Consider the following 55,250-nt stretch of genomic DNA (forward strand, 5'->3'; position numbering starts at 1 on the left):
CGCGCGGGGCGGCGGGGTCGCGAGGGGGCGGCGGGCGCGGGCTTGCCGGGCGGGGGGGCTCGCCGCGCCGCGCCCTTACCTTGAATTCCAGCCGGCGCACGTCGTCGAATTCGGTGGCGATGGTGCGCACCAGCACCTCGCCGTAATGCCGGTCCACCCAGTCGCCGATGAAATTCGACGGCGCGGTCAGCACCGCCGCGCCGTCGCCGGTGGCGACCAGCGTGATCGGGTTGATCCAGCTTTCAAAGGCGGCGTGGCCGATTTCGCTGCGGGTCATTTCCCGGATGCGGGTCCACGCGGGGGCGATATCATGCGTCGGCGGCTCTGGCGTCTCGGCCATGGATTCTCCCTCGACCGACCTGGCGCACGGGGCGCTCCGCCGGTTCTCTCGTTCTTGTTCGTTCAGCTTTGCCGCCAGGGCAGCCCGCGCGCCTTCCAGCCGTTGGTTTCGCCGCGATGCCCGGCGCCGCCGAGATCGCCCTCGAACCCCTCGGCCACGTTCACGCAGGCGATGTCCTGCCCGGTGGCGGCGAAATGGGCGGCGGCGGTGCGCGCGGCCTCCAGCGAACGCGCGCCGGAGCGGCACATGAAGTAGATCGCCTTGGGCGGCGCATCGCCGAAATTCGCGGCCAGCGCGGCGACGAAATCCTGATTGACCGCCATGTCGGGATAGCCGCGCCATTCCACCAGCCAGGTCTGCTTGCCCAGCCCTGTCAGATCGGGCAGGCCGACGAACGCCCATTCCGGTCGCGTGCGCACGTCCACCAGCGCGGCGTCGGCATCCGACGCCAGCGCTTTGTAAGCCTGATCCGGGGGCGTTTGGGCGACGGGGGGCTCGGCAGGCTTGCTCATGGGCGCGTCATGCTTCCTGTAGGGCGGTCTCCCTGGCCGGGAGGTTCGTGAAAAAGACTCAGGGGCCGGAGCGCCGATCGGCGTCGGGACCGCTGAAACAATCGCGAGGTCATTCGGAATCGCTGTCATATGGTAGGCGGGGGGAGGGGGGGATCGCAAGTCAAACCGTCGCCTGCATGGCTAATAAATAGTTAAGTCATTGATGGAGAATGGACCGGCGAAATGGCGCGGCGTAAAGCTTCAATATTCGCACAAAATTACATCCGCCATGATGCGGATTTACTTTCTATTTGACGGTGGCAACAATGATGGCCGGGCGAGAACGCCATTCTCAGCAGTCTGGAAAGATATTCCAGACCCCCTTGACCGCGCAACAGGTCGAAAAGGGGAACATGGGGTCTGCGCTGAAATGCTGCGCTGCGGCGGGCTTGCGGGCCCGGATCGGCGCCGGAATCGGCTTTGACGCGGCCTCGCGCAAGCAAAGAGCGGCGCCGCCGTGGCGGCCCGCTCCAACAGGGCGCTGCAATGTCGATGCTGCGACTGCGAACCGGCGGTCCCGCGCCGCGCGCGGTCGCCGGATGCGCGGTCACGCCGCCGGTTGCGCGGCGCCGGCCCCCGGCGGTGCGCAACCGGGCGGCCGGCGCGGCGAATCAGGCGCCGAGCGGCTTCATGTCCTTCACCCGGCGCGCAAGCCGGGACACCTTGCGGCTGGCCATGTTCTTGTGGAACACGCCCTTGGTGGCGCCGCGCATGATCTCGGGCTGCGCGGCTTTCAGCGCCGCGGCGGCGGCGTCCCTGTCGCCGCCCACGATCGCTTCCTCGACCTTGCGGATGAAGGTGCGGATGCGGCTGCGGCGAGCCTTGTTGATTTCGGTGCGACGCTCGGTCTGGCGAATGCGCTTGCGAGCGGATGGCGAGTTGGCCATGCGGTGTTCCGTTCCTATCTGTCGAAAGGTGAGCGGCGTCTATACACGCGCCCCCGATGCCCGTCAATGGGCGGCGAAAGGCGCCGGGGCGCGGTCGAAATCGCCGCCCGCCGCCCAGGAGCGATCCGGGCCGTCGCGCCGGGGCCGAGGCGAATCGATTCGCCGCGATCCGGCGGTCACCGTCCGCGAAACTGCGGCGCGCGCTTTTCCAGGAAAGCCTCCATGCCCTCGCTCTGGTCTTCGGTGGCGAACAGGGCGTGGAACAGGCGGCGTTCGAAGCGCACGCCTTCGGCCAGCGTGGTCTCGTAGGCGCGGTTCACCGATTCCTTCACCGCCATCGAGGTCAGCAGCGATTTCTCGGCGATCTTGGCGGCGGTGGACATGGCCTCCTCCAGAAGATCGTCCGCCGGGATCACCCGGCTGACCAGCCCCGAGCGCTCGGCCTCGTCCGCATCCATGAAGCGCCCGGTGAGGTTCATCTCCATGGCCTTCGACTTGCCGACGAATCGGGTCAGGCGCTGGGTGCCGCCGATGCCGGGGATGACCCCGAGATTGATCTCCGGCTGGCCGAATTTCGCGGTGTCCGAGGCGAGGATGAAATCGCACATCATCGCCAGTTCGCAGCCGCCCCCGAGCGCATAGCCCGACACCGCCGCGATCACCGGCTTGCGGGTGCGCACGAAGTCGTCATGCTTGTCGGTGAAGAAATCCTCGCGGAACACCTCGACGAAGGTCTTGCCGGACATTTCCTTGATGTCGGCGCCGGCGGCGAAGGCCTTCTGCGATCCGGTCAGCACGATGCAGCGGATCTTGTCGTCCAGGTCGAACTTGCGGATCGCGACGTTGAGTTCGCCGAGCAGTTCCTGATTGAGCGCGTTCAGCGCCTCGGGGCGGTTGAGCTTGACGAGACCCACATGGTCCCGGGTTTCGACGATCAGCGTGTTGTAGGCCATGTTGCGTCACCCTCGTGCTGTCGCAGCGTCTTGTTTCTTGCGCGCCTCGCGGCCCGGCGCCGGATTGCAAGGCGGCGCGGGGCGGGACGGATGGGCGTCGTAGCCAAGGCCGCGCCGCCAATCAAGGCCTGAATATGACGTCACCTCTGGCAGGCGGCGCAATAGAAAGTCGATCGCCCCGATTGCGCGATCCGGCGAATCGGCGCGCCGCAATCGCGCGTCGCGCAGGGTTCGCCGGCCCGGCCATAGACCGCGAAGCTGTGCTGGAAGTAGCCTAACTCCCCGTCCGCGCGACGGTAATCGCGCAGCGACGAGCCTCCGGCGGCGATCGCGTCGGCGAGCACGTCGCGGATCGCGGCGGTCAGGCGTTCGATGCGCGGACGCGCGATGTCGCGGCAGCGGCGGCGCGGCGATACGCCCGCGCGCCACAGCGCCTCGCAGACATATATGTTGCCCAGCCCCGCCACGATTCGCTGATCGAGCAGCGCCGCCTTGACCGGCGCCGCCTTGCCGGCGAAGCGTTCGGCCAGCAGATCGGCGTGGAAATCATTGCCCAGCGGCTCCGGCCCCAGCCCGGCGATCAGCCGGTGGCCCTGCAGCGCGTCGGTGGCGACGAGGTGCATGGACCCGAAGCGGCGCGCGTCGTTGAAGGCGACCCGCGCGCCGCCCGCCAGGTGAAAGATCACGTGGTCGTGCTTTTGCGGCGCGGGTCCGGGGCGGCGGGCGTCGCCGGTCGCGCCGATCAGCAGCCGACCGGACATGCCAAGATGCATGATCAGCGTCTCGCCGGTGTCGAGATCGGCGAGCAGGTATTTGGAGCGCCGCCCCAGGTGATCGATTCGCGCCCCCTGCAGGCGGTCGACGAAGCGTTCGGGGAACGGCCAGCGCAGGTCCGGGCGGCGCTGCTCCACCCGCAGCAGGCGCTTTGCCTGCATCACCGGGACCAGCCCGCGTCTCACTGTCTCAACCTCGGGCAGTTCCGGCATGTTTCGCTCCGCGATCGCGCGGGGTATACGTCCCGCCCATGACCCAAGCATCCGATACACCATCCGAGACCGGGCAAAAGCCCGAATCGACCACCCATTTCGGCTTTCGCGACGTGGCGGAGGGCGAAAAGGCCGGGCTCGTGCACGGCGTGTTCACCAATGTCGCCGGCAAGTACGACGTGATGAACGACGCCATGTCGCTGGGCATCCACCGTCTGTGGAAGGACGCGATGATGGATTGGCTGGCGCCGCGCCCGGGCATGAATCTGCTCGACGTGGCCGGGGGCACCGGGGACATCGCCTTCCGGTTTCTCAAGCGGGTCAGGGGGCCGGCCCGCGCCACGGTGTTCGACATGACCGAATCGATGCTGGCCGAGGGGCGCAAGCGCGCCGAGGCCGAACAAGTGTCCGGCAGTCTCGACTGGGTCTGCGGCGACGCCATGGCGCTGCCCTTCCCCGATCGCGGCTTTGACGCCTGCACCATCGCCTTCGGCATCCGCAACGTCACCCGAATCGAGGACGCGCTGGCCGAGGCCTATCGCGTGCTCAGGCCCGGCGGGCGGTTCCTGTGCCTCGAATTCAGCCAGATGCCGGTGGAGGGGCTGCAGAAGCTGTATGACCTCTATTCCTTCAACGTCATCCCGCGGCTGGGGCAGGCGATCGCCGGGGATCGCGACAGCTACCGGTATCTGGTGGAATCGATCCGCAAATTCCCCGATCAGGACCGCTTCGCCGGCATGATCCGCGAGGCCGGGTTTTCCCGCGTCGCCTATCGCAACCTGAGCTTCGGCATCGCCGCGCTGCATTCGGGCTGGCGCATCTGATGCTGAACATTCCCGCCAATCTCTGGCGTCTGGCGCGCACCGGCGCCACCTTCCAGCGCACCGGCGCCATGGACGAGGCGCTGGCCGCCATGGACGCCCCGCGCGCCCTGCGCGTCGCCGCCCGGGTGCTGGGCTGGCCGTTGTCGCCGCTGGGGCTGAAGGGCGATCCGGCGCTGCCCCCGGTGCCGCGGGCGCTGACCGCGCTTGGCCCGGCCTACGTCAAGTTCGGCCAGACGCTGTCCACCCGCCCCGACGTGGCCGGGGAAAAGCTGGCGGGCGAATTGCGGGTGCTGCAGGACAAGCTCGCGCCCTTTCCCGACGGGGAGGCCCGCGCCGAGGCGGCGCGCGAGCTCGGCGCCCCGGTCGAGGAGCTGTTCTCCGATTTCGGCCCCTCCATCGCCGCCGCCTCCATCGCCCAGGTGCACCCGGCCACCGAACGCGCCACCGGGCGCCGGGTGGCGGTGAAGATCCTGCGCCCGGGCATCGAGCGGGCGTTCCAGAAGGATGTGGCGGCGTTCTTCTTCATCGCCGGGATTCTGGAGGCGCTGCTGCCCTCGTCCCGCCGCCTGCGCCCGCGCGCCGTCTGCGCGCATTTCGCCGAGGTGGTGAACACCGAACTGGACCTGCGGCTCGAGGCCGCCGCCGCCGCCGAATTCCGCGCCAATTCCGAAAACGACGCCGGCTTCGCAGTGCCCGAGGTGATCTGGCCGCTTTGCGCGCGCCGGGTGATGACGCTGGAATGGGCCGAGGGCCTGCCCATGGGCGACGTGCCGGCGCTGCGGGCCGCCGGGCATGACCTGAAGGCGCTGGGCCGCTTCACCATCCAGGTGTTCCTGCGCCAGGCGCTGCGCGACGGGTTCTTTCACGCCGACATGCATCAGGGCAACCTGAAGGTCGCCGATGACGGCACGCTGATCGCGCTGGATTTCGGCATCATGGGGCGCATCGACCCCTATACGCGGCGGGTCTACGCCGAAATCCTGTTCGGCTTCATCACCAAGAACTACCGCCGCGTCGCCGAGGTGCATTTCGAGGCCGGCTACGTGCCCGCCGATCAGGATCTCGAGGCTTTCGCCCAGGCCCTGCGTTCGGTGGGCGAGCCGATCTTCGGGCAGGACGCGAGCCGAATCTCCATGGCCCGGCTGCTGGCGCATCTGTTCGACGTGACCGAGCGCTTCGGCATGGAGACCCGCACCGAGCTGATCCTGCTGCAGCGCACCATGGTGGTGGTCGAGGGCGTGGCCCGCACGCTGGATCCGCAGGTCAACATGTGGAAGACCGCGCAGCCGGTGGTGGAGCAGTGGATGCGCGAAAACCTCGGCCCCAAGGCGGCGCTGCGCGATTTGCGCGCCACCGCCAGGGTGTTCGCCCGTTTCGGCCCGCGCCTGCCGGAAATCGCCGAACGCGCCCTGATCCGCCTGAGCGAGGACCCCGCGCCCGCCGTCGCCGACCAGCGCCCGCGCGGCGGCGGCGCATGGCCGCTGATCGCCGGCGCGATCGGGGGCGCGGCGGCGTTTGCGGCGCTGTCGGTTTTCTGGGGGTAGGGGGCGAACGTCACTTCACTGATTAGATGGCGAGGAGTTTCGAATGGCATCCAATCTTGAAGACTATCTGAGCTACTACCGAAAGCGCGAAAAGCCGGGCTATGCGGTGCTCGTCACCGGCGAATGGGGGGTTGGCAAGACTTTTCAGGTGAAAGCCGCCATTCCTGAAGCCGAGCGGTATTGCGTGAGCCTGTATGGGCTGCAAACGGCCGATGAAATACATTCGGCGGTGCTGGTTGAAACAGACCCAACACTGTCCGGGGCGAAAAAACTGTTTGCCGGTTTGGAGCAAGGCGCAAGGATGACTGGCGGGGTTGTCGGGGGCGCGGGCACGCTGGGCTTCGGAATTGTGAGCGCCGCGCTTCGCCGAAAAACCACGATCAACCGCACCCTGATCTTTGACGATCTGGAGCGATGCGGGTTGGATCTGAATAATTTGCTCGGCGTCATCAATGCTTACGTCGAGCATCGCGGATGCCGGGTCGTGGTGATTGCGCATGATGCGAAAATTCTGGACCTCCCCGATGTGAAAGAGAAGATATTCGGGCAAACGATAAGGGTGGAGCCGCAGATAGACGGCGCATTTGATGTTTTTCGCGGAACACTCAAGGACAAACAGAAGGAATTTCTGAACGAATACCGATCAGATGTCATCAAGATTTTCAACGAATCCAAGGCGTCTTCCTTGCGCGTTTTGAAGCATTTGATCGAAGATTTGGCGCGACTCCATGATGCACTGGATGATTCGCATTTGGATCGCAAGGAAGGAATGAGAGACCTCGTTCGTCTGTTCTCAGTCTACAATATTGAAGTCAGGATGGGGAAGCTGAAAAAGAAGGGTATTATTAAAATAAAGAAAACTTCAATAGAACATATCGCCGTTGATATGATGAGTGGCTCGCATAAGGGTTCGAAAAAAAATAAACAGTCAAAGGGCGACATTATAGACGCGAAATATAATGATGTCGACATTTCCGATCCGCTGCTGGAAAAGCCTGTCATCGTGGATATGTTTGTAAATGGATTGTTCGATCAGTGTTCCATCCAGAGATCATTGAACAAAGATTACAGGTTCCGGGATGCGGAGGAACCGCCCCCTTGGCGGGTGGTCATCGGTTTTGATCGCACGGATGACGATGAGGTGAACGATGCCGCCAAAAGGATGCAGCAGCAGTTTGACAATCGCGAAATCGAGGATCCGGGTGAGATGCTGCACGTTTTCGCATTGCGCCTTATGATGTCGGAAAATGGAATTCTGGACGGTGATCTGGATGCGGTCGCGGCCTCCTGCAGGAAATATATCGACGATCTTCTGGCTGAGCGCAGGCTGCCGGCTAGAGAAACCGACTGGGATTGGAAACGCTCCATTGATCAGTCTTGCGAAGGTCTGGGCTACTGGGCGCCCGAAGCGACAGGGACTCATTTTGACGGGATTTTCGAGCATCTTGTTTCATGCCGTGAAAAAGCTTTGGAACAGCAGTATCCCGAGATAATTGCCAACCTGCTGGACCTCGTGAAAACCGATGGCGAAGCCTTTTTCGGGCAGGTGTGCAACACGCATGCTGGCGACAACCCCTATGCTCACATCCCCATCCTGTCCCATATTCCGGCGGCGGATTTCGTTGCGGCCTGGATGGAGTCGCCAAAGGCGAATTGGCGATGGTTGTTCCGAGCCTTGGACGGGCGATATGGGCATGGGAGACTGGCGGGCACGCTGCCGTCGGAAGAAAAGTGGGTGCGGGAGGTGGTTGCGCTGTTCGAAGCCGAGGCCGGCAAGGCCGAAGGCTTTGTCAGGCTTCGCATCAAGCGCGCGCTGCCGGCCGATCTGATGGACGATCTGCGTGATCTGGATGCCCCGGCGCCGGTCGAGCCAACCCAGTGATGCGCCGCCGGCGGCATGCGATTCGTCCAACATGGCGTCGCGCCGGTTGCGCAGGGGAATTGCGGTAATTACAGTCTTGGGGCGGGAAACTTCCGGATCTCCCGTTTGGTGCGGCGCTTGCTGGCGAGGAGCGGAATGCTGGAGGGCAAACATGTTCTTTTGCTGATCGGCGGCGGGGTCGCGGCGTATAAATGCCTCGACCTGATCCGCCGCCTGCGCGAACGCGGCGCCCGCGTCACCTGCGCCATGACCCGCGCGGCCGAGCAATTCGTCACCCCGCTGTCGGTTTCGGCGCTGAGCGGGGCGAAGACCTATCGCGATCTGTTCGATCTCACCGACGAGGCCGAGATGGGCCATATCCAGCTGTCCCGCGCCGCCGATCTGCTGGTTGCGGCGCCCGCCACCGCCGACCTGATGGGCAAGATGGCCGGCGGGCTGGCCAATGATCTGGTCTCGACGCTGCTCATGGCCACGGACAAGCCGGTGCTGATCGCGCCGGCGATGAATCTCCGCATGTGGGATCACCCGGCGACGCGGCGCAACCTTGCGACCCTGCGCGGCGACGGGGTGCGGATGGTCGGGCCCAACGAGGGCGACATGGCCTGCGGCGAATACGGGCCCGGGCGCATGGCCGAACCGCTGGAGATCGTCGCCGCCATCGCCGCGGCGCTGAAAGCCGGGCCGAAGACCGGGCCGCTGGCGGGGCGGCGCGCGCTCGTCACCTCCGGCCCGACCCATGAACCCATCGACCCGGTGCGCTACATCGCCAACCGATCCTCCGGCGCGCAAGGGACGGCCATCGCCGCGGCGCTGCGCGACCTGGGCGCCGAGGTGGTCTTCATCACCGGCCCGGCGGCGGCGGCGCGCCCGGCGGGCGTCGAGGTGGTCGAGGTCGAGACCGCGCGGCAGATGCGCGACGCGGTCGATGCGGCGCTGCCCGTCGACATCGCGGTGTTCGCCGCCGCCGTCGCCGACTGGCGGGTGCTGAGCGAGAGCGCGTCGAAGATCAAGAAGGCCCGGGACGGGACCCTGCCGGCGCTGGAATTCGCCGAAAACCCGGACATCCTGCGCCGGACGTCGCGGCTGGAGACCGGGCGCCCAAGCCTGGTGATCGGCTTTGCCGCCGAAACCGACGACGTGCGCGCCAACGCCATGGCCAAACGCCTGCGCAAGGGCTGCGACTGGATCCTCGCCAATGACGTGTCGCCGGCCACCGGGATCATGGGCGGGGCCGAGAACGCCGTCACGCTGATCACCGACGCGGGCGCCGAGGACTGGCCGCGCGCCTCCAAGACGGAGGTCGCCCGCCGCCTCGCCGCGCGCATCGCCCGCCATCTGGCCGGGGAGGCCGCCCCTGACCCTCACCCCGCGAGCCCCGCGCCAAAGGACAGTCCATGAGCCTGATTTCAACCGCGCCGCCGCCCATGGAGGTGCCGATCCGCCGGCTCGACCATCACGACCCGGACCTGCCGCTGCCCGCCTATGAAAGCCGCGGCGCCGCGGGCATGGACCTGCGCGCCTGCCTGCCGGACCGGGGCGCGCTGACGCTCGCGCCCATGCAGCGCGCGCTGATCCCCACCGGGCTGGCGCTGGCGCTGCCCGCGGGGCTGGAGGCCCAGATCCGCCCGCGATCCGGCCTCGCCTTGCGCCACGGGATCACCGTCGCCAACGCGCCGGGCACCATTGATTGCGACTATCGCGGCGAGGTGCAGGCGCTGCTGATCAATCTCGGCGACGCGCCTTTCGCCATCGGTCATGGCGACCGGGTGGCGCAGATGATCATCGCGCCGGTGCAGCAGGCGCGCTGGATCGTCACCGACCGGCTCGACCCCACCGATCGCGGCGCGGGGGGGTTCGGCTCCACCGGCCTCGGGCGCAGGCCGGGCGAATGACCGCTTTTGCGAAACCTCCGAGGCAAGCATGCTGAAACTGTCCCGCAAAACCGTGCTGGCGCTCGAAGCCGTGCTCGACATCGCCTACAACGCCCGGCCCAATCCGGTGCAGGCGCGCGACATCACCGAACGCCAGGGCATTCCGCAGCGCTATCTGGAACAGGTGATGCAGCAATTGGTGCGGGCGGGGGTGCTGAAGGGCGTGCGCGGCCCCAAGGGCGGCTATTCGCTGGCCCGCGAACGGCGCCGGGTCACCGTCGGCGACGTGGTGCGCGTGGTTTCGGCGCTGGACGCCGAGGAGGGCGAGCGCCCCTCGCAGAGCGCGCTCGCCGAATTGGTGGTCGCGCCGGTCTGGGACGAGATGCAGACCGATCTGCTGGCCCGTCTCGACCGCATCACCATGGAGGATCTATGCCGCAAGGCGGCGGCGCTGAAGGCGCCGCGCGCCGACGAGGTTTCGCCTGATTTCACCATCTGAGCGCGGCGCCCGGCCCCCGCCGGTCCGCGCCCCTGACCGGGAGGCCCACAGCATGCAGACCACCCCGCCACGCGGACGCATCCTTGACGACATCACTCAGACCATCGGCGGCACGCCGCTGGTGCGCCTGTCGCGGCTGCAGACGGATCTGGGGCTGAAGGCCGAGATCTGCGCCAAGCTGGAATTCTTCAACCCGCTGGGCTCGGTCAAGGACCGCATCGGCGTCAGCATGATCGACGCGCTGGAACGGGCGGGGCGGATCGGGCCGGACGGCGTGATCATCGAGCCGACTTCGGGCAACACCGGCATCGCGCTGGCCTTCGTCTGCGCGGCGCGCGGCTACCGGCTGGTGCTGTGCATGCCCGAAAGCATGTCGGTGGAGCGGCGCAAGATGCTGGCGCTGCTGGGCGCGGAGCTTGAGCTCACCGACCCGTCCAAGGGCATGAACGGCGCCATCGCCCGGGCCGAGGCCCTGGCCGCCGAGACCCCCGGCGCCGTGATCCCCCAGCAATTCGAAAACCCCGCCAACCCCGCGGCCCACGAGGCCACCACCGCCGAGGAGATCTGGACCGATTGCGACGGCGTCGTGGACGTGTTCGTTTCCGGCGTCGGCACCGGCGGCACGGTGACCGGCGTCGGCAAGGTGCTGAAGGCGCGCAACCCGAATGTGCGCATCGTCGCGGTGGAGCCCGAGGACAGCCCGGTGCTGTCGGGCGGCGATCCGGGGCCCCACAAGATCCAGGGCATCGGCGCCGGTTTCGTGCCCGGGGTGCTCGACGCCGATCTGATCGACGAGGTGCTGACCATCGGCAACGAGACCGCCTTCGAGACCGCCCGCAAGCTGGCGGCGCTGGAAGGCGTTCCCGGCGGCATCTCGTCGGGCGCCGCGGTCGCCGCCGCCATCGAGATCGCCGAACGCCCGGACATGGCGGGCAAGCGCATCGTCGCCATCCTGCCGAGCTTCGCCGAACGCTACCTGTCCACGGCGCTGTTCGACGGGCTCTAGGGCGGGCCCGTGGACATCGCCCTGTGGGAGCTGTTGGGCTACCCGCTGCTGCTTGGCGGCTTCGCGGCGCTGCATCTGGGCTGGGCGCGCGGCGCGCAGGCATGGATCGCGTCGACGCCGCTGGCCTTCGCCGCGGTCTGGCTGCTGTCGGCCGAGGGCTCGGGCAACCGCGCGCGGATCGCCGATTTCGCCGGCGCGGCGGGCTGGGCGGCGGCGATCGCGGCGCCGGTGCTGGCCTATGCGCTGCTGATCCGCTGGGCGCGGCGCAAGGCGCGGGAGCGCGAGGGGTAGATGGCGTTCACCGACGAGGAGCTCGACCGCTACGCCCGCCACATCATCCTGCGCGAGATCGGCGGGCCGGGGCAGCGGCGCCTGCAGCAGGCGCGCGCGCTGGTGATCGGGGCCGGGGGGCTGGGCTCGCCGGCGCTACCTGTTCACGGCGCTGTTCGGCGGGCTGTGACATTTTGCAGGCAGTGTGTGACAAAACCGACTCTTTCCAAATCGGCAGGACTTACCATATATTTTGCATATGGGTTTGAGCAGGTGCTAACGTGTGCTTGCAACAGCCCATAGATCACATATAGACTCCACTTCCTCGTTCTCATCCAAGCGCCGAGAGGCCGCGAGGGAGTGGAGTCGCCAATTGTCACATCGATTTGCTGTACTAGTGGACGGAGCGTTCTTCGTTCGCAAACTATACAAAAAAATTGGAAATAAGCTTCCAGACATTGACGACGTTTTGGTAGAGCTTTCATTTGTACTGGATAACGAAAAACTCAAAAATTTCGAACTTCTAAGAGTCTACTACTATGACGCTGAGCCGGCAACTAATACAATTATAAACCCTATTTCTGGAGAAAAAATAAATTTATCGCAAACTGACGTTGCCAGGAGAAACAAGGCGTTTTTACAATCTCTGGAACTTAAGGACGATATTTCCCTACGACTCGGAGAAACTAGCACTAGGGGAATGAAAATAAGTACAAATGCTGCGAAGAGCTTGAGGAAGGAGAATAGAATACTAACCGCTGATGATTTTTCTCCAGACATTGAACAAAAAGGGGTGGACCTTAGAATGGGTCTGGATATTGCTCGACTTTCTTTGGGTAGATTGGTGAGCACTATTGTGGTGATCACTGGTGATAGTGACTTGATACCGGCATTTAAATTTGCACGGCGAGAGGGCGTCAGAGTTATCCTGAGAACAATGGGGCACGGTGTAAAGCGTGATTTGAAAGCCCATACGGATGGCCTTCTCGAGTGAGTTTTTCCTATGAGGAGCTCGACCGCTACGCCCGCCACATCATCCTGCGCGAGATCGGCGGGCCGGGGCAGCGGCGCCTGCAGCAGGCGCGCGCGCTGGTGATCGGGGCCGGGGGGCTGGGCTCGCCGGCGCTGCTGTATCTGGCCGCCGCCGGGGTCGGGACGCTGGGGGTCGTCGATGACGACGCGGTGTCGCTGTCCAATCTGCAACGCCAGGTGCTGCACGCCACCGATCGCGTCGGGCAATTGAAAACAGACAGCGCCCGGGCCGGGATCGCCGCCGTCAACCCGCATGTGCGCGTCGAGACCCACGCCACCCGGCTTGACGCGGCCAATGCCGGGGCGCTGATCGGCGCCTATGATCTCGTGCTCGACGGGTCTGACAATTTCGACACCCGCTATCTGGTCAACGCCGCCTGCGCGCGCCTGAAAAAGCCGCTGGTGGCGGCGGCGATCGGGCAGTGGGAGGGGCAGATCTCGGTTTACAAGCCCTGGCAGGGCGGCCCCTGCTACGCCTGCGTGTTCCCGGAAAGACCCGCCGAGGGGCTGGCCCCGAGCTGCGCCGAGGCCGGGGTGCTGGGCGCGCTCGCCGGGGTGATGGGGGCCATGCAGGCGGTGGAGGCGGTGAAGGAGATCGCGCAGGCGGGCGCGGGCCTGTCCGGGGCGCTGCTGCTGTATGACGCGCTGCATGGCGAGACCCGGCGCATCCGCGTCGGGCCGCGCCCCGGCTGCCCGGTCTGCGCCGACATGCGGGCGCAGGCCTGATTGTCCGCTTGCCTGACTGGTTGATTGCCGGGTCGCCTGGCCGCCCGACCATGTGATCGCGCCTAAAGAACGCGCATGGCCCGGCGCGCCTGTCGCGCGCCGGGCCATTCGCATGCATGTGTCCCCGCGAGGAGTCCGATCGCCTACTTGGTGCCGCTGAAAAGCCGCGAGCACACCGTCGTTAAAATCATGGCCAGAATGAACAATTCCAGAGTATGACCTTGAAGCAACCAGTTCCACGCGTCGCCCAGTGGGCCGCCAAAGAGGCCCGGGGCGGATACAGACTTTGCGACCATAACGGCCTCCTGTCCTGACCCCGTGATCAGAAAAAACTAATGCCCGTTCATGTTCGAAACAAGCGTGAACTGAAAATTAACGTTGATTTTGAGGCAATTGCACTGAAAATCCAAAGCGAGACCGCCCGACGGTTGTTCATTCGACCCGAAGATCCACCTGTGGTTGGCGTCGCGGGCGATTCGCCGGCTCCGCCTCACAGCATCGAGGGCAGCACCTGATCCGGCGGCCGGTGCCCGTCGGCGAAGGTCTTGATGTTGAGGATCACCTTCTCGCCCATCTCGATGCGGCCTTCCTCGGTGGCCGAGCCCATATGCGGCAGCAGCAGCACGTTGTCGAGAGTCACCAGATCCGGGTTCACCGCCGGTTCGTGTTCGAACACGTCGAGCCCGGCGCCCGCCAGGTCGCCGGCGCGCAGCATCCGGGTCAGGGCGTTTTCGTCGATCACCTCGCCGCGCGAGGTGTTGACCACATAGGCGCCCGGCTTCATCAGCCGCAGGCGACGCGCGTTCAGCAGGTGGAAGGTGCCCGGGGTGTGCGGGCAGTTGACGGACACCACGTCCATGCGCGCCACCATCTGGTCGAGGCTCTCCCAATAGGTGGCTTCCAGCTCCGTCTCGATGCTTTCATGCAGGCGGCGGCGGTTGTGGTAGTGGATCTGCATGCCGAAGCCGCGGGCGCGGCGCGCCACCGCCTGGCCGATGCGCCCCATGCCGAGGATCCCCAGCCGCTTGCCGGTGATGCGGCTGCCGGTCAGCGCCATGGGCGCCCAGCCGGTCCAGTCGCCGCGCTCGATCAGGCGCATGCCCTCCTTGATGCGCCGCGGCACGGCAAGGATCAGCGCCATGGTCATGTCGGCGGTGTCCTCGGTCAGCACGCCGGGGGTGTTGCTGACCAGAATGCCCCGCCGACGGGCGGTCTCGACGTCAATATGGTCGAACCCGGCGCCGTAATTGGCGATCAGCTTCAGGTCCGGCCCGGCCCCGGCCAGCAGCCGCTGGTCGATCTGGTCGGTGACCGTCGGGACCAGCACGTCGGCGCGGCGCATGGCGTCGCCCAGCTGGTCGCGGCTCAGGGGGGCGTCGGTGAGGTTCAGCTCGACCTCGAACAGCTCGCGCAGGCGGGTTTCCACCGGCTCGGGCAACTTGCGCGTGACAATGACCCGGGGTCTGGCTGCGGTCATGTTTTTCTCCTCGCGACGGAATTCCGGGATAGACTTACAAGCAAAGCCCGGCGGGGTCCATGCGGCCCCCAACGTGAGAGGCGCGAGCGGATGCGACATGTTTTCAGAGACCGGACCCGCATGGCGGGGCTGGCGGCGGCGGCGATTTGCCTGGCGGCGGTTTCCGGCCTTGCGCCGCCGCCGGCCCGGGCCGAACCCGGCCCCGTCACCGGGCGCGATCTGCCCCGCTATGTCAGCCTCAAGACGCGGCTCGCCAACGCCCGCCGGGGCCCCGGGCTCAACTACCGCGTGGACTGGGTGTTCCAGCGCCGGGGCATGCCGCTGCAGGTGACGGCGGAATACGACAACTGGCGGCGGGTGCGCGACAAGGACGGGGTTGGCGGCTGGATCCACTATTCGCTGCTGAGCCTGCACCGCACCGCCGTCGTGGTCAGCGAAAGGGCGGCCCTGCGCCGCGCGCCGAAGCCGGACGCGCCGCTGGCGGCGTGGCTGGAGCAGGGGGTGATCGCGTCGATCGAATCCTGCGCGGCGAAGTGGTGCGCGCTGGAGGCCGATGGCCATGCGGGCTGGGCGCTGAAAACCGAATTCTGGGGCGCGGACGCGGGCGAGACATTCGAATGAGCCGCGGCGCCCGGCGCGCCCGATCGCCGCAGGGTCAGGGATGGGCGCCGGGGCAGGCGCAGCGTCGGCTCGGCGTCAGGGGCGGGCGCGGCGCAGGCGCAGCACCACGTCGACCTTGGCGATTCGCGCGCCGTCGGGGGCTTCGGGCAGTTTCAGGAAGGCCACCGAGCCCGAGGGCGCATCGGTCAGCTTGCCGTCATCCTCCCAGTAGAAATGCGGATGATCCTCGACGCAGGTGTCGAAATACGCGCGCCCGCCGTCAACCGAGATCTCCGTCAGCAGCCCCGCCGAAGTGAAGGCCTTCAGGGTGTTGTAGACCGTGGCCAGGGACACCGGTTCGTCGGTCTCGCGCGCCGCCTCGAACAGGCTCTCGGCGGTGACGTGGCGATCGTTGCCGTCGCCCACCAGCAGCATGGCCAGCGCGCGCCGCTGACGGGTGGGGCGAAGATCGCCGCGCGCGAGCCAGGCGCAGGCCCGATTCTCCGCCGCCGCATCGAATGACTGTGAAAGAGCGTCCATGCGTTCATGCATAGCGTTCGCAACTGGGGCGCATCAAGCCCGAACTGGCGCGATGCCGGTCACATTCGCGAATTGCGCAGGGATTCCAGCGCCCCGCGCGCCGGCGCCGCCGCGCTTGCGTCATCGGGGCGCGCGATGCTAGGGAGTCCGGCAATTCGTGAGCGCGCTGCAACAAGCTGTAACGCCGGCGTGACGCCTGCGGCGGTTTGCGGCGGCGCGGGGCCGCGGGGACGCGCGCGAAGAGGATAACGGCTGAACAGCGGGCGGCTGAACAGAGGGCCAGATGAACGATCAGACCATCCAACGAGCGAACAGCTTCGATTTCGACGGGCTCATGGCCTGCGCGCGTGGCGAATTGTTCGGCCCCGGCAACGCGCAGCTGCCGGCGCCGCCCATGCTGATGTTCGACCGCATCACCTCGATCACCGGGGATGGCGGCGAGAACGGCAAGGGCCAGGTGATCGCCGAGCTCGACATCCGCCCCGACCTCTGGTTCTTCGAATGCCACTTTCTCGGCGATCCGGTGATGCCGGGCTGCCTTGGCGTCGATGCGCTGTGGCAGCTGACCGGGTTCTTCCTCGGCTGGAAGGGCATGCTCGGGCGCGGCCGGGCGCTGGGCGTCGGCGAGGTGAAGTTCAACGCCATGGTGACGCCGGAGGTGAAGCGCGTCCGCTACGAAGTGGATTTCCGCCGCATCATCGATCGGCGCCTGAAGCTGGGCATCGCCGACGGGCGCATGTATGCGGATGACGAACTGGCCTACACCACGAAGGACATGCGGGTCGGTCTGTTTCAGGACGCGGGCTGAGCCGCCCGCGCAACACGCGCCCCGCATGACCGGGGCGGACCACCAGTCAATCAGGAGGCGCAGATGCGGCGCGTAGTCATCACCGGTCTCGGCATCGTCTCATCCATCGGCAACGACGCCGAACAGGTGCTCGCCAGCCTCAAGGCGGGAAAATCCGGCATCAGCTTTGCCCAGGATTACGCCGATCACGGCTTTCGCAGCCGCATCCACGGCATGCCCGACATCGACATCAAGGCGCTGGTGGACAAGCGCCAGCTGCGCTTCATGGGCGACGGCGCCGCCTACAACTACATCGCCATGCAGCAGGCGATCGCCGATTCGGGGCTGGAGGAGGGCGACGTGTCCAACCCGCGCACCGGGCTGGTGATGGGGTCGGGCGGGCCGTCGACGAAGAATTTCTTCCAGGCGCACAACATCGTCGTCGAAAAGGGCGCGCCCAAGCGCATGGGGCCGTTCATGGTCACGCGCTGCATGTCCTCGACCAATTCCGCCTGCCTGGCCACGCCGTTCAAGATCAAGGGGGTCAACTATTCGATTACCTCGGCCTGTTCGACCTCGGCCCATTGCATCGGCAACGGCGTCGAGCAGATCCAGTTCGGCAAGCAGGACATCGTCTTCGCCGGCGGCGGCGAGGAACTGGACTGGACCCTGTCCTGCCTGTTCGACGCCATGGGGGCCATGTCCTCCAAGCACAACGACACGCCCGAGACCGCCTCGCGCGCCTATGACGCCACCCGCGACGGGTTCGTCATCGCCGGGGGCGCCGGCGTGGTGGTGCTGGAGGAGCTGGAGCACGCGAAAGCCCGCGGCGCGAAGATCTACGCCGAGGTCACCGGCTACGCCGCCAATTCCGACGGCTTCGACATGGTGGCCCCCTCGGGCGAGGGCGGCGAGCGCTGCATGCGGCTGGCCATCGACGCGCTCGGCGATCGCAAGGTGGATTACGTCAACACCCACGGCACCTCGACCCCGGTCGGGGACATCGGCGAGATCGAGGCCATCCGCCGGGTGTTCGGCGACGACCAGCCGGTGGCCTCCTCGACCAAGTCGCTCACCGGGCATTCGCTGGGCGCGACAGGGGTGCAGGAGGCGATCTACTGCCTGCTGATGCTGCAGGATGATTTCATCACCGCCTCGGCCAACATCACCGAACTGGACCCGGCGCTGCACAAGGACGAGATCGCCATGACCCGCGTCGACGACGCCGGGCTCGACACCGTGCTGTCCAACAGTTTCGGCTTCGGCGGCACCAACGCCTCGCTGACGCTGAGCCGCTATCATGGGTGAGGCCGCGGGCGCCTGCGGCCTGATGCGGGGCAAGCGCGGGCTGGTGATGGGGGTGGCCAACGACCATTCCATCGCCTGGGGCATCGCGCGCACCCTGCACGCCCATGGCGCGGAACTGGCCTTCACCTATCAGGGCGACAATTTCGGGCGCCGGGTGAAGCCGTTGGCCGAGAGCGTCGGCGCCAGGCTGCTGCTGCCCGCCGACGTGCAGGATCCGGGTTCGCTCGACGCGGTGTTCGCGGCGCTGGAAGCGGAATGGGGGACGCTGGATTTTCTCATCCACGCCATCGCCTATTCCGACAAGACCGAACTGACCGGCCGCTTCGCCGACAGCTCGCGCGGCAATTTCCTGAACACGCTCGACATCTCCTGCTATTCGCTGGTGGACCTGTCGCGCCGGGCGCTGCCCCTGATGAAGAACGGCGGCTCGATCGTCACGCTGAGCTTTCTCGGGGCCCAGCGGGTCATGCCCAATTACAACGTGATGGGGGTGGCCAAGGCGGCGCTCGAGGCCTCGGTGCGCTATCTGGCCAATGATCTCGGCCCCGAGGGCGTGCGGGTCAACGCCCTCAGCCCCGGCCCCATGCGCACGCTGGCCGGCTCGGCGGTGGGCAGCGCGCGCCGGGTCTACAAGCACGCTCAGGCCAACGCGCCGCTGCGCGCCAACGCGGCGCTCGACCATATCGGCGGCGCGGCGCTGTATCTGTGCGCGGATATCGGCGCCTCGACCACCGGCGAGGTGCTGTTCGTGGATGGCGGCTACCACGCGATCGGCATGCCGCAGCCTGAATCCATCTGAGCGCAAGCGGGGCCGAATCGGCGCCGGCTGGCGGCCGCGTGCCGGTGGGGCGTCATGGCCGGCGCTGCCGGCGAAACCGCGCGCATAGCGCCGTTTCGCGTGGTTTTACAGCGCGTTCGAGCCGCGTTCACAAAAATTATTGTATCGCTAACCAACAAGCGATTGTGCAATACTGCCGTCGTCGCCGCATGTGTTCCGGCGACGAGCGTAGCGTTAGGGAGTGCGTAACATGCATCCGAAATCCAGATCGGCCATCGGCCGACTGTTGGCGTTGGGCGTCGTCCTCGGCGCCTCTGCGGCGAGCGCCGCGTCATTCTCCTTCCAGGGCAGGTTCGACAAGGACGACGACGTCGCCCGGTTCGCTTTCGTGACGACGGCGGCGGGTTTCGTCGAGATCCGCGGCTTCGGCTATGGCGGCGGCGTGATGGACGACGGCTCGACAATCTCCGCCGGCGGGCTGGACACCTCGATCTGGCTGTTCGACGATGCCGGCGGCTATGCGGGCCAGAACAACGACGACTGGGCGGGCGCCGCCGCCGATCCGGTGACCGGGCAGACATATGATTCCCGCCTGCGGGTGTTTCTCGACCCCGGCGCCTATCTGATCGCCCTGACCCAGTATGACAACGACCCGGCGGGGGCGAATGTCGCCGACGGCTTCGTGCATGACGGCCAGCCCCATTACACGGTGACCGCGCAGGCCCCGTTCTGCGCCGCCGGGTCGTTCTTTTGCGACAACTGGGTGCTCGGCGGGGCGAGCGTGCTGCGCAGCGGCGACTGGGCGGTGGACATCAGGAACGTGGCCTCGGCCAACGGCCCGCCGCCGCTGTCGCAGGTGCCGCTGCCCGCCGCGCTGCCGCTGTTCGCCGCGGCGCTGCTCGGCCTGGCCGCCATGGGCCGCGGCGGGCGCAAGGCGGCCTGATCGCCGCGCGCCGGCCTAGCTGGCGATGCCGTAGCTTCGGTAGCCGATCGCCTCGGCCAGATGCGGGCGCGCGATGCGCTCGCAGCCCTCGATGTCGGCGATGGTGCGTGAAATCCGCAGCACCCGCGACATCCCGCGCGAGGACAGGGCGAGCTTGTCGGCCGCGCGGATCAGCAGATCCTGCTCGGGGGCGTCGAGATGCGCCGCCTTTTCCAGTGTCTCGCCCTCGGCCCGGGCGTTGAGCCGACAGGCCGCGCCCATGGCGGCGTAGCGATCCGCCTGCGTGTCCCGCGCCCGCGCCACCCGTGCGGCCACCACGGCGCTGGATTCGCCGCGCGGCAGCCGCGCGAGGTCCGAGGCGCGGATCGCCGGCGTCTCCACCTGCAGGTCGATGCGATCGAGCAGCGGCCCCGAAATGCGCGACTGATAGTCGAACCCGCATTTGGGCGCGCGCGAGCAGGCCTTGGCGGGGTCCGCGAGATGGCCGCAGCGGCAGGGGTTCATCGCCGCCACCAGTTGCACCTGGCTGGGGTAGCGCACATGCGCGTTGGCGCGCGCGATCACGGTTTCGCCCTTCTCCAGCGGCTGGCGCAGGCTTTCCAGCACGTCGCGGGAAAATTCCGGGAATTCGTCCATGAACAGCACGCCCAGATGCGCCAGGCTGACCTGCCCCGGCAGCGCCCGCCGCCCGCCGCCGATGATCGCGGCGGTGGAGGCCGAGTGATGCGGATCGCAGAAGGGCCGCGCCCGCATCAGCCCGCCTTCCAGAAACAGCCCGGCGATGGAGCGGATCATGCTGACCTCCAGCGCCTCGCGCGGGCTCAGCGGCGGCAGGATGCCGGGCAGGCGTTCGGCGAGCATGGACTTGCCGACCCCGGGCGGGCCGACGAGCAGCACGTTGTGGCCGCCGGCGGCGGCGATCTCCATGGCGCGGCGGGCCTTTTCCTGGCCTTTCACGTCGGCCAGATCCTTGCCGCGGACGATCGGCGCGGCCGCGGCGGGGCGCGGGCGGCTCAGCGGCTGACGCCCGGCGAAATGGTTGATCAGGGCCACCAGGTTCTGGGGCGCCAGCAGGTCCATTGTCTCCACCAGCGCCGCCTCGGGGCCGCTGGCGGCGGGGCAGATGAATTTCTTGCCGAAACCCGCGGTGGAGACGACCGCGGGCAGCACGCCGGCCACCGGGTTGAGCGCGCCGTCGAGCCCGAGTTCGCCCATGGCCACATAGCCGGCGATCTCCTCGCCGGGCAGGGCGCCGAGCTCGGCCATCAGGCTGAGCGCGATGGGCAGGTCGTAATGCGCGCCCTGCTTGGGCAGGTCGGCGGGCGCCATGTTGACGGTGATGCGCTTGGGCGGCAGCGCCAGACCCAGCGAGGAAAGCGCCGCGCGCACCCGTTCGCGCGATTCGGCCACCGCCTTGTCGGGCAGGCCGACGATGCTGAAGGCGGGCAGGCCCGGCGACAGCAGGCACTGCACGTCGATCATGCGCGCCTCGACGCCCTCGAAGGCGACCGTGTAGCAGTGTGACACCATGATGCGCGCCCTCCCTCGGCGAGGGCTCACCAGATCGCACCGCAGTTAACAGCCGGTAAACGCCGCGGGTCTCAGCCGGCGCGGCGGCGCTCGATCGCCTCCCACAGCCGGGCCGCGACATTGACGCCGTCAAAGCGCTCCAGTTCCTGAATGCCGGTGGGCGAGGTGACGTTGATCTCGGTCATCATGTCGCCGATCACGTCGATGCCCACGAAGATCAGCCCGCGTTCGCGCAGAACGTCGCCGATTCGCCCGCAGATCTCCAGATCCCTCGCGTTGAGCGCGACCTTTTCGGGGCGTCCGCCCACATGCATGTTGGAGCGGGTCTCGCCCTTGGCCGGGACCCGGTTGATCGCCCCGACGGGCTCGCCGTCGATGAGGATCACCCGCTTGTCGCCGGCCTCGACGGCGGGCAGGAACTGCTGCGCGATCAGGGGTTCGCGGCTGATGCCGGCGAACAGCTCATGCAGCGAATTGAGGTTGCTGTCGCCGTGGGCGAGCCGGAACACCCCGGCGCCGCCATTGCCGTAGAGCGGCTTCAGGATCATGTCGCCATGGGCCTCGCGGAACGCCTTGAGCACGTCGAGCGAGCGGGCGATGGCGGTCGGCGGCGTGAGGTCCGGGAAATCGAGAACCATCAGCTTTTCCGGGCAGTTGCGCACCCAGAACGGATCGTTGACCACCAGCGTCGCCGGGTGGATCCGATCCAGCAGATGGGTGGTGGTGATGTAGCTCATGTCAAAGGGCGGATCCTGGCGCAGCAGCACCACGTCCCAGTCGGCGAGATCGACGGTTCGCCGATCGCCCAGGGCGAAATGGTCGCCCCTGACCCGGCGCACCTCCAGCGGCCAGCCGGAGGCCATGACCTTGCCTTCGTGAAAGGCCAGCCCGTCGGGATGGTAGTAGAACAGACGATGGCCGCGCGCCTGCGCCTCCTCGGCCATGCGGAAACTGGAATCGGCGTCGATGTCGACGCTGTCGATGGGATCCATCTGGATCGCTACGGACAGGCTCATGCTCGCTCCCCTCGGCGCCGCGCTGGTGGGCGGCCTTGATGCTCGACGCCGGGTGTCCCGCCGCAGCACAGATATGACTCCGCGCGCGGCGGAAGCAAAGCGTCAGCGACGGGGGATGGCGAAATCTTGCGCCTGGGGAATGTTGGCTGGCGCGGGTTATTGCCAGTAGGCGTTTTCGATCGTTTCGAGCCGGCCCTGGCGATCGCAGAGCGCGACGTCAAAGCGGATGTCGCGACCGGCGAAATCGCCCTGTGCGAGAAAATGTTCGGCGGCGGCGCTGATTCGCCGCCATTGCGCGGGCCGGATGGCCCTGGCGGCGTCCTCGATGGTGCGCCGCGCCTTCACTTCGACGAACACGATCACGCCGTCTTGTTCGACGATCAGATCCACTTCGCCGCCGCCATGGGCGCGATCGGCGCGCCAGTTGCGGTGCATCAGCCGGCCGCCGTCGCGCAGATAGCCGCGCAACGTGCTGTCCTCGGCGGCCCGACCGGCGAATCCGGCGATGCGTCCGTTGCGGGCGCGGCGCGCGGCGCCGGCGCGTCGGGGCGGCGTGGGGGTTGGGGCGGGGGTTGGGGCGGCGTTTGCGGGTTGCGCGAATCCCATGGCGTTCTCCTGCGTGACTGGCGGGCCCATTTGGCGGGAACGGTGTGAACAAATCACCAATCAGGGGCGTCGCCCTCGTCATCCGCGGCGATCTCCAGCGCCCGCGCGTAGACGATTTTCCGCGCGACGCCGGTGCGCTGCGCGGCGTCGCGCACCGCATCCTTCAGCGACGCGGTTTTCAGCGCGTTGCGCAGCGCCGCCTCCAGATCGTCGCCGACCTGCGTCGCGTCGCGCGGCGGGGGCGGGCCGATCACGATGACCAGCTCGCCTTTCGGCGGGGTTTCGCCGCCCAGCGCCGCCGCGAGGTCGCCAAGAGCGCCGCGGCGCACCTCCTCGAACCGCTTCGTCAATTCCCGGCACAGGGCCGCCGGGCGTTCGGGGCCGAGGATCTCGGCCATCGCCGCGAGGCTGACCGCGGCGCGGCGCGGCGCTTCGTAGATCACCAGCGTCGCGGGGATCGGGGCGAGATCGCGCAGCGCCGCCCGTCTGGCCCCGGATTTCACCGGCAGGAAACCGGCGAACAGGAACCGGTCCGTGGGCAGTCCCGCGACGCAGAGCGCCGTCAGCGCCGCGCTCGCCCCGGGCGCCGCAGTCACCGGCAACCCGGCCCCGGCGGCCTCGCGCACCAGCTTGTAACCCGGATCGGCGATCATCGGCGTGCCCGCCTCGCTGACCAGCGCCACGCTTTCGCCCGCCGCGATCCGGCGCAGGATCGCCGGACGCCGCGCGGCGCCGTTATGGTCGTGATAGGCGATCAGCGGCCGGTCGCCCAACGGCACGCCATGGATGTCCATCAGGCGGCGCGCGGTGCGGGTGTCCTCGGCGGCGATGGCGTCGGCGCGGCGCAGGATGTCGAGCCCGCGCAGGGTCATGTCCCCGGCATTGCCGATCGGGGTCGCCACCAGATACAGCCCCGCGGCCAGTGGCGCGGGTGCATCAGGGCCGGCATCCGCTCCAATTCCGGCGCCGCTCCGCTTTGTGATGGTCACATTTGGCTCCATACTGCGCCGCTCGCGCCTGCCGGACGTAGCCCGCCGGGCCGATGGGGGATTGCGAGGGTTATGAGGGGTATCATGCGCAACGCACACATCAAGGCCATTTCATCGCGCGGGACGCGCGTTGTTTCAGTGGCGCGCGGGACGCGCGTTGGCGCATTGCTGCGCGGGACGCGCGTGCTCGCGGCGCTGGCGCTGGGGGCGGCGACGCTGGTCGCCGCCTGCGGGCAGGGCCGTTCGCCAGCGTCGGGGCCGATCGCCCAGTCGCCGGCGCAGACCCGGGCGGCCGAACAGCGCGTGGACACCAGCGGGCGCACGCGGGTGGCGCTGCTGCTGCCGATCACCGCCGCCAACGCCGGCGCGGCGCGCGAGGCGCAGGGCATCGCCGACGCGGCGCGCATGGCGTCGAGCGACCTTCGCGACCCGCGCTTCGATCTCGAGGTCTACGACACGGGCGGCGATCAGGCCGGGTCCAACGCCGCCGCCGCGCGGGCGCTGGCGGACGGCGCGGCGCTGATCCTCGGGCCGTTCTTCGGCCCCAACGCCAAGGCGGTGGGCGCCAGCGTCAAGCCCGCGGGCGTCAACGTCATCTCGTTCTCCACCTGGTCGGGGGCCGCGGGCGACAATGTCTGGCTGATCGGCATGCTGTCCCGCGCCGAGGCCGACCGCATCGTCGGCTATGCGGCGGCCAGCGGCTACCGGTCGCTGGGCGTGTTCTACCCGCAGACCGCCTACGGGCGCGACGCGCTGGCCTCGATCTCGGCCGCCGCCCGGCGCGCCGGGGCGGTGGTGGCGGTGAGCGGCGGCTACGATCGCAGCTTCGAAGGCATTCAGGAGGCGGGCCGGACCTATGCGCAGGATCACCTCGCCTCGGGCGCCGGCGCCGTGGTGCTGCCGGACACCGGCGACGGGCTGCGTTCGGCCGCCGCGTTCCTCGATTTCTACGGGGTGTCGCCGCGCGAGGGCAAGTTCCTCGGCCTTGGCGGCTGGAGCAAGCGCAGCGTCACCAAGGAGGCGGCGCTGCGCGGCGGCTGGTTCGCCGGCCCCGACCCGGCACGCGTCGCGCAGTTTGCGCAGCGCTTCCGCGCCGTCTATGGTCGCGCGCCCAGCGCGCTGGCGCCGCTGGGCTATGACGCGGTCGCCGCCGCCGGCGCCTTGCTGAAGGAGGCGCGCGCGCAGGGGTCCGATACGCCGTTCAGCGCCGCGGCGATCACCGATCCGGGCGGGTTTCTCGGCGTCAACGGCGCGTTCCGGTTCACCCCGGACGGGCTGAACCAGCGATCGCTGGCGATCTTGGAGGTTGGTGCGGATGGTTTCACGGTCATCGATCCGGCGCCCGGCGGGTTCGCCGGCGGCCCCGGGGCCTGAACTGACGCCCGGGCCGGCCCTGGACGCATCGGGGGCCGATCCGGCCCCCGATGCGCCGCCCGGGGCGCGGACCGGCGCGATCCCCGAGACGGCGCCCGACGCCACATGCGCCGCGCCGCGCCCGGCCTATGCAAGCGGCGCGCTGATCCGGGCCCCGGGCGACATCATCGACCCCGCGGCGGTGCGGGCGCGGATCGACGCCGCCGCCGCGACCGCCGGCTCCCCCGACGCGCGCAAGGCGCAGGTGAAGGACATTCTGCGCGCGGCGCTCGATTCCGGCCACGCCGCGATTCGCGAATCGTTCGAGGCCAGCCCCCGCGAAAGCGCCGCCGCCTGCCGCTCCATCGCCTGGCTTACCGACGAGATCGTGCGGCTGGTGATGAGCTACGGGCTGCGCTGGCTGTATCCGCTGTCCCTGCCCACCACCGGCGAGCGCCTGACCGCCGTCGCGGTCGGCGGCTACGGACGCTACGAGATGGCCCCGCATTCGGACGTGGACCTGATGTTCCTCGTGCCCATGCGCGGCATCCCCTGGGCCGTGCAGATGATCGAGAGCGCCCAGCACATGCTTTACGATCTGCATCTGAAGGTCGGGGTGTCGACGCGCAGCGTGGACGAATGCCTGCAGCTGGCGAAATCCGACATCACCATCCGCACCGCGTTGATGGAAAGCCGCTATGTCTGCGGCGACAAGTCCATGCATGACGAGATGGGCGCGCGGCTCTGGACCGAGCTGTTCAGCAAGACCGGCCCGCAATTCGTCGAGGCCAAGCTGCAAGAGCGCGACCAGCGCCACCAGCGCCATGGCGGTTCGCGCTACCTGCTGGAGCCCAACGTCAAGGAAAGCAAGGGCGGCCTGCGCGATCTGCAGACGCTCTACTGGATCGCCAAGTATCTTTACCACGCCGACACGCCGCGCGCGCTGCTGGACAAGGGCGTGTTCGACGAACACGAATTGCAGATCTTCGAGGAGGCGCAGGAATTCCTGTGGACCGTGCGCTGCCATCTGCATTACATCGCCGGGCGCGCCAACGACCATCTGACCTTCGACCAGCAGGTCGAGGTGGCCCGGCGTCTCGGTTACGAGGCCAGCGAGGGCCAGCGCGCGGTCGAACGCTTCATGCAGCAGTATTTCCGCCACGCCAAGAATGTCGGCGAACTGACCCGCATCTTCATCGCCGGGCTGGAGGCCAGCCACGTGAAGAAACGCCCCGGCCTCGGCGCGCTGATGCGGGCCTTCAACTACGGCATGCGTCGCGGCGACAACCCTTTCACGCTGCGCGGCGGGCGGCTGGCGCTGGCAGACGAAGACGCCTTCGCCAAGGACCCGGTGCACATCCTGCGGATGATGGACGAGGGGCTGCGCGTCGGCGCGCTGCTGCACCCGGACGCGCTGCGCAAGATCGCCGCCAGCCTCGATCTGATCGACGACCGGATGCGCGCCGACCCGGACGCCAGCCGCATCTTCCGCAACCTGCTGCTGGGGCGCAAGGACCCGGAACGGGCGCTGCGCCGGCTCAACGAGACCGGGTTCCTGGGCGCCTACATCCCGGAATTCGGCCGCATCGTGGCGATGATGCAATTCAACATGTATCACCGCTACACGGTGGACGAGCACACCATCATGGCGGTGGGCATTCTCAGCCAGATCGAGAACGGCGACCGCAAGGACGGCCTGCCCGTGGCCTCGCGCATTCTCGCCGAGGGGGTCAACCGCGAGGCGCTGTATCTCGCGGTGCTGCTGCACGACATCGGCAAGGGCCGCAAGCGCGACCATTCCGAGGTCGGCGCCGAACTGGCGCTGAAGATCTGCAGGCGGCTGGGGCTGGACGAGGCCGTCTGCGCGCTGGTGGAGTGGCTGGTGCGCCACCATCTGCTGATGTCGGACACGGCGCAGAAACGCGACATCTCCGACCCGGCCACGGTGCGCGCCTTCGCCGACGAGGTGCGCAGCCCCGAAAAGCTCAAGCTGCTGCTGGTGCTCACGGTCTGCGACATCATGGCGGTGGGGCCGAATGTCTGGAACAACTGGAAAGCCCAGCTGCTGCGCCAGCTTTATCGCGACACCCGCGACATGCTCACCGGCGGCGACGGACGCCAGACCCGGGCGCAGCGCGCCGAGGAGGCGCAGGACGCCCTGCGCGCGGCGCTGACCGGCTGGGCCCCCGAGGACATCGAGGCCGAGGTGGCGCGCCATTACGCGCCCTACTGGCTGGGCCTGACCACGGAGATGCAGGCCAGTTTCGCCCGGCTGGCGCGGGCGGCGCGCGAGGACCGGGTGGAAAGCCACATCGTCGCCGATCCCAGCCGCGACGCGACGCGGGGCTGCTTTTACATGTCCGACCATCCGGGGGTGTTCAGCCGGCTGGCGGGGGCGCTGGCGCTGGCCGGGGCGAATGTGGTGGACGCGCGCGTCTACACCACCTCCGACGGCTTCACCTGCGCCGCCTTCTGGTTTCAGGACAATGACGGATCGCCCTATGACGCGGAGCGCCTGGACCGCATGCGCCGCACCATCGACCGCACCATGTCCGGCGATCTGGTGGCGCGCGACGCGCTGAAGCCCAGACGCCGGGTGCGCACCCGCGAAAGCAAGTTCCGCGTGCCCACCCGCATCATGTTCGACAATGACAGCGCCGATCTCTACACGGTCATCGAGGTGGACACCCGCGACCGGGTGGGGCTGCTCTACGATCTCACGCGGGCGCTGGCGGCATGCAACGTGTCGATATTCTCGGCGATCATCGCCACCTATGGCGAGCAGGCGGTGGACGTGTTCTACGCCAAGGACCTGTTCGGGCTGAAGATCCGCAGCAAGGCCAAGATGCACACCATCGAGACCCGCCTGCGCGACGCCATCGAGAACGCCAAGCCCGAACCGGCGCCGGCCGGGACCGCGGCCAGGGGCGGCGCGAAACCGGCCGCCAGGGCGCGCGGCAAGGCCGTCGCGACGGCTGCGGGCAAGACAGTGGCCAGGGGCGCGGGCAAAGCCGCGGGGAAAGCCATGGGGAAAGCCATGGGGAAAGCCGCTGCGAAGACACCCGCCGCGCCGGCGGCGGGGGCCGAGAAACCGAAACGCGGGGCGCGACGCAAGACCGGCGGCGGGCCCGGCGCGGGCGGCGACGCGCCCGAGGGCGCCGCGTGACCGGGGCAAGCCGCGCGTCGCGCGATTGCGGGACCGCGCCCGCCTCATGATCCGAAAGCCTCGCCTCGCGCGCGCCTTCGCCACCGTGGGCGGCTGGACCATGGCCAGCCGCATCCTCGGTTTCGCGCGCGACATCCTGATCGCCGCGACGCTGGGCGCCGGGCCGGTGGCGCAGGCCTTCGTGGTGGCGTTCTCGCTGCCCAACCTGTTTCGCCGCTTTTTCGGCGAGGGCGCCTTCAACATGGCCTTCATCCCCATGTTCGCCAAGCGGCTGGAAGGCGAGGGCCCCGACGCCGCCCGCGATTTCGCCGAGGAGGCGTTTTCGGCGCTCACCGCCGTGCTCATCGGGTTCACCCTGCTGGCGATGCTGGCCATGCCGTGGCTGGTGCTGGCGCTGGCTTCGGGGTTCGCCGGGGACGGGCGGTTCGAACTGACCGTGGCCTTCGGGCGCATCGCCTTTCCATACATCCTGTTCATCTCGCTGGCGGCGCTGCTCAGCGGGGTGCTGAATTCGCTGGGGCGGTTCGCGGCGGCGGCGGCGGCGCCGGTGCTGCTCAACCTGATCGTGATCGCGGCGCTGGCGACGGCGCAAAGCGGCATGCTGGCCGATGTGGTCATCATCGAGACCCTCGGGCTCGGCGACCTGACCGGGCTGCATCACGGCACGGTGCTGGTCTGGGCGGTGGTGCTGGCGGGGATCGCGCAGCTGGCGCTGGTCTGGGAGGCGGCGCGCCGCGCCGGCATGAAGCTGCGCCTGCGCCGCCCGCGTTTCACCCCGCGCATGAAACGCCTCGCGGTGGTGGCGCTGCCGGCGGCGATGGCGGGCGGGGTGGTGCAGATCAACCTCATGGTGGGGCGGCAGGTGGCGTCCTATTTCGACGGCGCGGTGGCCTGGCTCTACTACGCGGATCGGCTGTATCAGCTGCCGCTCGGGGTGGTCGGGGTGGCGATCGGCGTGGTGCTGCTGCCCGACCTCGCCCGCCGCCTGCGCGGCGGCGACGACGCCGGCGCGCGCGAGGCGGTGAACCGCGCCAGCGAATTCGCGCTGGCGGTGACCCTGCCCGCCACGGTGGCGCTGATCGCGGTGCCGGTCGCGCTGACCGGCGTGTTGTTCGGTCGCGGGGCGTTCGGCGCCTCGGACATCGCCGCCACGGCGCTGGCGGTGGCGGTCTACGGCGCCGGGCTGCCGGCTTTCGTGCTGCAAAAGGTGGTGCAGCCGATGTATTTCGCCCGCGAGGACACAACCACGCCGTTCCGCTATGCGCTGTGGGGCATGGCGGTCAATCTGGCGGTGGCGATCGGCATGGCGCCGGTGCTGGGCTATCTGGCGGCGGCGCTGGCGACGACGCTGGCGGGCTGGGTCAACCTGGCCCTGCTGTGGCGCGGCGCGCGGCGATTCGGCGGCGCCGCGCGGGTCGATGCGCGCCTGCGCCGGCGCGCGCCGCGCCTGCTGATCGCCAGCCTGGCGATGGGCGCGGCGGCGCTGGCGCTGGCCGAGGCGCTGGCCCCGGCGCTCGCCGCGCCGGGCTGGCGCTACGGGGCGCTGGCGCTGCTGGTGGGCGGCGCCATGGCGATCTATTTCGCCGCGGCGTTGCGCATCGGCGGCTTCGTCGTCGCCGACCTGAAGTCGGCGATGCGCCGCGGCTGACCCCCCGGGCGCAAGATGTCAGGCGCGGGGCACGACCGCCCAGGCGGCGATCCAGCCGGCGACGAAGCCGCCCAGATGGGTCTGCCAGGCCAGCATCCCCGACAGCGCCACCCCGAGGATCACGTTGATCATCACCAGCCCGCCGATGGAGCTGAGAAACTGCGGCATGGAGCCGCCCTGCCGGCGGATGAACACGAATTCCGCGTATTTCAGCACCCCGATCAGCCCGAACACCACGCCCGAGGCCCCGACCATGGGCCCGTCGGACTCCGACAGCAGCCCGAAGGTCAGCGCCCCCCCCACCGCCGTCACAACGAAAAACATGAAGAACAGCGGCGCCCCGAAGATCCGCAGCGTCACCAGCCCCAGCCCCATGAAGGCGGCCGAGTTCATCGCCAGATGGGTCATCGAGCCATGCAGGAACGCGTAGGTCAGCAGCGACCACGCCACCTGCGGCGGCGCCGGCAGCCCGGCGATCCACAGGTCGAACCACGGATCGTAGAACGACAATTCGCGATAGGTCAGCATCCGGATGCCCGGCGCGATGAACCCCGCGTCCGACAGCTGGAAGGTGATCTCGAACATCAGGAAGACGGCGACGAAGGCGAAAACGATCTGCCGGTGGCCGGGTTTCAGCGGCGGCAGGGGCGGAAATTGGAACATGCAACCTCAATCATCGGGGCCGGGCCCGCCGCGAATGGCGCGCCCCGCAGCTTGACCGCCCGGTGACGCCGCCCCATAAGGCCGGGCAAATGCGCCAGGCTCAAGAGGAAACGGACATGACCGACGCTCCGACACAGGCTCCCCCCCGCAAGCGGCGGGTGTTCTCGGGCGTGCAGCCGACGGGCAACCTGCATCTGGGCAATTATCTGGGCGCCGTGAAGCGCTTCGTCGAGATGCAGGATCAGGATTACGAAACCGTTTACTGCATGGTCGACCTGCACGCGATCACCCAGCCCCAGGATCCCGCCGAGCTGACCCGCGCCACGCGCGAACTTGCCGCCGCCTTCATCGCCTGCGGGCTCGACCCCAGGAAATCCATCCTGTTCAACCAGTCCCAGGTGCCCGGCCACGCGGAACTGGCGTGGATCTTCAACTGCGTGGCGCGCATGGGCTGGCTCAGGCGCATGACCCAGTTCAAGGACAAGGCGGGCAAGAACAGCGAGAACGCCTCGGTGGGTCTGTTCAGCTATCCCAACCTGATGGCCGCCGACATCCTGCTGTATCACGCGACGCATGTGCCGGTGGGCGAGGACCAGAAGCAGCATCTGGAGCTGACCCGCGACATCGCGGTGAAGTTCAACAACGATTTCGATTGCCCGGATTTCTTCCCCCTGCCGGAACCGATGATCGAGGGCGAGGCCACCCGGGTGATGAGCCTGCGCGACGGCAGCAGGAAGATGTCGAAATCCGACATGTCGGACATGAGCCGCATCAACCTCACCGACGATGCGGACGCCATCGCCCGAAAGATCCGCAAGGCGAAGACCGATCCCGCGCCGCTGCCCGACAATCTCGACGACCTCGCCGAGCGGCCCGAGGCGCGCAACCTCGTGGGCATCTACGCGGCGCTGTCGGGGATGACGGCGGCGGATGTGGTGGCCGAATTCGCCGGGCGCAATTTCGGCGAATTCAAGCCCAGGCTCGCGGATCTGGCGGTGGAAAGCCTCGCCCCCATCGCCGCGCGCCTGCGCGAATTGTCCGCCGACGCCGCCTATATCGACGGCGTGCTGGGGGATGGCGCGGACCGGGCCGACGCCATTGCGGCGCCGATCCTCGCCGCGACCTACGAAAAGGTCGGGCTGCTGCGCTCGCGCCGCCGGGCGCCGCCGGTCGCTGCGCGCGCCGCCGCGTCCCGGACCTGAACCGGGACCGCCTGCGCGTCGAGGCCCATCAACGCCGGCCGCCCCGCGCCCCGCGGCGCAGCCAGTGAAACGCCGCCTTGCGACGCGGCGGCGCATGCGTCATCCTGCGGGCGAGCGAAACGGCAGGGAGTGCCCCTCTTGCGCAAGTTCCTCGTGGTCGTGGACGAGACCCCGGAATGCATCAACGCGCTGCATTTCGCCGCGCTTCGCGCCGCCAACACCGGCGGCGGGGTGCAGATGCTCTTCATCATTCGCCCCGAGGAGTTCCAGCACTGGATCGGCGTCGCCGAGGTGATGCGCCAGGAGGCCCGCGAAATCGCCGAGGCCCGGTTTCAGGAACTGGCCGAGCAGATGCGGCAGACCAGCGGCGTGATCCCCGAATTCGTGATCCGCGAGGGCGAGGCGGTGGACGAGGTGCTGGCCCAGATCGACGAGGACAAGGAAATCGGCGTGCTGGTGCTGGGCGCCGGGACCGAGGGCGAGGGCCCCGGCCCCCTGGTCACCGCGCTGGCCGGGCGCATGGCCGGCGGCATGCCGGTGCCGGTGACCGTGGTGCCGGGCTCCATGTCCCGCGACCGGCTGAACGCGGTGTGCTGAGCCGGCCCGGCGGCGCGGGGCTGAATTTAGAATCGTTCTTGATTTCGGACTGAAACGGGTCCATGTCAGGGGCAAACGGAGGCCCATCATGTTTATCCAGACCGAGTCGACGCCCAACCCCGCGACGCTGAAATTCCTGCCCGGCCAGACGGTGATGCCGTCGGGCGCGGCGGATTTCCCGACGCCGGAGAACGCCTCCGCCTCGCCGCTGGCGCAGCGGATCTTTGGCGTGGACGGGGTGAACGGGGTGTTTCTGGGCCCCGATTTCATCACCGTGACCAAGGATGAATCGCTGGAATGGGCGCATCTGAAACCCGGGGTGCTGGGCGCGATCATGGAGCATTTCCAGTCCGGCGCGCCGGTGATCGAGGGCCAGGGCGGCGCCGTGGGCCATGCCGAGCATTCGGGCCCGGACAGCGAGATCGTCGGCCAGATCAAGGAATTGCTCGACACCCGCGTGCGCCCGGCGGTGGCCCAGGACGGCGGCGACATCACCTTCCACGGCTTTGACCGGGGCGTGGTGTATCTGCACATGCAGGGCGCCTGCGCCGGCTGCCCGTCCTCGACCATGACCCTGAAGATGGGCATCGAGAACCTGCTGCGCCACTACATCCCCGAAGTCACCGAAGTCCGCCCCGTCGCCTGAGCGGGGCCGTGACCTCGCCGGCGCCCGGCGGGCCGCCGCTGATCCTCGCCTTTGACAGCGCCGCCGCCCATTGCGCGGTCGCCGTGACCGCCGGCGACCGGCTGTTGGCGCGCCGCGTGGAGCCCATGGCGCGCGGGCAGGTGGAACGCCTGGCGGCGCTGGTGACGGAAACCCTGGCCGAGGCCGGGGTCGCGCTGGGCGATCTGGCGCTGATCGGGGTCGGAATCGGGCCGGGCAACTTCACCGGCGTGCGCATATCGGTGGCGCTGGCGCGCGGCCTGGCGCTGTCGCTGGGCCGCCCGGCCATCGGCGTCACCCGATTCGAGGCGCTGGCCGAAGAGGCCGGCGCGCAAGGCCCCCGCCACCGCGTGGTCGCCATCGCCGGGCGGCGCGGTCTGGTTTTCGCGCAGGCTTTCGGCGGCGACGCGGCCCCGGGCGCCCCCCTGTCCGACACGCCCGGGGCGTTGGCCGGGGTTTTTCGCCCGCTGGCCCCGGATCTGGAGATCATCGGCGCTTTTGATCCGCTTGCCGGCCTGCTGGGCGCGCCGGGGCGCGCCGGGGCGCTTGGCGGCGAGGACGGCGTCGGCGACCGGGCCGATCCGGCGGCGATCGCCCGCGTCGCGGCGCAAAGGCCCGCGGGCCAGCCGCGTCCGGCGCCGCTGTATCTGCGCCCCGCCGACGCGGCGCCGCCGCGCGACCCCCCGCCGCGCATCCTGGCATGACCGGGGCGCGGGACGCCGCCCCGCCCGACCCGATCCCCGCGCGAGTCGCGGCGCTGCACGCGGCGGCCTTCGACGCCCCCGGCTGGTCGGCGCGGGAAATCGCCGCGCTTGCCGCCGCGCCCGGCGGCCTGTTGCTGCTGCCCGATGGGGCGGGCGCCGATCCCGGCGGCTTCGCGCTGGGCCGCGTCGCCGGGCCGGAGGCGGAACTGCTGATGCTGGCGGTGCATCCGGCGCGCCGCCGCGCCGGGCTGGGGCGGGCGCTGCTGGCGGCTTTCATCACGCGGGCCCGCGCGCGCGGCGCCGTCGAGGCGTTTCTGGAGGTGGCCGAGAACAACGCCCCGGCCCGCGCGCTTTACGCCGCGGCCGGTTTCGCCGTGGTGGGGCGGCGGCGCGGCTACTACCTGCGCCCCGGCGCCCCGGCGGCGGACGCGCTGGTGATGCGGCGCGGGATCGGCGGCGTCAGACCCACTGCCCCGGCTCCATGAAGCCCGCGTCGATCAGTTCCGACGAGCTCCAGCCGAAACGCCGCGATCCCGCCCATCGCAGATCCCCCGCCGCCTCGCAGGAGCCGGGATTGTCCAGCAGGCTGCGGGCGGCGCGGAACGACATCAGCGCCATGGTCGGGTTGTGGTGCCAGGGGCAGGACGGGCCGTCCGTGTCCGGCGCGCCGAAGGAAAAGTCCGGGCGCGCGCGCAATCCCTTGCGCGCCCTGAAGAACGCCACCCGGTCGATGCGGACCCTGCCGGCGCGGGTCAGGTCCTCGCGCCGCCAGGTCAGCCCGCCATAGACCGCGCGCCCGGCGCCGTCGCCCGCGGCGATGTCCGCGGGTTCCGCGTAATAGCCGATGGCGTCGAAATGCGGTTCGGGGGGCAGGCCGGGCGAATCGCGCATCGCCGGGTCGTAGAGGTCGAGCGCGCAGGCGAAGACCCCGCGCCGCCGCTCGCTGTCCATGAAGCCGGCGAAATCCGCCAGCCGCCGGGTTTCGAAATACGGATACAGCGCGAATTCGCCGTTGAAATGGTGCAGGATCCAACGGTCCTCCAGCGCCGGCATCAGCCGGGTGAGCAGCGCCGCGGCCTCGTCGCGGCCATGCGCCGGGCGCAGGATGCGATGGACGAAAGGCGCCGCGGCGGGCGGCGGATCGGCGCCGATCAGCACCGCCGCGCGGGCCCCCAGCCGCAGGTCCCAGTCCAGGGCCTCCTGCGCCAGATAGCGGGATTCGCAGAAGATGACCGCCACCGGACCGGGCAGCGTCGCCCCCGCGCGACCGCGCGGTTTGCGCGCGAATTCGCGTAAAAAACCCTCCACGCTGACGAAATCGGCCAAGAAGCGCCCCTCTTGCATGAATATCGGTCTCTAACCTTTCTGTCACGGGCGCGCTGTCCGGCGCATCTGACGCCGCGTAACATGCCCGGAACGAGGTTGACGGCATTTCATTCGCGCAAGACTAATTCTTGGTTAACGGCGCAGAGGTGAATATACCCCAAAAAATTGGGCTTCATCCTAAAGTGAGGTCGGAAAATTAGCAATTGACGGATGTATTCAGAATAACTAGGTAGTGGCGTGGGAAAGCCGAAGTGACCAATGGCCAGCGGCCATAAAGATCATGGTTGATGCCCAAAATACGATTGAACTGAATATGCGAGGTGTAATGTCCGAAGATCAAGAGATTTCCAAGGCGGAGCTGTTGGCGCTGACCTCGGAAATCGTGTCAGCGCACGTTTCCAACAATCCGGTGTCCCCGACCGATCTGATCAACGTGCTTCAATCCGTCCATGAAAAACTGAACGAATTGTCCCAGGATCAGGAAGAGGAGCCGGAGGAGCTGGTGCCCGCCGTCCCGATCAAGAAATCGGTGACCGACGAATTCATCATCTGTCTTGAGGACGGCAAGAAGCTGAAAATGCTCAAGCGCCACCTGAAGACCGCGTATGACATGACGCCCGACGACTACCGCGCGCGCTGGGGGCTGCCGGCCACCTACCCGATGGTCGCGCCGAGCTATGCGCGCAAGCGTCAGGCGCTGGCCAAGCAGATCGGGCTGGGGCGCAAGCCGCGCGTCGCCAAGAAGTGATCTGACGCGACCCGCCGCCCCCGCGTTGCGACGGGGGGCGCAAGACGATAGACAAGCGGCGCGCCGGTCCGACCCGGCGCGCCGTTTCACGTTGCCCCCCGCGCGGGGGCGAATGCCGGGAAAGATCCGATGGGCAAGCCGCCGAAGCTCTACGTCAAGACCTACGGCTGTCAGATGAACGTCTATGACAGCGAACGCATGGGCGCGGCCATGCTGGCCGAGGGCTACGAAACCGCCGCGCGCCCCGAGGATGCGGACCTGATCCTGCTCAACACCTGCCATATCCGCGAGAAGGCGGCCGAAAAGATGTATTCGGAGCTCGGCCGGCTGCGGGGGCTGAAGGACGCGAAGCCCGGGCTGAAGATCGGCGTCGCCGGCTGCGTCGCGCAGGCCGAGGGCGAGGAGATCATCCGCCGCCAGCCGCTGGTCGATCTGGTGGTCGGCCCGCAGGCCTATCACCGCCTGCCCGGGTTGGTGAAAACCGGCGGCGTGGACACCGAATTCCCCGCCGAGGACAAGTTCGACCACTTGCCGCAAGCCCCCAGGACCCGGCGCGCCCCGGCGGCGTTCCTGACCGTGCAGGAGGGCTGCGACAAGTTCTGCGCCTTCTGCGTGGTGCCCTATACGCGGGGCGTGGAATCGTCGCGCCCCGCCGCGCGGATCATCGCCGAGGCGCGGGATCTGGTGGCGCGCGGGGTGGTTGAGATCACCCTGCTGGGCCAGAACGTCAACGCCTATCACGGCGCGGGGCCGGATGGCGGCGACTGGTCGCTGGCGCGGCTGATCCGCGAATTGGCCAAGGTGGACGGGCTGGCGCGCATCCGCTTCACCACCTCGCATCCCAACGACATGTCCGACGACCTGATCGCCGCCCATGGCGAGGTGGACAAGCTGATGCCCTATCTGCACCTGCCGGTGCAGTCGGGATCGGACCGGGTGCTGAAGGCGATGAACCGCCGGCACACGGTGGACAAGTATCTGCGCCTGATCGAACGCATCCGCGACGCCCGCCCCGACATCGCCATGTCCGGGGATTTCATCGTCGGCTTTCCCGGCGAGTCCGAGGCGGATTTTCAGGACACCCTGGCATTGTGCGACGCGGTTCGTTACGCGCAGGCCTATTCGTTCAGGTATTCGCCCCGCCCCGGCACACCCGCCGCCGGGCGCGATCTGGTGGACGAGGCCGAAAGCGCCGAGCGCCTGCAACGCCTGCAAGCTCTGCTGTCGCGGCATCAGGCGGATTTTCAGCGGGGCATGGTAGGGCGCGAGATTCCGGTGCTGATCGAAAAGCCGGGGCGCTTGGAAGGCCAGATGATCGGCCGCTCGCCCTGGCTGCAATCAGTGTTTCTGACCATAGGCGCCGAGCGGGTCGGCGAAATCCTGCCGGTGCGGATCCTTGAGGCGAAGCCCAATTCGCTGGCCGGGCGGCTCGTCGGTTAACGCTGATTCTGCGCCCGGCCCTGACGCCGCCGGGTCAGCCGGTCGCCGCCGCGCCGGGCGGAGAGTCCGGGGCCGAGACCGCCGCGGCCCCCTTGGCCATCAGCGGGATCGTCACCACGAAGCAGGCGCCGCGCGCGGAGTCCGCCAGCGCCAGCTGACCGCCGAAGCGCAGCATGATCTGGCGGCTGATCGCCAGCCCCAGCCCGGCGCCGCCCGCGTCGGTCCGGTCCCAGCCGCGCGAGAATTTTCGGAAAATGCGCTTGCGGTCCTCCACGGCGATCCCCGGCCCGTTGTCGCTGACCGAAAAATGCGCCCTGCCATCGGCGACCCGCACCGACACCCGCGCCACCGGCGACGGATTGTCGTTGTATTTTATGGCGTTGGACAGCAGGTTTATGAACACCTGCGCCAATCGGTCCGCTTCGGCATTGACCATCAGCGGCTCGGGCATGGGGTCAAGCTCGATCCGGGCGCGGGCGCCATGGGCGACGCCCCTTGTGGTGTCGGCGGCCCGGCGCAGCGCCGCCACCGCGTCGACGGGCGACAGCGCCAGATCGACCTGGCCGCGCTCCAGCACGTTCAGTTCGAGGATCTGGTTGAGCAGGCGGGTGAGGCGCAGGCTCTCGTCATGGATGATGCCGAGAAACCGGCGCGACTGGTCCGAGGACAGATCGCCGGTGTCCAGCAGGATCTCGGAAAACGAGCGCACGGCGGTCATGGGGGTGCGCAGTTCATGGCTGACCTGCGACAGGAAATCATCTTTCTGGGCGTCGAGGCGGCGCAGCTGCTCATTGGCCTGACGCAGCTGCGCGGCGGTCTGCTCCAGTTCTTCGGATTTGCGTTCGACCTCGGCCGAATACTCCATCAGCTGCGCGGTCTCGTCGGCGATCTTCATCAGCTCGCCCAGCGAAATGGTCTCGGCCCCGGTGGCCTGGCGCACCATGGCGTGGGCCGAGGCGGCGCCCACCGACCCCGCCAGCTCCCGCTCCAGCCGGGCGATGAAGGCGTCGGTGGCGTCGGGCAGGCCGGAATCCGCGCCCTGCTGGCGCGCCGCCTCGTCGAACAGCCGGCGCGCCGGGTCGGCCCCGAGGATGCGGCTGGCCAGAATGAACAGATCCTCCGAGGCGGCGGAACGCTGGATGAAGCGATGCGCCTCGCCGTCGCCGGTGCGGAACACGTCGACGAACAGCGCCGATTGCAGCCATTCCATGGGTTTGGGTTCGCGCAGCTGCGACACGCCGACCAGCAGCGCGGTGTTGAACGCGAGGCTCCAGAACACCGCGTTCACCAGCGGATCCAGGCCTTCCAGCCCGAACAGCGCCTGCGGGCGCAGCAGGGCCAGCCCGAAGGCGCCGTCGCGGATCACCTCGGCGGACATCAACGCCGAACCGCCGAATCCCGGCAGCACCAGCGTGTAGATCCAGATCAGCGCCCCGGCGCTGAGCCCGTACAGCGCCCCGAGCCCGGTGGCCTGACGCCAGAACAGCCCGCCGATCAGCGCCGGCAGAAACTGCGCCACGCCGACGAAGGCGATCAGCCCGATGGAGAACAGCGCCCCCGCGCCCTCGGTGAGGCTGAGATACAGGAACCCCAGCGCCATGATCCCGGCGATGCTGCCGCGGCGCGAATACAGCAGCAGCCGGCGCACGTCGCCGGAACTTTGCATGGCGCTTGACGACGAACGCAGCACCAGCGGGGTGATGATGTGGTTGGAGACCATGGTCGACAGCGCGATGCTGGCGACGATCACCATCGAGGTCGCCGAGGAAAACCCGCCGAGGAAGGCCAGCAGGGTCAGCGCCTCCTGCCCGCCGGCCATGGGCAGGGTCAGCACGAACATGTCGGGATTGGCGCCTTCGGGCAGCGTCGCCAGCCCGGCGGCGGCGATGGGCAGGATGAACAGGCTGATCAGCAGCAGATACAGCGGGAACATCCAGGACGCGGTGGCCAGGTGGCGTTCGTCGGTGTTTTCCACCACCGTCACCTGAAACTGGCGCGGCAGGCAGATCACCGCGGTGGCCGACAGGAAGGTGATCACCGCCCAGCGCGGGCCGAACACGCTGTCGGATTTCAGCATCTCCGGGGTCATGCGCGCGAACACCGCATCGACGCCGCCCATCAGCCCCCATGTCACCCAGACGCCGACGGCGAGCAGCGCGCAAAGCTTGACCAGCGCCTCCAGGGCGATGGCGGCGACCACGCCCTGATGGCGTTCGTTGGCGTCGACGTTGCGGGTGCCGAACAGGATGGTGAAGGCGGCCATGCCCACCGCCACCCAGAAGGCGGTGGCGGCGCCGCCGCGCTCGCCGGTTCCGCCGATCAGCTGGAACGAGGTCGACACCGCCTTCAGCTGCAGCGCGATGTAGGGCGTGGTGCCCATCACCGCGATCACCGTGACCAGCGCGCCCAGCGACGGGCTCTTGCCGTAGCGCGAGGACAGCAGGTCGGCGATCGAGGTGATGCGCTGGTTGCGCCCGATGCGCACCAGCTTGCGCAGCAGCCACCACCAGCCGATGAACACCAGCGTCGGGCCGAGATAGATGGTGACGAATTCCAGCCCGTTGCGCGCCGCCGATCCGACCGCGCCGTAAAACGTCCAGGAGGTGCAGTAGACCGAGATCGACAGCGTGTAGATCACCGGCGACTGCAGCCAGCGCGCCTGGCCCGCGCGCGTGCGCTGGTCGGCCCAGAACGCGGCGCCGAACAGCAGCGCCACATAGGCGATGCTGACCCCGAGCAGTAGATCCGCGGACAGCATCAGCGGCGCGCCCGGCCCCAAAGCCCCTGCGCCAGCCCCCGCGCCAGCCGCCGGGCGATCAGGATCAGCCCCAGCCACACCGCCAGCAGATAGGCGAGGATCAGCGGCGCGCCGAACACCGTTTCATTCGCCGCGAACACCCCGATGAAAGGCGGCATCAGCAGGAACGCCCCGACCACCGGCAGCAGATTGGCCAGCGATTCACTGCGCCGCCGCCCCAGGCGCGGCCCCGGGCGCAACCCGGCCCGCGCGCCCGCATCGCCGCGCGGGCGGGTGGGCTTGACCGGCTTGATCGGCGCCGCGCGCGGCGGCGCGGGGTCGGGGCGGTGCGGCGGCGCGCTCATCCGGCGACCAGGCGGCGCACCTGCTCGACCAGATCCTTGTTGGAGAACGGCTTGGTGATGAAGGCGTCGGCGCCGATGTCCCTGGCGGTGCGGCGATCCTGGCTCTGGCCCTTGGCGGTGAGCATGATCACCGGCAGGTCGCTGAAGCTGGGATGGGCGCGCACATGGCGCAGCACGTCGAATCCGTTCATCTTCGGCAGCATGACGTCGAGGATCATCAGGTCCGGCGCGGTCTCGGCTATCTGGCGGAACGCCGCCTCGCCATCGGCGGCGCAGGTCACCTTGTAGCCCTCGCGAGACAGGATGAAGCTGAGTGATTCGACGATGTGCGGTTCGTCCTCGGCGATCAGAACGTGCAGCCCCGCCATGCAATTCCCCGCCATGATGCTCCCCGGTGTCTTTCCCGCGCGCCTTTGTCCGGGCGCCGCGCCGCTCACGGGTTTTTCCGCGCCCCTTGCCCTTAGCCTATTCAGAATCCGCCGCCGCGCAAAGCCGCAGTTTGCGCGGCGCGGCGGCGGTGGGGGCGATCGGGGGCGCGGGGCTGATCGGGGGCGCGGGGCTGACCGCGCCCGCGCGCGCCGCCGCCGCGCAGGCGCCGGGACCCCTGCGCCGCCCTGATATCCGCTCCGGGGGCGGTTCCTGGCGGGGCGCTCAGGCGTCGGGATCGGCCGCGGCGACCTCTTCGGTGCGCTGCCAGTTCTCGCCGGCGGCGATCAGGCAGGTCAGGCCGGTGGGCAGGGTGATGGTGATGGTCCAGCTGCCGGTCCGGGCCGAGGCGTAGATCTCCACCACGCCGTTCTCGCGCTGGAGCCCGAGCCCCTGGCGGCTTTCGCCGTATTTGCCCTGCAGCCGCTCCACCACCTTGGCCCTCTCGCCGCAGGGCGGGCGGCTCTGCGCCGAGGCCGACCCGGACATCGCCGCGATGATCGCGGCGGCGAGGATCACCGCCACGGCGGCCATGACGATCGCGCCAAGCGGTTTCATCCGCGCGATCCCCGACAGCTTGCGTCGCGCGCCGCTGGCGAGCCGCTTGAGCGCGAGGCCCGAGGTCTTGTCGCGCGCAATCTCTGCGGCGCGGGCGGCGATGGTGTCTATCTGGCGAATTTTCAACATGTCTTGCGCCTTTCAAGGCGCTTCCGCATGCCGCAAAGGCGGCCCTTTCAGGCCGATCCCGCTTGCCGATCCGTTCGGATGCGCCGGTTGCTCGCGTCATCGGATCAACCGCGCGGCGTCGGGGAGACGCCTGTCGCTCGCCAATCTGCATGCAGTTCGGAGAGCCACAGGCTCATGCTCCGGACCGATGCCACAGGGCGGCGACTGAACCCAATCTGCACGCGGAGTTCGAAGATATGGTTAATCGCTGGCGCGGCAGGGCGCCCAGACATAGCCGTCAGGGTCGATCAGATAGACCTCGCGCAACCCGTGCGGCTTGTCCGCGGCGCCCGCCAGCACCGGCGCGTCCATGGCGCGGGCCCGGGCCTCGGCGGCATCGGGGTCGACCCCGTAAAGACGCAGCTCGACCCCCGCGCCGCGCGCCTCGACGCCGATCAGCGCGCCGCTCAAGGGATTGTCCCGGTAGGAAAAATCCGAATGCAGGAACCAAGTGGCGCCCGGCGCGCCCATGATCGCGAAATGGTCCTCCCAATAGCGGATCTCGGCGCCCAGAACCTCGACCTGAAACCGCGCCGCCGCATCGACGTCGCGCACCAGCAGGTTGATCCCGAGCCCGTCGAGGATGGCCTTGCCATAGGTCGCGGGGTCGGGGCGGGCGACGCCTTTTTCCGGATAATTCGATGACATTTCGAATGACTCCCCAACAATCGGCCGAATCATTGCCGCGCTGCGACATTTTCTTGCGCAGCTTCGAAATCCGCGCTAGGTCGGCCGCGTTCCAAGCCGGAACCCTGCCAGATTCAAGCGGAATTCGCCATGACCTACGCCTCCCCCGCCCGAACGGCCCGCCAGGATCGCCCGCGCCGCTCGGTGCTCTACATGCCGGGGTCCAGGGCGCGGGCGCTGGAAAAGGCCCGCAGCCTGCCCGCGGATGCGTTGATCCTCGACCTTGAGGATGCGGTCGGCCCGGCGGAAAAGGCCGTGGCGCGCGCCATGGTGGTCGAAGCGGTGCGCGAGCGCGGCTTCGGCGGGCGCGAGATCATCATTCGCATCAACGGGCTGGACACGGAATGGGGGGCGGACGACCTCGCCGCCGCCGCCGCCGCCGGTCCTGACGCGATCCTCGCGCCCAAGGTCGGCGCCCCGGATGATCTGCAGGCGATTGCGCAGGCCATGCAGGCCGCCGGCGCGCCGGAAACAACCGCGATCTGGGCGATGATGGAGACCCCGCGCGGCATCCTCAACGCCGCCGCCATCGCCGGCGCGAGCCCCAGGCTGGCGGCTTTCGTCATGGGGACCAACGATCTGGTCAAGGATCTGGGGGCCGAGCACACCCCGGATCGCCTGCCGCTGGTCGCCGCGCTGGGGCTGTGCGTGCTGGCGGCGCGGGCCCATGACCTCGCCTGCATCGACGGGGTCTACAACGCCTTCAGGGATGATGAGGGCCTGCGCGCCGCCTGCGCGCAGGGCCGCGAATTCGGCTTTGACGGCAAGACCCTGATCCACCCGACGCAGCTTGCGGCGGCCAACGAGGTTTTCGCGCCCTCGCCGGATGACCTGGCGCTTGCGGCGCGCCATGTCGCCGCATATGAGCAGGCGCTGGCCGAGGGCAAGGGGGTCGCGGTGGTCGACGGGCGCATCGTCGAGAACCTGCATGTGGAGACCGCCCGCCGCCTGCTGGCGCGGGCCGAGGCGATCAAGGCGCTGCATGGCGGCTGACATCGCCCCGGATCAGGTCGGGCGCGCCGGGCCGAAGCGACGGCGATATTCGCCGGGGTTGAGGCCGGTCTCGCGCCGGAACAGCTTGCGGAACGCCGCGGGATCGGCGTAGCCCAGTTCCCAGGCGATGCGCTCGAAGGGCAGCGGCGCGCTTTCCAGCATTTCGCGCGCCCGCGCGACGCGCAGCAACTGCGCGTAGGCGGTGGGGTTGCGCCCGGTGGCCTTCTGGAACCGGCGCAGGAAGGTGCGCCCGCTCAGGCCCGCGATCCCGGCCATCGCCGCCAGCGTCATGCGCCGTCGCCCCGCCGCCTGCAGCCGCCGCTGCACCTTCAGGATCGCCGCGTCGCCGTGATCGAAGCGCGGGACGAAGACGCTGTAGAAACGTTGTTCGCGGCCTCTGGGGTCTATCAGGAAGGTCCGCGCCACATCCAGCGTCACGGCGGGGCTCAGGAACCGTTCGATCAGCCGCAGGCCAAGGTCGAGCCACGCGGTCAGCCCGCCCGCCGTCACCACGTCGCCGTCATCGACGATCATGCGCGCGGTCTGCACGCGCACCAGCGGGTATGCGGCGCGAAACCCGTCCTCCAGCGCCCAGTGGGTGGTGGCCGGGCGCCCGTCCAGCAGCCCGGCGCCGGCCAGCAGGAACGCTCCGGCGCAGATCGAGCAGGCGATCGCGCCCTCGCCGTGGCGGCGCGCGATCCAGTCGCGTTCCGCGTCCAGATCCAACCCGGGGTCCATGCCGCCGATGCGGGGCGGCGCGATCAGCGCGTCGAGGCGCGGATCGCCGCCCGGCGCGATCGCGCCGCCGGGGCCGGCGCATCGCGCGATGGTCCCGCCGGCCTTGCGCCAATGGGACACGCGCAGGCGCGGCAGGCGGGCCAGGCGCGCCAGGCGGGCGTTGCGCCGCGCGGCGACGCCGTTGGCGGCTTCGAACATCTCGCCCAGCCCGTGCAGCGCCGATGCCTGCGCTCCGGGATAGTCGAGGATGCCGATCCGCATTTCCGCCGCGCCGTCGGATATTGTCACTTTCGCCCCGTGAAAAGTCAGTTTCGCCAATCCCGACCATGGCGCGCCGCCGTTAGCCTGTCCAGCGTCAACCCCGGCGAAGCTTCGCCGCATCAACAAGGACAGTCCCATGACCCGACGCGCATTGATGCTCATCGACCTGCAGAACGACTACTATCCCGGCGGAAAATGGCCGTTGGACGGCATCGCCGAGGCCTCGGCCAACGCCGCGCGGCTGTTGGCGGCGTTCCGCGCGACGGGCGAGACCGTGATCCATGTTCGCCACGAAAACCCGGCGCCTGACGCCCGGTTCTTCGCCGTCGGGACCGAGGGCGCGCGGATCCGCGCCGACCTCGCGCCCGCGCCCGGCGAGGCGGTTGTGATCAAGAATTTCGCCAACGCTTTCAGGGACACCAACCTGAAAACCACGCTTGACGCGGCGGCGGTCGAGACGCTGACGATCTGCGGCGCCATGAGCCACATGTGCGTCGACGCGACCGTGCGGGCGGCGGCGGATCAGGGGTTCGCGGTGACGGTGATCCACGACGCCTGCGCCACCCGCGCGCTGGCTTTCGGGGGCGTGAACGTGCCGGCGCCCCAGGTCCACGCCGCCTTCATGGCCGCGCTGTCCATGGGATATGCGCAGATGACCGCGACTGGCGACTGGCTGGCCGAACCGTATTGAAACCCCGCGCGGGCCGGTCGACGGCCCGCGCGTCCGCGGATTTGCTTTAGATATAAAATTTCATGCTTGAATTTTCTCCCGGCCTGCGGCAGGATTTCGGCAATGCCAGCATCAGGGAGGTCCGCGCATGAGGATCGCATGTCTAGGAGGCGGCCCTGCCGGGCTCTATTTCGCCATCTCGATGAAACTGCGCGATCCGGCGCATGAGATCACGGTGATCGAGCGCAACCGCCCCGACGACACCTTCGGCTGGGGCGTCGTGCTGTCGGACGAGACGCTCGACAATCTGCAGGTCAACGATCCGGTCAGCGCCGAATCGATCCGCGCGCATTTCGCCTATTGGGACGATATCGCGGTGGTGCATGACGGCGCCCGCACGCTCAGCACCGGGCACGGGTTTTGCGGCATCGGGCGCATGCGGCTGCTGCTGATCCTGCAGGCCCGCGCCCGCGAACTGGGCATCGGGCTGCGGTTCGAGACCGAGGCCGCCGACCCGCGAACCTACGCCGCCGACTACGATCTGGTGGTGGCCAGCGACGGGCTGAATTCAAGGACCCGCGAGACCTACGCCGAATATTTCCGCCCCGACATCGATACGCGAAAAAACCAGTTCGTCTGGCTCGGCACGCATCAGAAATTCGACGACGCCTTCACCTTCATATTCGAAAAGACCGAACACGGCTGGATCTGGGCCCACGCCTACCAGTTCGACGACGACACCGCGACGTTCATCGTCGAATGCGCGCAATCCACCTTCGACGGCTTCGGCTTTGGCGAGATGAGCCAGCAGGACAGCGTTGCGACCTGCGAACGCATCTTCGCCGCGCATCTCGGCGGTCACGGCCTGATGAGCAACGCCAACCACATCCGCGGCTCCGCCTGGCTGCGCTTTCCCCGCGTGCTGTGCGCGCGTTGGAGCCATGACAACGTGGTGCTGCTCGGCGATGCGGCGGCGACGGCGCATTACTCCATCGGCTCGGGGTCGAAGCTGGCGATGGAAAGCGCCATCGCGCTCGCCGACGCCATCCAGCAGGAACCGGACCTCGCGACCGCCTTCGAACGCTACGAGGACGCGCGCCGGCTCGAAGTGCTGCGCCTGCAATCGGCGGCGCGCAATTCCACCGAATGGTTCGAACAGGTGGAGCGGTATCTCGACCTCGACCCGGTGCAGTTCAACTACGCGCTGCTGACCCGATCCCAGCGCATCAGCCACGAAAACCTGCGCCTGCGCGACCCCGACTGGCTGGCGGGCGCGGAAGGCTGGTTTCAGGCGCAGGCCGGCGCGCCCCCGACCCAACCGCCCCGGGCGCCGATGTTCGCGCCCTACCGGCTGCGCGACATGGCGCTGGTCAACCGCGTCGCGGTGTCGCCCATGGCGCAGTACAAGGCCGTCGACGGCCGTCCGACCGACTGGCATTTCGCCCATTACGCCGAGCGCGCCAAGGGCGGCGCCGGGCTGGTCGCCACCGAAATGACCTGCGTCAGCCCGGAGGGGCGCATCACCCCCGGCTGCACCGGCTTCTACGCCCCCGAACACGAGGCCGCGTGGCGGCGCATCACCGATTTCATCCATGCCGAGACCGAGGCGAAGATCTGCGCCCAGATCGGCCATTCCGGGCCGAAGGGGTCGACCCAGCTGGGCTGGGAGGACATGGACGCGCCGCTGAAAACCGGCAACTGGCCGCTGCTGGCGGCGTCCCCCGTCCCCTGGTCCGACGCCAACGCCACGCCCGCCGCCATGACCCGCGCCGACATGGACCGGGTGCGCGACCAGTTCGCCGACGCCGCGCGCATGGCCGATCGCGCCGGGTTCGACATGATCGAACTGCACATGGCGCATGGCTATCTGCTGTCGTCCTTCATCACCCCGCTCACCAACCGGCGCAGGGATGAATACGGCGGCGATCTCGGCAACCGCATGCGCTTTCCGCTGGAGGTGTTCGCGGCGGTGCGCGCGGTCTGGCCCGACGCAAAACCCATATCGGCGCGGATTTCGGCCAATGACTGGGTCGGCGATGACGGGATCACCCCCGAGGCGGCGGTGCAGATCGCGCGCGCCCTGCAAGACGCCGGCGTCGATATCTGCGACGTGTCCGCCGGGCAGACCTCGATCCGCGCCGAACCGGTCTACGGGCGCATGTTCCAGACCCCGTTCTCGGACCGCATCCGCAATGAAACCGGCATGGCCACCATGGCCGTGGGCAACATCTACGACACCGACCACGCCAATTCGATCCTGATGGCCGGGCGCGCCGATCTGGTCTGCATCGGGCGCCCGCATCTGGCCAACCCCTACTGGACGCTGCATGCGGCGGCGAAGCTCGGCGACGCGCAAACCCGCTGGCCGGCGCCCTATCTTGCCGGGCGCGACCAGTTGATGCGGCTGGCGGAAAGAGGCGAGGCGTGAGCGCGCCCGCCGGTTCAAAGCTGCGCCTGCGGCTGTGGCTGCGGCTGCTGCGCGCCACGCGGCGCATGGAAGGCGAACTGCGCGACCGGCTGCGGCGCGACTTCAACACCACGCTGCCGCGCTTTGACGTGCTCGCGGCGCTGCATCGCTGCGAATCCGGACTGCGCATGAGCGAACTCAGCCGCATGCTCATGGTCTCCAACGGCAATGTCACCGGCATCGTCGAACGGCTGGTGGAGGACGGGCTGGTGGCGCGCGCCGCGATCCCCGGCGACCGGCGCGCCACGCGGGTGAGTCTGACCGCGCGCGGGCGCGCCGATTTCGAAACCATGGCGACGGCCCATGAGGGCTGGGTGAACGCCCTGCTGGGCGATCTCGACGACGCGGAGGCGACGGCGCTGCTGGCCCCGCTGGACCGCGCAGGCGGCGGCGCGACGCCGGCGCGACCATCAGACGAAACCGCAGGGCAGGGAGGCTGACATGCTGGGACCGAGCGCGCACGAGGACAGTTTCACGCGGGACAACCTGCCGCCCGAGGATCAGTGGCCGGATTTCCTGCTGGAGCGGTTCCAGTATCCGGAGCGGCTCAACGCCGCGGTGGAACTGACCGACCGCATGGTGGATCGGGGGTTCGGCGATCGCACGGCGCTGATCGGCAACGGGCGCCGGCGCACCTACAAGGAACTGTCGGACTGGACCAACCGACTGGCCCATGCGCTGGTCGAGGATTACGGGGTTCGCCCCGGCAACCGGGTGCTGATCCGCTCCGCCAACAACCCGGCGATGGTGGCCTGCTGGCTGGCGGCGACCAAGGCCGGGGCGGTGGTGGTCAACACCATGCCCATGCTGCGGGCCAGCGAACTGACCGCCATCATCGACAAGGCCGAGATCGGGCTGGCGCTGTGCGACACCCGGATGATGGATGAACTCGCCGCCTGCGCCAAGACCAGCAAGCATCTGAAAGCGGTGATCGGCTTTGACGGCACCGCCAATCACGACGCGGAACTCGATCGCGCGGCGCTGTCGAAATCGGTGCGGTTTGCGGCCGTGGACACCGGGCGCGACGACGTGGCGCTGCTGGGCTTCACCTCCGGCACCACCGGCGAGCCCAAGGCGACCATGCATTTCCATCGCGATCTGCTGATCGTCGCCGACGCCTACGCGCGCGAGGTGCTGGCGGTCACGCCCGACGACGTGTTCGTGGGCTCGCCGCCCCTGGCCTTCACCTTCGGGCTCGGCGGGCTGGCGATCTTTCCGCTGCGATTCGGGGCCACCGCGACGCTGTTGGAAAACGCCTCGCCGCCGAACATGATCGAGATCATCGAGACCTACCGCGCCACCATCTGCTTCACCGCCCCGACCGCCTATCGGATGATGCTGAAGGCCATGGACGAGGGCGCCGACCTGTCGTCATTGCGCTGCGCGGTGTCGGCGGGCGAGACCCTGCCCGCGCCGGTGTTCGAGGACTGGCGCGCCAAGACCGGCAAGCCCATGCTCGACGGCATCGGGGCCACGGAACTGCTGCATATCTTCATCTCCAACCGCTTTGACGACGCGACGCCCGCCTGCACCGGGCGCCCGGTCACCGGCTACGAGGCGAAGGTGGTGGACAAGGACATGAACGAGGCGCCCCGCGGCACGCCCGGCTGGCTGGCGGTGCGCGGCCCCACCGGCTGCCGCTACCTCGCCGACGAGCGCCAGAAAACCTATGTGCGCGACGGCTGGAACCTCACCGGCGACGTGTTCGCGCAGGGCGAGGACGGGCGGTTCCGCTTCGCCGCCCGCGCCGACGGCATGATCGTGTCCTCGGGCTACAACATCGCAGGGCCCGAGGTCGAATCCGCGCTGCTGTCCCATGCGGACGTGCTGGAATGCGCGGTGATCGGCGCGCCGGACCCGGATCGCGGCGAGATCGTCGAGGCGCATGTGGTGCTGTGCGAGGGCGTCGCCCCGGACGCGGCGACCGTCAAGCGGCTTCAGGACCATGTGAAAGCGTCGATCGCGCCCTATAAATATCCGCGCGCGGTGCGCTTCATCGCCGAGCTGCCCAAGACCCAGACCGGCAAGGTTCAGCGTTTTAGATTGCGTCCGAGCGAATAATAATCTGGTGTGAGCGGTGCGAAATCAATCAGGGAGACCGAGACATGAAAAGACTGTTGGGCGCGGGCCTCGCGGCGCTGATGGCCACCTCCGCCATGGCCGAAGTGAAAATCGGCATGATCACCACCCTGTCGGGCGGCGGCTCGCATCTGGGCATCGACGTGCGCGACGGCTTCGAGCTGGCGCTTGAACTGGCCGGGCGCGACGACGTTGACCTGATCGTCAAGGACGACGCGCGCAAGCCCGACGTGGCCAAGGCGCTGGCCGACGAATTCATCCAGAAGGACAAGGTGGACATCCTCACCGGCATCATCTGGTCCAACCTGGCCATGGCGGTGGTGCCCGGAACCGTGCGTCAGGGGGTGTTCTACCTGTCGCCCAACGCCGGGCCGAGCGCGCTTGCCGGCAAGGGCTGCAACAAGAACTACTTCAACGTCGCCTGGCAGAACAACAACCTGCACGAGGCCATGGGCGGCTACATGAAATCCGCCGGGCTGAAGAAACCCTTCATCCTCGCCCCCAACTATCCGGCGGGCAAGGACGCGCTGACCGGCTTCAAGTCGCAGTTCGGCGACGATCTGGCGGGCGAGCTGTTCACCAAGCTCGGCCAGAAGGACTACGCGGCGGAGATCGCGCAGATCCGCGCCTCGGGCGCCGATTCGGTGTTCTTCTTCCTGCCCGGCGGCATGGGCATCGCCTTCATGAAGCAATACGCCGGGTCCGGCGTCGACCTGCCGGTCTACGGCCCGGCGTTTTCGTTTGACGAGATCATCCTCGGCGCCGTGGGCGACGCGGCGATCGGGGTGAAGAACACCTCGCAATGGGCCTATGACCTCGACAACCCCGCCAACGCCCGCTTCGTCGCGGCGTTCCGCGAGGCCTATGGGCGCACGCCCACGCTCTACGCCTCGCAGGGCTATGACACCGCCAACCTGATCCTGTCGGCGCTGGACAAGGCCCAGCCCTCGGATGCCGACGCTTTCCGCGCGGCGCTGGAGGCGGCGGATTTCGATTCGGTGCGCGGGGCGTTCCGCTTCAACGTCAACCACCATCCGATCCAGGACATCTATGTGCGCGAAGTGGTGGCCGGCGACGGCAAGCCCACCAACAAGCTGGTGGGCGTGGCGCTGAAGGATCACGGCGACGCCTACGCCGCGCAATGCAAGATGTAGCCTGAAGGCAATCGCCGGGGGGCGGCGCGCCGCCCCCCGCACGCCGACGCCGCACGCCCGGCCTGACGGTTCGCAAGGCCCCGCGCGCCATGTTCATGACCGCCCCCGCGCGGCTGACGACAGGATCCCATGACCTTTCCGCTGCTTCTTGAACAAATCCTGAACGGCGTGCAGTTCGGCGTGATGCTGTTTCTGATGGCCGCCGGGCTGACGCTGGTCTTCGGGGTCATGGGGCTGATCAACCTCGCCCATGGCTCGCTTTACATGACCGGGGCCTTCGTCTGCGCCTGGGTGACGGGCGAGACCGGATCCTTCTGGGTCGGGCTGGCCGCCGGGACGCTGGCGGCGGGCGCCGTGGGCGCGCTGGTCGAGGCGCTGGTGATGCGGCGGCTATACGATCGCGACCATCTGGATCAGGTGCTGGCCACCTTCGCGCTGATCCTGATCTTTTCCGAAGGCGCGCGCTGGATCTTCGGCGCGCAGCCGCTTTGGCTCGACGTGCCCGAATCGCTGTCAGGCGCCGTGCCGCTGCCCGGCGGCGCGGTCTACCCGGTGTATCGGCTGGCGATCATCGCGGCCGGGCTGGCGGTGGCCACGGGGCTGTATCTGCTGATTTCGCGCACCCGCCTCGGCATGCGCATCCGCGCCGGCGAATCCGATCGCGAGATGGTGGGCGCGCTCGGCGTGGACATCGCCACGCTCTATACGCTGGTCTTCGCGCTGGGGGCGGGGCTGGCCGGGCTGGCCGGGGCCATGGTCGGGGCGCTGCAATCGGTGCAGGTGGGCATGGGCGAACCGGTGCTGATCCTCGCCTTCGTGGTCATCGTCATCGGCGGCATCGGGTCGGTGAAAGGCGCGCTGGTCGGGGCCGTGCTGGTGGGGCTCACCGACACGCTGGGCCGGGTGTTCCTGCCCATGCTGTTTCGCATGTTCATGGAAAACTCCGAGGCCGCCGGGGTCGGCGCCGCGATTTCGTCGATGCTGATCTATCTGCTCATGGCCGCGATCCTCGTCGTGCGACCGCAAGGGCTTTTCCCCGCCAATGCCTGATCCGCGCCCCTCGAAATCCGCCGATTCCGCCGGGATCCGGCGCGAATTCCTCGTCAACATGGCGCTGCTGGCGCTGCTGCTGGCGGCGCCGCTGATCGCCAACGCCATGGGCGAACCCTATTACGTCAACCTCGCGTCGCGCGTGGCGATCCTGGCGCTGGCGGGGGTGGGGCTCAATCTGGCGCTGGGCTTCGGCGGCATGATCAGCTTCGGCCATGCGGCGTTTTTCGGGCTCGGCGGCTACGCGGCCGGGGTGGCGGCGTGGCACGCCGCCAATTTCGAACCGCTGACGACCTGGCCGCTGACCATCGAGGGCACGGATCAGATGATCCCGATCTGGATCGCCGCCGTCGCCCTGTCGGGGCTGGCGGCGCTGGCCATCGGGGCCCTGTCGCTGCGCACCTCGGGGGTCTATTTCATCATGATCACCCTGGCCTTCGCGCAGATGATCTACTATTTCGCCATCTCCTGGCCCAGTTACGGCGGCGAGGACGGGCTGCCGATCTATGTGCGCAACGCCTTCCCCGGCCTCGACACCTACGACCCGCTGAGCTTTTTCGCGCTGTGTTTCGGGGCGCTGCTGGCGGCGTTGCTGCTGACCGCGCGGATCATGGGGGCGCGTTTCGGCGCGGCGCTGGGCATGGCGCGGCTGAACGAGACCCGGCTCGCCACCGCCGGGGTGGCGCCGTTTCCGATCAAGCTCACCGCCTTCGTGCTGTCGGCGATGCTCACCGGTTGGGCCGGGGCGCTCTACGCCGATCTCAACGGGTTCGTCGGCCCCTCGATGCTGAGCTGGCAGCGCTCGGGCGAAATCATGGTTTTCGTCATTCTCGGCGGGGTCGGGCGGCTGTTCGGGCCGCTGGCGGGGGCCGCGGCCTTCGTGCTGCTGGAAACCTTTCTGGGCGGCGTCACCGACCGCTGGCAACTGGTCCTCGGGCTGATCCTGCTCGGCGTGGTGCTGTTTGCGCGCGGCGGCATCGTCGGGCTGCTGGCCGGGAGGGCGCGCCATGACTGAATCTCCGGTGCTGAGCGTCGACTCCCTGAAAAAATCCTTCGGCGGGCTGAAGGCCACGGACGGCGTGTCGCTGGATTTGCGCCCGGGCGAGATCCACGCCCTGATCGGCCCCAACGGGGCCGGGAAATCCACCCTGATCGGCCAGATCGCCGGCTGGATCGCCCCGGATTCCGGGCGCATCGCGCTGGGCGGGACCGACATCACCCGCCATTCGGTCGCGGCGCGCGCGCGCATGGGGCTGGGGCGCAGTTTTCAGGTGTCGTCCTTCGCGCTGCCGCTGTCGGGGCTGCGCAACGTGATGCTGGCCAGCCAGGCGCGCCAGGGCTCGTCGTTTCGCTTCTGGCGGCAGGTGCGCTCGGACCGCCGGCTGATCGAGGCCGCGACCGAGGCGCTGGACCGCGTCGGCCTGAGCGCCAGCGCGCATCTGCCGGTCGCCGAACTGTCCCATGGTCAGCGCCGCCAGCTCGAGGTCGCCTGCGCGCTGGCGCTCGGCCCCCGGGCGCTGCTGCTCGACGAACCCATGGCCGGGCTCGGTCCCGATGGCTCGCGCCGGCTCACCGGGTTTCTCGCCGAACTGAAGCGCGAGACGCCGATCCTGCTGGTCGAACACGACATGGACGCGGTGTTCGCGCTCGCCGACCGGGTGTCGGTGCTGGTCTACGGGCAGGTGGTGTCCCATGGCAGCGTCGAACACATCCGCGCCGACCCGGCGGTGCGCAAAGCCTATCTGGGGGATGCCTGATGCTGGAAATGCGCGGCGTCACCGCCTTTTACGGCCCCTCGCAGGCGCTTTTCGGCGTTGACCTGGAAATCGGCGCCGGCGAGGTCGCGGCGCTGATGGGGCGCAACGGCATGGGCAAGACCACGACCATCCGCGCGCTCTGCCGCCTGACCCCGCAGCGGGACGGCCAAATCTGGTTCGACGGACACGATCTGACCCGCATGCCGGCGCATCGCGCCGCGCGGCTGGGGCTGGGTCTGGCCCCCGAGGGGCGGCGCTGCTTCGCCAATCTCACCGTCGAGGAAAACCTGCTGGTCACCGCGCGCCCCGGCGAATGGGATTCAGGCCGGGTGCACCGGCTGTTCCCGCGACTTGACGAACGCCGCCGCCAGTCCGCGCGCACTCTGTCGGGGGGCGAACAGCAGATGCTGGCCATCGGCCGCGCGCTGATGACCAACCCGAAACTGCTGATACTGGACGAGGCGACCGAGGGGCTCGCCCCCGTGGTGCGTCATGAGATCTGGGACGCCATCCGGGCGCTGAAATCCGCGGGGCAGGCGATCCTGATCGTCGACAAGACGCTGAAGGAACTGCTGCCGATCGCCGACCGCTGCACGATCCTCGAAAAGGGCCGCAACGTGTGGGACGGCGCGCCCGCGGATCTGGGCGCCGATATCCGCGACCGGTTTCTGGGCGTCTGAGCCATGTTCGAAACCGCGCGCGTCGTCGAATTTCACCATTGCGACCCGGCGGGGATCGTCTTCTATCCCCGCTACTTCGAATGGACCAATTCGGTGGTCGAGGCCTGGTTCGCCGGGCCGCTGGGCCTGCCTTTCGCCGAGCTGATCCTGACCCGGCGCAAGGGCGTGCCCACCGCGCGGCTGGAGGCGCGGTTCCGCGCCCCGAGCCGCCTGGGCGAGCGGCTGGATTTCAGCCTGTCGCTGCGCAAGCTGGGGCGCAGCTCGGCCGACCTCGCCATCGCCGCGCGCTGCGGGGGCGAACCGCGCATGGATTTCGAATCGACGCTGGTGTTCATCGACATCTCCAGCGGCAGGCCCGAACCCTGGCCCGACGACCTGCGCCCGCGCCTGGCGGCGTTTCTCGACGCGGCGGATTGACCGCAGGCGGCGGGGCGATCGGCGCTGGCGTCGCGCGGCGCGACGGCTATGATGCGGCGCGCCCCAATTTTTCGTTTCAGGAGCCAACCATGTCCCTGCTGATCGCCGGCCTCGCACTCTGGTGGGCAAGCCACATGTTTCCGCTGCTGGCAAGGCCCCGGCGCGACGCCCTGGTCGCGGCCATGGGCGAGACGCCCTACAAGATCGTCTATTCGCTGGTCGCGCTCGGCGCCGTCGTGATGATGGTCAAGGGGTTTCAGCGCGCCGAGATCGTCGATGTCTGGGCGCCGCCCGTCTGGGCCACGCATCTCAACAACCTGCTGATGCTGATCGCCGTGGGGTTGTTCGCGGCAAGCCATTCCAAAGGCAATGTCAAGCGTTACGTCCGGCATCCCATGAACGCCGCCGTGCTGGTCTGGGCCGTGGCGCATCTGCTGGTCAACGGCGACCTGGCCTCGATCGTGCTGTTCGGCGGCATGGGGCTGTGGGCGATTGCGGCGATCGTCGCCGCCAATGCGCGCGACGGCGAATGGGTGAAGCCTGACCCGGCGCCGCGCCGCAAGGACATCATTCTGGTTGTGATCACG

General features: G+C 68.6%; 55 protein-coding genes and 2 pseudogenes (1 of these 57 running past the window's edge). 38 read left to right on the plus strand and 19 right to left on the minus strand.

Annotated features, from left to right (window positions below; translation table 11 throughout):
- The 5 genes from AC1HC7_RS01130 to mutM form a co-directional block, all read right to left on the minus strand.
- Positions 1 to 340 (minus strand): DnaA N-terminal domain-containing protein (locus tag AC1HC7_RS01130; RefSeq protein WP_479498567.1); only part of this gene is annotated, 340 nt, incomplete at its 3' end.
- 62 nt (positions 341 to 402) lie between these two features.
- Positions 403 to 852, minus strand: a complete 450-nt coding sequence (locus tag AC1HC7_RS01135; RefSeq protein WP_479496903.1) for a rhodanese-like domain-containing protein — start codon at positions 850 to 852, stop codon at positions 403 to 405.
- A 650-nt stretch (positions 853 to 1,502) separates the two neighbouring features.
- Positions 1,503 to 1,778, minus strand: coding sequence for a 30S ribosomal protein S20 (gene rpsT / locus AC1HC7_RS01140; RefSeq protein ID WP_479496902.1), 276 nt, complete (start codon positions 1,776 to 1,778; stop codon positions 1,503 to 1,505).
- A gap of 176 nt (positions 1,779 to 1,954) precedes the next feature.
- Positions 1,955 to 2,731, minus strand: coding sequence for an enoyl-CoA hydratase (locus AC1HC7_RS01145; RefSeq protein ID WP_479496901.1), 777 nt, complete (start codon positions 2,729 to 2,731; stop codon positions 1,955 to 1,957).
- A 140-nt stretch (positions 2,732 to 2,871) separates the two neighbouring features.
- Entirely contained in the window at positions 2,872 to 3,717 is an 846-nt protein-coding gene (mutM, locus tag AC1HC7_RS01150) for a bifunctional DNA-formamidopyrimidine glycosylase/DNA-(apurinic or apyrimidinic site) lyase (protein WP_479496900.1), read from the minus strand.
- 38 nt (positions 3,718 to 3,755) lie between these two features.
- On the opposite strand from mutM, the gene ubiE reads away from it, so the two are divergent.
- The 11 genes and pseudogenes from ubiE to AC1HC7_RS01205 all read left to right on the plus strand — a co-directional run.
- Positions 3,756 to 4,541, plus strand: a complete 786-nt coding sequence (gene ubiE, locus AC1HC7_RS01155) for a bifunctional demethylmenaquinone methyltransferase/2-methoxy-6-polyprenyl-1,4-benzoquinol methylase UbiE (protein ID WP_479496899.1) — start codon at positions 3,756 to 3,758, stop codon at positions 4,539 to 4,541.
- Positions 4,541 to 6,085 (plus strand): 2-polyprenylphenol 6-hydroxylase, encoded by a 1,545-nt coding sequence (gene ubiB, locus AC1HC7_RS01160; RefSeq protein ID WP_479498568.1) that lies wholly within the window; start codon positions 4,541 to 4,543, stop codon positions 6,083 to 6,085. Before ubiE ends, ubiB begins: the two co-directional genes overlap by 1 nt.
- Before the next feature lie 43 nt (positions 6,086 to 6,128).
- Positions 6,129 to 7,967 (plus strand): P-loop NTPase fold protein, encoded by a 1,839-nt coding sequence (locus tag AC1HC7_RS01165; protein WP_479498569.1) that lies wholly within the window; start codon positions 6,129 to 6,131, stop codon positions 7,965 to 7,967.
- Between the two features lie 135 nt (positions 7,968 to 8,102).
- Positions 8,103 to 9,365, plus strand: a complete 1,263-nt coding sequence (gene coaBC, locus AC1HC7_RS01170; RefSeq protein WP_479496147.1) for a bifunctional phosphopantothenoylcysteine decarboxylase/phosphopantothenate--cysteine ligase CoaBC — start codon at positions 8,103 to 8,105, stop codon at positions 9,363 to 9,365.
- A gap of 26 nt (positions 9,366 to 9,391) precedes the next feature.
- Positions 9,392 to 9,859, plus strand: coding sequence for a dUTP diphosphatase (gene dut / locus AC1HC7_RS01175; RefSeq protein ID WP_479496149.1), 468 nt, complete (start codon positions 9,392 to 9,394; stop codon positions 9,857 to 9,859).
- A gap of 28 nt (positions 9,860 to 9,887) precedes the next feature.
- On the plus strand, positions 9,888 to 10,337 hold the full coding sequence (locus AC1HC7_RS01180; RefSeq protein ID WP_479496146.1) for an RrF2 family transcriptional regulator: 450 nt from the start codon (positions 9,888 to 9,890) through the stop codon (positions 10,335 to 10,337).
- Positions 10,338 to 10,389: 52 nt separating this feature from the next.
- Positions 10,390 to 11,343: a cysteine synthase A gene (gene cysK, locus AC1HC7_RS01185; protein ID WP_479498570.1), complete on the plus strand. Its 954-nt coding sequence runs from the start codon at positions 10,390 to 10,392 to the stop codon at positions 11,341 to 11,343.
- Between the two features lie 9 nt (positions 11,344 to 11,352).
- Positions 11,353 to 11,634: a hypothetical protein gene (locus AC1HC7_RS01190; RefSeq protein WP_479496144.1), complete on the plus strand. Its 282-nt coding sequence runs from the start codon at positions 11,353 to 11,355 to the stop codon at positions 11,632 to 11,634.
- A 3-nt stretch (positions 11,635 to 11,637) separates the two neighbouring features.
- A pseudogene (locus AC1HC7_RS01195) lies at positions 11,638 to 11,772 on the plus strand (ThiF family adenylyltransferase); the annotation flags it as partial.
- Positions 11,773 to 12,010: 238 nt separating this feature from the next.
- Positions 12,011 to 12,607, plus strand: a complete 597-nt coding sequence (locus AC1HC7_RS01200; protein ID WP_479498571.1) for an NYN domain-containing protein — start codon at positions 12,011 to 12,013, stop codon at positions 12,605 to 12,607.
- Positions 12,607 to 13,371 (plus strand): annotated as a pseudogene (locus tag AC1HC7_RS01205) (HesA/MoeB/ThiF family protein); the annotation flags it as partial. The gene AC1HC7_RS01200 and the pseudogene AC1HC7_RS01205, both read left to right, overlap by 1 nt.
- Before the next feature lie 490 nt (positions 13,372 to 13,861).
- On the opposite strand, the gene AC1HC7_RS01210 reads toward AC1HC7_RS01205, so the two are convergent.
- Positions 13,862 to 14,848 (minus strand): 2-hydroxyacid dehydrogenase, encoded by a 987-nt coding sequence (locus AC1HC7_RS01210; RefSeq protein ID WP_479495237.1) that lies wholly within the window; start codon positions 14,846 to 14,848, stop codon positions 13,862 to 13,864.
- A gap of 90 nt (positions 14,849 to 14,938) precedes the next feature.
- Here AC1HC7_RS01210 and AC1HC7_RS01215 point away from each other — a divergent pair, with 90 nt between their 5' ends.
- Positions 14,939 to 15,469, plus strand: coding sequence for an SH3 domain-containing protein (locus AC1HC7_RS01215; RefSeq protein WP_479495236.1), 531 nt, complete (start codon positions 14,939 to 14,941; stop codon positions 15,467 to 15,469).
- A gap of 75 nt (positions 15,470 to 15,544) precedes the next feature.
- On the opposite strand, the gene irrA is transcribed toward AC1HC7_RS01215, so the two are convergent.
- Positions 15,545 to 15,988 carry an iron response transcriptional regulator IrrA gene (gene irrA, locus AC1HC7_RS01220; protein ID WP_479495235.1) on the minus strand — a complete coding sequence of 148 codons (444 nt, stop codon included), beginning with the start codon at positions 15,986 to 15,988 and terminating at the stop codon, positions 15,545 to 15,547.
- A gap of 283 nt (positions 15,989 to 16,271) precedes the next feature.
- On the opposite strand from irrA, the gene fabA reads away from it, so the two are divergent.
- From fabA to AC1HC7_RS01240, 4 genes are all read left to right on the plus strand, one after another.
- Positions 16,272 to 16,796, plus strand: coding sequence for a bifunctional 3-hydroxydecanoyl-ACP dehydratase/trans-2-decenoyl-ACP isomerase (gene fabA / locus AC1HC7_RS01225; protein ID WP_479495234.1), 525 nt, complete (start codon positions 16,272 to 16,274; stop codon positions 16,794 to 16,796).
- 63 nt (positions 16,797 to 16,859) lie between these two features.
- Entirely contained in the window at positions 16,860 to 18,083 is a 1,224-nt protein-coding gene (gene fabB, locus AC1HC7_RS01230; RefSeq protein ID WP_479495233.1) for a beta-ketoacyl-ACP synthase I, read from the plus strand.
- The gene (locus AC1HC7_RS01235; protein ID WP_479495232.1) at positions 18,076 to 18,882 is read left to right on the plus strand and encodes an enoyl-ACP reductase FabI; all 807 of its coding nucleotides are present in this window, start codon (positions 18,076 to 18,078) and stop codon (positions 18,880 to 18,882) included. Before fabB ends, AC1HC7_RS01235 begins: the two co-directional genes overlap by 8 nt.
- A gap of 229 nt (positions 18,883 to 19,111) precedes the next feature.
- On the plus strand, positions 19,112 to 19,804 hold the full coding sequence (locus AC1HC7_RS01240; RefSeq protein WP_479495231.1) for a DVUA0089 family protein: 693 nt from the start codon (positions 19,112 to 19,114) through the stop codon (positions 19,802 to 19,804).
- A gap of 15 nt (positions 19,805 to 19,819) precedes the next feature.
- On the opposite strand, the gene AC1HC7_RS01245 is transcribed toward AC1HC7_RS01240, so the two are convergent.
- From AC1HC7_RS01245 to rsmI, 4 genes are all read right to left on the minus strand, one after another.
- A complete protein-coding gene (locus tag AC1HC7_RS01245) occupies positions 19,820 to 21,334 on the minus strand; it encodes a YifB family Mg chelatase-like AAA ATPase (protein ID WP_479495230.1) in 1,515 nt (504 codons plus the stop codon).
- A 71-nt stretch (positions 21,335 to 21,405) separates the two neighbouring features.
- Positions 21,406 to 22,350 (minus strand): glutathione synthase, encoded by a 945-nt coding sequence (gene gshB, locus AC1HC7_RS01250; RefSeq protein WP_479495229.1) that lies wholly within the window; start codon positions 22,348 to 22,350, stop codon positions 21,406 to 21,408.
- 156 nt (positions 22,351 to 22,506) lie between these two features.
- Complete coding sequence (locus AC1HC7_RS01255; RefSeq protein ID WP_479495228.1) at positions 22,507 to 22,956, minus strand: YraN family protein; 450 nt, start codon at positions 22,954 to 22,956, stop codon at positions 22,507 to 22,509.
- A 53-nt stretch (positions 22,957 to 23,009) separates the two neighbouring features.
- Positions 23,010 to 23,939, minus strand: coding sequence for a 16S rRNA (cytidine(1402)-2'-O)-methyltransferase (gene rsmI, locus AC1HC7_RS01260; protein WP_479495239.1), 930 nt, complete (start codon positions 23,937 to 23,939; stop codon positions 23,010 to 23,012).
- Positions 23,940 to 24,110: 171 nt separating this feature from the next.
- On the opposite strand from rsmI, the gene AC1HC7_RS01265 reads away from it, so the two are divergent.
- From AC1HC7_RS01265 to murJ, 3 genes are read left to right on the plus strand one after another with little or no spacing between them, the layout of a single operon-like run.
- Positions 24,111 to 25,319 carry a penicillin-binding protein activator gene (locus tag AC1HC7_RS01265; protein ID WP_479498572.1) on the plus strand — a complete coding sequence of 403 codons (1,209 nt, stop codon included), beginning with the start codon at positions 24,111 to 24,113 and terminating at the stop codon, positions 25,317 to 25,319.
- The gene (locus AC1HC7_RS01270; protein ID WP_479498573.1) at positions 25,261 to 28,464 is read left to right on the plus strand and encodes a [protein-PII] uridylyltransferase; all 3,204 of its coding nucleotides are present in this window, start codon (positions 25,261 to 25,263) and stop codon (positions 28,462 to 28,464) included. The genes AC1HC7_RS01265 and AC1HC7_RS01270 overlap by 59 nt, the downstream gene beginning before the upstream one ends.
- A 46-nt stretch (positions 28,465 to 28,510) precedes the next feature.
- On the plus strand, positions 28,511 to 30,112 hold the full coding sequence (gene murJ, locus AC1HC7_RS01275; protein ID WP_479495225.1) for a murein biosynthesis integral membrane protein MurJ: 1,602 nt from the start codon (positions 28,511 to 28,513) through the stop codon (positions 30,110 to 30,112).
- A gap of 18 nt (positions 30,113 to 30,130) precedes the next feature.
- Here murJ and AC1HC7_RS01280 read toward each other — a convergent pair whose 3' ends face one another.
- Entirely contained in the window at positions 30,131 to 30,775 is a 645-nt protein-coding gene (locus AC1HC7_RS01280; RefSeq protein WP_479495224.1) for a rhomboid family intramembrane serine protease, read from the minus strand.
- Between the two features lie 116 nt (positions 30,776 to 30,891).
- Here AC1HC7_RS01280 and trpS point away from each other — a divergent pair, with 116 nt between their 5' ends.
- From trpS to AC1HC7_RS01305, 5 genes are all read left to right on the plus strand, one after another.
- The gene (trpS, locus tag AC1HC7_RS01285) at positions 30,892 to 31,977 is read left to right on the plus strand and encodes a tryptophan--tRNA ligase (RefSeq protein ID WP_479495223.1); all 1,086 of its coding nucleotides are present in this window, start codon (positions 30,892 to 30,894) and stop codon (positions 31,975 to 31,977) included.
- 138 nt (positions 31,978 to 32,115) lie between these two features.
- A complete protein-coding gene (locus AC1HC7_RS01290) occupies positions 32,116 to 32,574 on the plus strand; it encodes a universal stress protein (RefSeq protein WP_479495222.1) in 459 nt (152 codons plus the stop codon).
- Positions 32,575 to 32,662: 88 nt separating this feature from the next.
- Complete coding sequence (locus tag AC1HC7_RS01295) at positions 32,663 to 33,220, plus strand: NifU family protein (RefSeq protein WP_479495221.1); 558 nt, start codon at positions 32,663 to 32,665, stop codon at positions 33,218 to 33,220.
- An 8-nt stretch (positions 33,221 to 33,228) separates the two neighbouring features.
- A complete protein-coding gene (tsaB, locus tag AC1HC7_RS01300) occupies positions 33,229 to 33,942 on the plus strand; it encodes a tRNA (adenosine(37)-N6)-threonylcarbamoyltransferase complex dimerization subunit type 1 TsaB (RefSeq protein ID WP_479498574.1) in 714 nt (237 codons plus the stop codon).
- The gene (locus AC1HC7_RS01305) at positions 33,939 to 34,427 is read left to right on the plus strand and encodes a GNAT family N-acetyltransferase (RefSeq protein ID WP_479498575.1); all 489 of its coding nucleotides are present in this window, start codon (positions 33,939 to 33,941) and stop codon (positions 34,425 to 34,427) included. The genes tsaB and AC1HC7_RS01305 overlap by 4 nt, the downstream gene beginning before the upstream one ends.
- Here AC1HC7_RS01305 and AC1HC7_RS01310 read toward each other — a convergent pair.
- Positions 34,402 to 35,268: a hypothetical protein gene (locus tag AC1HC7_RS01310; protein WP_479495218.1), complete on the minus strand. Its 867-nt coding sequence runs from the start codon at positions 35,266 to 35,268 to the stop codon at positions 34,402 to 34,404. The genes AC1HC7_RS01305 and AC1HC7_RS01310 overlap by 26 nt on opposite strands.
- A gap of 325 nt (positions 35,269 to 35,593) precedes the next feature.
- Between AC1HC7_RS01310 and AC1HC7_RS01315 the strand changes: the two genes are divergently transcribed.
- Together AC1HC7_RS01315 and miaB are read left to right on the plus strand one after the other, a co-directional pair.
- Positions 35,594 to 36,016, plus strand: coding sequence for a Ros/MucR family transcriptional regulator (locus AC1HC7_RS01315; RefSeq protein WP_479495217.1), 423 nt, complete (start codon positions 35,594 to 35,596; stop codon positions 36,014 to 36,016).
- Between the two features lie 129 nt (positions 36,017 to 36,145).
- Positions 36,146 to 37,456, plus strand: a complete 1,311-nt coding sequence (gene miaB / locus AC1HC7_RS01320; RefSeq protein ID WP_479498576.1) for a tRNA (N6-isopentenyl adenosine(37)-C2)-methylthiotransferase MiaB — start codon at positions 36,146 to 36,148, stop codon at positions 37,454 to 37,456.
- Between the two features lie 34 nt (positions 37,457 to 37,490).
- Here miaB and AC1HC7_RS01325 read toward each other — a convergent pair whose 3' ends face one another.
- From AC1HC7_RS01325 to AC1HC7_RS01345, 5 genes are all read right to left on the minus strand, one after another.
- On the minus strand, positions 37,491 to 40,214 hold the full coding sequence (locus AC1HC7_RS01325) for an ATP-binding protein (protein WP_479498577.1): 2,724 nt from the start codon (positions 40,212 to 40,214) through the stop codon (positions 37,491 to 37,493).
- Entirely contained in the window at positions 40,214 to 40,558 is a 345-nt protein-coding gene (locus AC1HC7_RS01330; protein WP_479495053.1) for a hypothetical protein, read from the minus strand. The genes AC1HC7_RS01325 and AC1HC7_RS01330 overlap by 1 nt, the downstream gene beginning before the upstream one ends.
- Complete coding sequence (locus AC1HC7_RS01335; RefSeq protein ID WP_479495052.1) at positions 40,555 to 40,926, minus strand: response regulator transcription factor; 372 nt, start codon at positions 40,924 to 40,926, stop codon at positions 40,555 to 40,557. Before AC1HC7_RS01335 ends, AC1HC7_RS01330 begins: the two co-directional genes overlap by 4 nt.
- A gap of 283 nt (positions 40,927 to 41,209) precedes the next feature.
- The gene (locus AC1HC7_RS01340) at positions 41,210 to 41,671 is read right to left on the minus strand and encodes a hypothetical protein (RefSeq protein WP_479495051.1); all 462 of its coding nucleotides are present in this window, start codon (positions 41,669 to 41,671) and stop codon (positions 41,210 to 41,212) included.
- Between the two features lie 240 nt (positions 41,672 to 41,911).
- Positions 41,912 to 42,358: a VOC family protein gene (locus AC1HC7_RS01345; RefSeq protein ID WP_479495050.1), complete on the minus strand. Its 447-nt coding sequence runs from the start codon at positions 42,356 to 42,358 to the stop codon at positions 41,912 to 41,914.
- 129 nt (positions 42,359 to 42,487) lie between these two features.
- Between AC1HC7_RS01345 and AC1HC7_RS01350 the strand changes: the two genes are divergently transcribed.
- The gene (locus tag AC1HC7_RS01350) at positions 42,488 to 43,390 is read left to right on the plus strand and encodes an HpcH/HpaI aldolase/citrate lyase family protein (RefSeq protein ID WP_479495049.1); all 903 of its coding nucleotides are present in this window, start codon (positions 42,488 to 42,490) and stop codon (positions 43,388 to 43,390) included.
- A gap of 12 nt (positions 43,391 to 43,402) precedes the next feature.
- Here AC1HC7_RS01350 and AC1HC7_RS01355 read toward each other — a convergent pair whose 3' ends face one another.
- On the minus strand, positions 43,403 to 44,416 hold the full coding sequence (locus AC1HC7_RS01355) for a GlxA family transcriptional regulator (RefSeq protein WP_479495048.1): 1,014 nt from the start codon (positions 44,414 to 44,416) through the stop codon (positions 43,403 to 43,405).
- Between the two features lie 109 nt (positions 44,417 to 44,525).
- Here AC1HC7_RS01355 and AC1HC7_RS01360 point away from each other — a divergent pair, with 109 nt between their 5' ends.
- The 11 genes from AC1HC7_RS01360 to AC1HC7_RS01410 all read left to right on the plus strand — a co-directional run.
- The gene (locus AC1HC7_RS01360; protein ID WP_479495047.1) at positions 44,526 to 45,080 is read left to right on the plus strand and encodes a cysteine hydrolase family protein; all 555 of its coding nucleotides are present in this window, start codon (positions 44,526 to 44,528) and stop codon (positions 45,078 to 45,080) included.
- A 127-nt stretch (positions 45,081 to 45,207) separates the two neighbouring features.
- A complete protein-coding gene (locus AC1HC7_RS01365) occupies positions 45,208 to 47,487 on the plus strand; it encodes a bifunctional salicylyl-CoA 5-hydroxylase/oxidoreductase (RefSeq protein ID WP_479498578.1) in 2,280 nt (759 codons plus the stop codon).
- Positions 47,484 to 47,966, plus strand: coding sequence for a MarR family winged helix-turn-helix transcriptional regulator (locus AC1HC7_RS01370; RefSeq protein WP_479495629.1), 483 nt, complete (start codon positions 47,484 to 47,486; stop codon positions 47,964 to 47,966). Before AC1HC7_RS01365 ends, AC1HC7_RS01370 begins: the two co-directional genes overlap by 4 nt.
- Position 47,967: 1 nt before the next feature.
- Complete coding sequence (locus AC1HC7_RS01375; protein WP_479495630.1) at positions 47,968 to 49,587, plus strand: AMP-binding protein; 1,620 nt, start codon at positions 47,968 to 47,970, stop codon at positions 49,585 to 49,587.
- Positions 49,588 to 49,631: 44 nt separating this feature from the next.
- The gene (locus AC1HC7_RS01380; protein ID WP_479495631.1) at positions 49,632 to 50,759 is read left to right on the plus strand and encodes an ABC transporter substrate-binding protein; all 1,128 of its coding nucleotides are present in this window, start codon (positions 49,632 to 49,634) and stop codon (positions 50,757 to 50,759) included.
- A 129-nt stretch (positions 50,760 to 50,888) separates the two neighbouring features.
- Entirely contained in the window at positions 50,889 to 51,809 is a 921-nt protein-coding gene (locus tag AC1HC7_RS01385) for a branched-chain amino acid ABC transporter permease (RefSeq protein WP_479495632.1), read from the plus strand.
- 34 nt (positions 51,810 to 51,843) lie between these two features.
- The gene (locus AC1HC7_RS01390) at positions 51,844 to 52,824 is read left to right on the plus strand and encodes a branched-chain amino acid ABC transporter permease (protein ID WP_479498583.1); all 981 of its coding nucleotides are present in this window, start codon (positions 51,844 to 51,846) and stop codon (positions 52,822 to 52,824) included.
- Positions 52,817 to 53,566 (plus strand): ABC transporter ATP-binding protein, encoded by a 750-nt coding sequence (locus tag AC1HC7_RS01395; protein ID WP_479495633.1) that lies wholly within the window; start codon positions 52,817 to 52,819, stop codon positions 53,564 to 53,566. Before AC1HC7_RS01390 ends, AC1HC7_RS01395 begins: the two co-directional genes overlap by 8 nt.
- Entirely contained in the window at positions 53,566 to 54,246 is a 681-nt protein-coding gene (locus AC1HC7_RS01400; RefSeq protein WP_479498579.1) for an ABC transporter ATP-binding protein, read from the plus strand. The genes AC1HC7_RS01395 and AC1HC7_RS01400 overlap by 1 nt, the downstream gene beginning before the upstream one ends.
- A gap of 3 nt (positions 54,247 to 54,249) precedes the next feature.
- A complete protein-coding gene (locus AC1HC7_RS01405) occupies positions 54,250 to 54,663 on the plus strand; it encodes an acyl-CoA thioesterase (protein WP_479495635.1) in 414 nt (137 codons plus the stop codon).
- An 89-nt stretch (positions 54,664 to 54,752) separates the two neighbouring features.
- Positions 54,753 to 55,250: the 5' portion of an NnrU family protein gene (locus tag AC1HC7_RS01410; protein ID WP_479495636.1), read on the plus strand. Its footprint extends 66 nt past the window's final position; only the first 498 of its 564 coding nucleotides appear in the window; it begins with the start codon at positions 54,753 to 54,755; the stop codon falls past the right edge of the window.

The organism is Oceanicella sp., assembly GCF_056449545.1.

What these genes read in the sequence shown, in the direction of transcription:
- coaBC (WP_479496147.1), top strand. Translation starts at nt 8,103, where the DNA reads ATGCTGGAGGGCAAACATGTTCTTTTGCTGATCGGCGGCGGGGTCGCG.
- trpS (WP_479495223.1), top strand. Translation starts at nt 30,892, where the DNA reads ATGACCGACGCTCCGACACAGGCTCCCCCCCGCAAGCGGCGGGTGTTC.
- AC1HC7_RS01180 (WP_479496146.1), top strand. Translation starts at nt 9,888, where the DNA reads ATGCTGAAACTGTCCCGCAAAACCGTGCTGGCGCTCGAAGCCGTGCTC.
- fabB (WP_479495233.1), top strand. Translation starts at nt 16,860, where the DNA reads ATGCGGCGCGTAGTCATCACCGGTCTCGGCATCGTCTCATCCATCGGC.
- AC1HC7_RS01375 (WP_479495630.1), top strand. Translation starts at nt 47,968, where the DNA reads ATGCTGGGACCGAGCGCGCACGAGGACAGTTTCACGCGGGACAACCTG.
- fabA (WP_479495234.1), top strand. Translation starts at nt 16,272, where the DNA reads ATGAACGATCAGACCATCCAACGAGCGAACAGCTTCGATTTCGACGGG.
- AC1HC7_RS01335 (WP_479495052.1), bottom strand. Translation starts at nt 40,926, where the DNA reads ATGGCGGGGCTGCACGTTCTGATCGCCGAGGACGAACCGCACATCGTC.
- AC1HC7_RS01215 (WP_479495236.1), top strand. Translation starts at nt 14,939, where the DNA reads ATGCGACATGTTTTCAGAGACCGGACCCGCATGGCGGGGCTGGCGGCG.
- murJ (WP_479495225.1), top strand. Translation starts at nt 28,511, where the DNA reads ATGATCCGAAAGCCTCGCCTCGCGCGCGCCTTCGCCACCGTGGGCGGC.
- AC1HC7_RS01235 (WP_479495232.1), top strand. Translation starts at nt 18,076, where the DNA reads ATGGGTGAGGCCGCGGGCGCCTGCGGCCTGATGCGGGGCAAGCGCGGG.
- AC1HC7_RS01280 (WP_479495224.1), bottom strand. Translation starts at nt 30,775, where the DNA reads ATGTTCCAATTTCCGCCCCTGCCGCCGCTGAAACCCGGCCACCGGCAG.
- ubiE (WP_479496899.1), top strand. Translation starts at nt 3,756, where the DNA reads ATGACCCAAGCATCCGATACACCATCCGAGACCGGGCAAAAGCCCGAA.
- AC1HC7_RS01210 (WP_479495237.1), bottom strand. Translation starts at nt 14,848, where the DNA reads ATGACCGCAGCCAGACCCCGGGTCATTGTCACGCGCAAGTTGCCCGAG.
- AC1HC7_RS01255 (WP_479495228.1), bottom strand. Translation starts at nt 22,956, where the DNA reads ATGGGATTCGCGCAACCCGCAAACGCCGCCCCAACCCCCGCCCCAACC.
- AC1HC7_RS01145 (WP_479496901.1), bottom strand. Translation starts at nt 2,731, where the DNA reads ATGGCCTACAACACGCTGATCGTCGAAACCCGGGACCATGTGGGTCTC.
- cysK (WP_479498570.1), top strand. Translation starts at nt 10,390, where the DNA reads ATGCAGACCACCCCGCCACGCGGACGCATCCTTGACGACATCACTCAG.
- ubiB (WP_479498568.1), top strand. Translation starts at nt 4,541, where the DNA reads ATGCTGAACATTCCCGCCAATCTCTGGCGTCTGGCGCGCACCGGCGCC.
- AC1HC7_RS01340 (WP_479495051.1), bottom strand. Translation starts at nt 41,671, where the DNA reads ATGTTGAAAATTCGCCAGATAGACACCATCGCCGCCCGCGCCGCAGAG.
- miaB (WP_479498576.1), top strand. Translation starts at nt 36,146, where the DNA reads ATGGGCAAGCCGCCGAAGCTCTACGTCAAGACCTACGGCTGTCAGATG.
- AC1HC7_RS01240 (WP_479495231.1), top strand. Translation starts at nt 19,112, where the DNA reads ATGCATCCGAAATCCAGATCGGCCATCGGCCGACTGTTGGCGTTGGGC.
- AC1HC7_RS01315 (WP_479495217.1), top strand. Translation starts at nt 35,594, where the DNA reads ATGTCCGAAGATCAAGAGATTTCCAAGGCGGAGCTGTTGGCGCTGACC.
- AC1HC7_RS01305 (WP_479498575.1), top strand. Translation starts at nt 33,939, where the DNA reads ATGACCGGGGCGCGGGACGCCGCCCCGCCCGACCCGATCCCCGCGCGA.
- AC1HC7_RS01345 (WP_479495050.1), bottom strand. Translation starts at nt 42,358, where the DNA reads ATGTCATCGAATTATCCGGAAAAAGGCGTCGCCCGCCCCGACCCCGCG.
- AC1HC7_RS01350 (WP_479495049.1), top strand. Translation starts at nt 42,488, where the DNA reads ATGACCTACGCCTCCCCCGCCCGAACGGCCCGCCAGGATCGCCCGCGC.
- AC1HC7_RS01365 (WP_479498578.1), top strand. Translation starts at nt 45,208, where the DNA reads ATGAGGATCGCATGTCTAGGAGGCGGCCCTGCCGGGCTCTATTTCGCC.
- AC1HC7_RS01295 (WP_479495221.1), top strand. Translation starts at nt 32,663, where the DNA reads ATGTTTATCCAGACCGAGTCGACGCCCAACCCCGCGACGCTGAAATTC.
- AC1HC7_RS01405 (WP_479495635.1), top strand. Translation starts at nt 54,250, where the DNA reads ATGTTCGAAACCGCGCGCGTCGTCGAATTTCACCATTGCGACCCGGCG.
- AC1HC7_RS01325 (WP_479498577.1), bottom strand. Translation starts at nt 40,214, where the DNA reads ATGCTGTCCGCGGATCTACTGCTCGGGGTCAGCATCGCCTATGTGGCG.
- rpsT (WP_479496902.1), bottom strand. Translation starts at nt 1,778, where the DNA reads ATGGCCAACTCGCCATCCGCTCGCAAGCGCATTCGCCAGACCGAGCGT.
- AC1HC7_RS01380 (WP_479495631.1), top strand. Translation starts at nt 49,632, where the DNA reads ATGAAAAGACTGTTGGGCGCGGGCCTCGCGGCGCTGATGGCCACCTCC.
- AC1HC7_RS01270 (WP_479498573.1), top strand. Translation starts at nt 25,261, where the DNA reads ATGGTTTCACGGTCATCGATCCGGCGCCCGGCGGGTTCGCCGGCGGCC.
- mutM (WP_479496900.1), bottom strand. Translation starts at nt 3,717, where the DNA reads ATGCCGGAACTGCCCGAGGTTGAGACAGTGAGACGCGGGCTGGTCCCG.
- AC1HC7_RS01330 (WP_479495053.1), bottom strand. Translation starts at nt 40,558, where the DNA reads ATGAGCGCGCCGCCGCACCGCCCCGACCCCGCGCCGCCGCGCGCGGCG.
- AC1HC7_RS01400 (WP_479498579.1), top strand. Translation starts at nt 53,566, where the DNA reads ATGCTGGAAATGCGCGGCGTCACCGCCTTTTACGGCCCCTCGCAGGCG.
- gshB (WP_479495229.1), bottom strand. Translation starts at nt 22,350, where the DNA reads ATGAGCCTGTCCGTAGCGATCCAGATGGATCCCATCGACAGCGTCGAC.
- AC1HC7_RS01395 (WP_479495633.1), top strand. Translation starts at nt 52,817, where the DNA reads ATGACTGAATCTCCGGTGCTGAGCGTCGACTCCCTGAAAAAATCCTTC.
- AC1HC7_RS01135 (WP_479496903.1), bottom strand. Translation starts at nt 852, where the DNA reads ATGAGCAAGCCTGCCGAGCCCCCCGTCGCCCAAACGCCCCCGGATCAG.
- irrA (WP_479495235.1), bottom strand. Translation starts at nt 15,988, where the DNA reads ATGGACGCTCTTTCACAGTCATTCGATGCGGCGGCGGAGAATCGGGCC.
- AC1HC7_RS01165 (WP_479498569.1), top strand. Translation starts at nt 6,129, where the DNA reads ATGGCATCCAATCTTGAAGACTATCTGAGCTACTACCGAAAGCGCGAA.
- dut (WP_479496149.1), top strand. Translation starts at nt 9,392, where the DNA reads ATGGAGGTGCCGATCCGCCGGCTCGACCATCACGACCCGGACCTGCCG.
- AC1HC7_RS01245 (WP_479495230.1), bottom strand. Translation starts at nt 21,334, where the DNA reads ATGGTGTCACACTGCTACACGGTCGCCTTCGAGGGCGTCGAGGCGCGC.
- AC1HC7_RS01385 (WP_479495632.1), top strand. Translation starts at nt 50,889, where the DNA reads ATGACCTTTCCGCTGCTTCTTGAACAAATCCTGAACGGCGTGCAGTTC.
- AC1HC7_RS01360 (WP_479495047.1), top strand. Translation starts at nt 44,526, where the DNA reads ATGACCCGACGCGCATTGATGCTCATCGACCTGCAGAACGACTACTAT.